Annotated in this window: 31 protein-coding genes (2 of these 31 only partly in view); 28 read left to right on the plus strand and 3 right to left on the minus strand. The window is 35.1% G+C overall.

From position 1 onward, the window contains the following. On the minus strand, positions 1 to 673 hold the 5' portion of the coding sequence (locus L1276_RS17285; RefSeq protein WP_253789950.1) for a glycoside hydrolase family 28 protein. The gene continues 1,010 nt to the left of window position 1, outside the view; the window shows 673 of its 1,683 coding nt (coding positions 1-673); it begins with the start codon at positions 671 to 673; the stop codon falls past the left edge of the window. Positions 674 to 1,105: 432 nt separating this feature from the next. Between L1276_RS17285 and L1276_RS17290 the strand changes: the two genes are divergently transcribed. The 5 genes from L1276_RS17290 to L1276_RS17310 all read left to right on the plus strand — a co-directional run bounded on the left by L1276_RS17290 (position 1,106) and on the right by L1276_RS17310 (position 8,725). Next, positions 1,106 to 3,622 carry a right-handed parallel beta-helix repeat-containing protein gene (locus L1276_RS17290; protein ID WP_253789952.1) on the plus strand — a complete coding sequence of 839 codons (2,517 nt, stop codon included), beginning with the start codon at positions 1,106 to 1,108 and terminating at the stop codon, positions 3,620 to 3,622. A gap of 171 nt (positions 3,623 to 3,793) precedes the next feature. Next, positions 3,794 to 4,858 carry a Gfo/Idh/MocA family protein gene (locus L1276_RS17295; RefSeq protein WP_253789954.1) on the plus strand — a complete coding sequence of 355 codons (1,065 nt, stop codon included), beginning with the start codon at positions 3,794 to 3,796 and terminating at the stop codon, positions 4,856 to 4,858. Continuing rightward, a complete protein-coding gene (locus L1276_RS17300; RefSeq protein WP_253789956.1) occupies positions 4,855 to 6,435 on the plus strand; it encodes a sodium:solute symporter in 1,581 nt (526 codons plus the stop codon). Before L1276_RS17295 ends, L1276_RS17300 begins: the two co-directional genes overlap by 4 nt. 254 nt (positions 6,436 to 6,689) lie before the next feature. Beyond that, a complete protein-coding gene (locus L1276_RS17305) occupies positions 6,690 to 8,069 on the plus strand; it encodes an ATP/GTP-binding protein (protein ID WP_253789958.1) in 1,380 nt (459 codons plus the stop codon). Positions 8,070 to 8,071: 2 nt separating this feature from the next. After that, on the plus strand, positions 8,072 to 8,725 hold the full coding sequence (locus L1276_RS17310; protein ID WP_253789960.1) for an RloB family protein: 654 nt from the start codon (positions 8,072 to 8,074) through the stop codon (positions 8,723 to 8,725). 68 nt (positions 8,726 to 8,793) lie between these two features. Here the strand turns inward: L1276_RS17310 and L1276_RS17315 are convergent, their stop codons facing one another. Next, on the minus strand, positions 8,794 to 9,003 hold the full coding sequence (locus L1276_RS17315) for a helix-turn-helix domain-containing protein (RefSeq protein ID WP_253789962.1): 210 nt from the start codon (positions 9,001 to 9,003) through the stop codon (positions 8,794 to 8,796). Positions 9,004 to 9,166: 163 nt separating this feature from the next. Here L1276_RS17315 and L1276_RS17320 point away from each other — a divergent pair, with 163 nt between their 5' ends. Beyond that, positions 9,167 to 9,370 carry a SymE family type I addiction module toxin gene (locus L1276_RS17320; RefSeq protein WP_253789964.1) on the plus strand — a complete coding sequence of 68 codons (204 nt, stop codon included), beginning with the start codon at positions 9,167 to 9,169 and terminating at the stop codon, positions 9,368 to 9,370. Positions 9,371 to 9,707: 337 nt separating this feature from the next. Here the strand turns inward: L1276_RS17320 and L1276_RS17325 are convergent, their stop codons facing one another. Beyond that, a complete protein-coding gene (locus tag L1276_RS17325; protein ID WP_253789966.1) occupies positions 9,708 to 10,919 on the minus strand; it encodes an MFS transporter in 1,212 nt (403 codons plus the stop codon). 128 nt (positions 10,920 to 11,047) lie between these two features. On the opposite strand from L1276_RS17325, the gene L1276_RS17330 reads away from it, so the two are divergent. The 22 genes from L1276_RS17330 to L1276_RS17435 form a co-directional block, all read left to right on the plus strand. Then, positions 11,048 to 11,839: a helix-turn-helix domain-containing protein gene (locus L1276_RS17330; protein WP_253789969.1), complete on the plus strand. Its 792-nt coding sequence runs from the start codon at positions 11,048 to 11,050 to the stop codon at positions 11,837 to 11,839. Between the two features lie 335 nt (positions 11,840 to 12,174). Further along, a complete protein-coding gene (locus L1276_RS17335; RefSeq protein ID WP_253789971.1) occupies positions 12,175 to 14,361 on the plus strand; it encodes an alpha-L-rhamnosidase C-terminal domain-containing protein in 2,187 nt (728 codons plus the stop codon). 169 nt (positions 14,362 to 14,530) lie between these two features. Next, positions 14,531 to 16,204 (plus strand): hypothetical protein, encoded by a 1,674-nt coding sequence (locus tag L1276_RS17340; protein ID WP_253789973.1) that lies wholly within the window; start codon positions 14,531 to 14,533, stop codon positions 16,202 to 16,204. 141 nt (positions 16,205 to 16,345) lie between these two features. Then, entirely contained in the window at positions 16,346 to 17,470 is a 1,125-nt protein-coding gene (locus L1276_RS17345) for a glycosylase (RefSeq protein ID WP_253789975.1), read from the plus strand. A 235-nt stretch (positions 17,471 to 17,705) separates the two neighbouring features. Further along, the gene (locus L1276_RS17350) at positions 17,706 to 21,032 is read left to right on the plus strand and encodes a glycoside hydrolase family 2 TIM barrel-domain containing protein (RefSeq protein WP_253789977.1); all 3,327 of its coding nucleotides are present in this window, start codon (positions 17,706 to 17,708) and stop codon (positions 21,030 to 21,032) included. 306 nt (positions 21,033 to 21,338) lie between these two features. Then, on the plus strand, positions 21,339 to 24,725 hold the full coding sequence (locus L1276_RS17355; RefSeq protein WP_253789978.1) for a glycosyl hydrolase: 3,387 nt from the start codon (positions 21,339 to 21,341) through the stop codon (positions 24,723 to 24,725). A gap of 347 nt (positions 24,726 to 25,072) precedes the next feature. After that, on the plus strand, positions 25,073 to 26,506 hold the full coding sequence (locus L1276_RS17360; protein WP_253789980.1) for a sialate O-acetylesterase: 1,434 nt from the start codon (positions 25,073 to 25,075) through the stop codon (positions 26,504 to 26,506). A gap of 106 nt (positions 26,507 to 26,612) precedes the next feature. Next, a complete protein-coding gene (locus L1276_RS17365; RefSeq protein WP_253789981.1) occupies positions 26,613 to 28,943 on the plus strand; it encodes a DUF5703 domain-containing protein in 2,331 nt (776 codons plus the stop codon). 7 nt (positions 28,944 to 28,950) lie between these two features. Next, the gene (locus L1276_RS17370; RefSeq protein ID WP_253789984.1) at positions 28,951 to 31,410 is read left to right on the plus strand and encodes a polysaccharide lyase family 1 protein; all 2,460 of its coding nucleotides are present in this window, start codon (positions 28,951 to 28,953) and stop codon (positions 31,408 to 31,410) included. Between the two features lie 178 nt (positions 31,411 to 31,588). Then, the gene (locus L1276_RS17375) at positions 31,589 to 33,607 is read left to right on the plus strand and encodes a glycoside hydrolase family 127 protein (protein ID WP_253789987.1); all 2,019 of its coding nucleotides are present in this window, start codon (positions 31,589 to 31,591) and stop codon (positions 33,605 to 33,607) included. 192 nt (positions 33,608 to 33,799) lie between these two features. Further along, positions 33,800 to 34,786 (plus strand): pectinesterase family protein, encoded by a 987-nt coding sequence (locus tag L1276_RS17380; RefSeq protein WP_253789989.1) that lies wholly within the window; start codon positions 33,800 to 33,802, stop codon positions 34,784 to 34,786. 674 nt (positions 34,787 to 35,460) lie between these two features. Beyond that, positions 35,461 to 38,829: a SusC/RagA family TonB-linked outer membrane protein gene (locus tag L1276_RS17385; RefSeq protein WP_253789991.1), complete on the plus strand. Its 3,369-nt coding sequence runs from the start codon at positions 35,461 to 35,463 to the stop codon at positions 38,827 to 38,829. A gap of 18 nt (positions 38,830 to 38,847) precedes the next feature. Continuing rightward, on the plus strand, positions 38,848 to 40,821 hold the full coding sequence (locus L1276_RS17390) for a RagB/SusD family nutrient uptake outer membrane protein (RefSeq protein WP_253789992.1): 1,974 nt from the start codon (positions 38,848 to 38,850) through the stop codon (positions 40,819 to 40,821). A gap of 137 nt (positions 40,822 to 40,958) precedes the next feature. Next, positions 40,959 to 42,671, plus strand: coding sequence for a polysaccharide lyase (locus L1276_RS17395; protein WP_253789993.1), 1,713 nt, complete (start codon positions 40,959 to 40,961; stop codon positions 42,669 to 42,671). A 291-nt stretch (positions 42,672 to 42,962) separates the two neighbouring features. Continuing rightward, a complete protein-coding gene (locus L1276_RS17400; protein ID WP_253789994.1) occupies positions 42,963 to 43,631 on the plus strand; it encodes a DUF3826 domain-containing protein in 669 nt (222 codons plus the stop codon). A gap of 128 nt (positions 43,632 to 43,759) precedes the next feature. Beyond that, entirely contained in the window at positions 43,760 to 45,466 is a 1,707-nt protein-coding gene (locus L1276_RS17405) for a polysaccharide lyase (protein WP_253789995.1), read from the plus strand. 122 nt (positions 45,467 to 45,588) lie between these two features. Then, positions 45,589 to 48,741 carry a DUF6298 domain-containing protein gene (locus tag L1276_RS17410; protein WP_253789996.1) on the plus strand — a complete coding sequence of 1,051 codons (3,153 nt, stop codon included), beginning with the start codon at positions 45,589 to 45,591 and terminating at the stop codon, positions 48,739 to 48,741. A 237-nt stretch (positions 48,742 to 48,978) separates the two neighbouring features. After that, positions 48,979 to 50,385 (plus strand): glycoside hydrolase family 140 protein, encoded by a 1,407-nt coding sequence (locus tag L1276_RS17415; RefSeq protein WP_253789997.1) that lies wholly within the window; start codon positions 48,979 to 48,981, stop codon positions 50,383 to 50,385. 187 nt (positions 50,386 to 50,572) lie between these two features. Then, on the plus strand, positions 50,573 to 52,147 hold the full coding sequence (locus L1276_RS17420) for a glycoside hydrolase family 28 protein (RefSeq protein WP_253789999.1): 1,575 nt from the start codon (positions 50,573 to 50,575) through the stop codon (positions 52,145 to 52,147). A 255-nt stretch (positions 52,148 to 52,402) separates the two neighbouring features. Further along, entirely contained in the window at positions 52,403 to 53,320 is a 918-nt protein-coding gene (locus L1276_RS17425; RefSeq protein ID WP_253790023.1) for a glycoside hydrolase family 43 protein, read from the plus strand. 70 nt (positions 53,321 to 53,390) lie between these two features. Further along, positions 53,391 to 55,256, plus strand: coding sequence for an exo-alpha-sialidase (locus L1276_RS17430; RefSeq protein WP_253790025.1), 1,866 nt, complete (start codon positions 53,391 to 53,393; stop codon positions 55,254 to 55,256). Between the two features lie 237 nt (positions 55,257 to 55,493). Further along, a protein-coding gene (locus L1276_RS17435) for a glycoside hydrolase family 78 protein (protein ID WP_253790027.1) crosses the window boundary here: on the plus strand, positions 55,494 to 57,671 show its 5' portion. Its footprint extends 594 nt past the window's final position; the window shows 2,178 of its 2,772 coding nt (coding positions 1-2,178); it begins with the start codon at positions 55,494 to 55,496; its stop codon lies beyond the right edge, outside the window.

The following is a 57,671-nucleotide window of genomic DNA, read 5'->3' on the forward strand; positions in this document are numbered from 1 at the left end:
TTTCAAATTCTTCTTTCGTTTTTAAATCTGGACGTACATTCTGATCCGCACCTTTAGAAGCGTTCATAAAAGTTTCAGATGGATACCAGCTTGTTTTGTCTTTGTTTAAAACCCCGCCTGAATTGACAAATTTCTTCCATTGACTCTCTGTTAATTTACTCTTTTTAACCTGTCTCCAAACTTCTCCGGAACCATCCCAAACACCATTTCCGGTAAAAGCGATGTTTTCCAGATTTTTACCATAAATAGGAGAGATGCATCGCCAGGTATTTAATCCTTCAAAATTGGTTTCGATAATTGGATACAAAGATTTATCTGTAGAAAATTTTATTAAAGCGCCTCTTTCGGCATGTAATTCAATATTACTTTTTAGAATAATTGGCCCTGTAAGCCAGATTCCCGGAGGAATAATAACTTTTCCGCCTCCTTTTTTAGAAACAGCATCAATCGCATCGGCGAAAGCCTTAGTATTTAAAACATAACCACCGTTAACCGCACCAAAATCTTTTATGTTTACACTGTTTTTAGGAATAACAGGTTCTTTTATTTTGGTCATTTTAAATTCGATGTCTTTGTAAGTATCAGACGCTTTTTGTGCCAAAACCGGTACAGAAAAACTTACTGCCAGAATGGTCAGTGCTGTGCAGAAAAGATTGGTTAGGTTAGTTTTCATTTGTGTTGTATTATGATTAAAATTTACTTTTTAAGTATTTTTTGATGCTGAGTCGATTTTTTATTGGTTAATTTTTTATTTGATGAATAAAAATAATCTCATAAAAAGGATAATCTAATAATGTAATCGATTACACAAATCTATTAAAAAAATATTACCAAACGGCAATTTTGATTTAATTATAACAGATTTTTTATGAATTTGATTTTTTTAATGGAAAATGATTTAAAACCAATATTTAAATTTTTACCTCAAAATTTTTACAAAGCTTGCTGTTACAGGAGGGTACAGGATGCTTGTCATTTTATATTCTTCTAAATTGTCCCAATTATTTGGTAAAAGTGTTAAAAATACATTTATTTGTAAAAATACTAGCACTTTAAATAAATGCCTCGTAATTTTAGCTCAAGAAAAAAATCAATACTATAAATAATGCGTTTAATTCCTTTCAACAAATTACTAGTCGTTTTTTTGATGATATTCTCGCTTTCGGCAAGTGGAGCAGAAATTTGGGTTTCACCATCAGGAAAAGATTCGAACCTCGGAACAAAATCAAGTCCGCTGGCAACGGTTCATATGGCAATGCGAAAAGCCAGAGAACTTCGTCGTTTAAAAGATCCATCGATTAAAGACGGAATCCGAATCATTGTAATGAACGGAACGTATTATTTAAACGAACCATTATTTGTTCGCCCTGAAGATTCAGGAACTGCGGATAGTCCGACAACAATTGAAGCCGATGTCAATGCAAAACCAATTATAAGCGGTGGAATCGAAATCAAAAACTGGACAAAATCGACAACGGTTATCAACGGATTAAAAAAAGGCTCTGTTTGGGTAGCTGATGCGCCTAAAAAAGCAGGAAGTCTGATAGATTACAGACAATTGTGGGTAAATGGCAAAAAAGCCATAAGAGCCAAAAATACTGCGGGCACAACAATGGAACGCATTTTATCGTGGAATCACGAAGAACAAACCTGCTGGATTCCGTTTAAAGATAAATCAGTGAAGTACGAACCAGGAATGGAAATGTTTATCGTACAATGGTGGTCAAACGCTAATCTTCGAATCAAAAATATTGAAGTACAAAAAGACAGTGCTAAACTTTCATTTGAAGAACCAGAAAGCCGTATTCAAAGCGAACATCCGTGGCCTGCACCTTGGATTTCTAAAAACAACGGAAATTCAGCTTATTTCTTAAACAATGCTTTTTCGCTTTTAAATGAACCGGGAGAATGGTATTTAGATAAGAAGAATGCAAAAATCTATTATATTCCACGAGCTGGAGAAGAAATTAATTCGGCAGTTGTAACCGCTCCCGTTTTAGAAAATCTGGTTGAAGTAAAAGGAACAATTGATTCTCCTGTAAGTTATTTTCAATTTAAAGGAATTTCGTTTCAGTACAGCAATTGGCTTCGTCCGTCACAGCAAGGTCATGTGCCGTTACAGTCAGGTTTGTATTTGTTAGACGCTTATAAATTGAAAGTTCCAGGAACGCCAAATCAGGCGAATTTAGAAAATCAAGCTTGGGTGGGAAGACCTCGCTCGGCGGTTGAAGTAAATTATGCTAATAATATTCAATTCGAATCGTGTCGTTTTGAGCATTTATCTTCGACTGGTTTAGATTTAAATAAAGGAACAAATCACAATACTGTAAAAGGAAATTTATTTAAAGATATTGGCGGAAGTGCCATCAATGTTGGAATTTTCTCTGAAGAAGCTTTTGAAGCGCATTTGCCTTTAATTATAAAAGATGAAAGAGAAATGTGTTCGGATGAAGTGATTTCTGATAATTTAATCACAAACGTAACCAATGAAGATTGGGGAACTTTAGGAATCAGCGCAGGTTTTGTTCGAAATATTATCATTGAACACAACGAAATTTCAGATGTATCGTATTCCGGAATGGCAATGGGTTGGGGTTGGACGCATACACCAAATGTGATGCAGAACAATAAAATTCTGGCGAATAAAATCCATCATTACGCAAAACATTTGCATGATGTGGCTGGAATTTATACGCTTTCGGCTCAGCCAAACAGCCGAATTGAAGAGAATTATATCGACAAGGTTTACAACAGTCCGTATGCACACGATCCGTTTTTATGGCTGTATTTGTATACCGATGAAGGAAGTGAAGGTTTTACGATTAAAAACAACTGGATTGCCGAAAAGAAAATCCTTAAAAACCATAATGGTCCAAAGGGAAATATTTGGGAGCACAATGATCCGTATGTTAGTTCTAAAATTAAAGAAAATGCTGGAATTAGAGCGCCTTACAAAGATTTAGAAAAAGAAGTTGTTATCGATGAAAAATGGGGATTGCAGGAAATGCCGAAACCGTATGCAATCGAATTGATAGGTTCTGATTTTGATATTGAAAAAATCAAATCGACTTTGGTTGGGTTTAGAATTGTAGGTCAGGAATTGTACCAATGGAAAAATCATTTGGTGATTTACGGAAAAATGAATCAGCCGGAAAGAACGAAACGAAAACTGGAAGGCGCTTTTCCTTCTTTAGAAATTAAAATCTATGATGATTTGGTTTATGATTTCCAAAACTTCGAAAGATGTAAAGATTCCAAACCAGCATCAGATTGGGAAAATGTGGTTTTAACAGCGAATCTTCCTGCTGATGAAAAACTCCAAAAAGAATATGTAGAGTATCACAAAACCCAATTTGAAAAATGGCCAGAAGTTGCCAAAGGTTTCTGTAATGCCGATTTTCAGCAATTGCAGGTTTTCAAAAAAGACCGACAATTAATTTTAGTAATCAGTATTCCGAAAGGAGAAAGCTTAGATAAATTAAATCCAAAAACAACACAAAATAATCCGCGTGTAGACGATTGGAACGTCTTGATGAAAAAATACCAAAGCGGAATCGAAGGCGCAAAACCAGATGAAACCTGGATTTTCTTAAACAAAGTAGCAATAGAAGCAAAAAAATAATACGTTGCAATAAACCCGACAGGTTTTTAAAACCTGTCGGGTTTACGTTGAGAAATATTTAGCCACAGATTAAAAGGATTAAAGAGATTTTTTCTAATCTGTGAAAATCCTTTTAATCTGTGGCAAGAAAAAAAATCTAAAATCTAAAATCAATCTAAAATAACCACACCAATGTTAAAAATAGCCATTCTAGGACTTGGAGAAGGACGAAGCACAATGTCGGCTGCTATAGAAAGTTCAAAACTAGAACTCGTTAAAATATGCGACCGAAACGAAGAATTGTGTAAACAGCGAGCAAAAGAATTCGATTTTCATTCGTACACCACCAATTACGAAGATTTGTTAAACGATTCATCTATCGATATTATAGCGATTTACACACCTGATCATTTACACGCACAACATGTAAAACAAGCTTTACTTCACGGAAAACATGTAGTTTGCACCAAACCTTTTATCGATGATCTTTCGGATGCTAAAGAATTGCTAGAATTAAGCAAATCAACTGGAAAGAAAGTTTTTATTGGGCAAAGTTCCCGTTTCTTCGAACCAGCCAAAAGGCAAAGAGCAGATTACGAAGCAGGTTTAATTGGTGATTTAATTACAATTGAAGCCCAATACCATGCCGATCACAGATGGTTTTTAAAGAAAGAATGGTCGCTTTTGCAATCTTTTAAATGGCTATACGGAGGTTTGAGTCACCCTGTAGATTTTATCAGATGGTATTTGCCAAATATTCAGGAAGTAATGGGTTACGGAATGATCAGCAGTAACGGACAAAATGCAGGATTAAAAAATGAAGATACGATGCATTTTATCTTTAAAGCAACCGATGGAAGAATTGCACGTGTAAGCGGTGTGTATACTTCGCCGACTCAGCCTGCGCAACGTGACAGCGGAATGAGCACAATTTTAAGAGCAACAGAAGGAGCAAGTCAAGCCGATTATCATGAATTGCGTTATGCTGTTACAGACAAAACGGGTGAAGAAAAAGTGATTACTTGGGGCGACAGTACAATAAAATATTATTTCCGTTTTGAAGGACAAAGTCATCATGGCGGGGAATATCAAAATTATTTAGAATATTTTACAGATAGTATTGAGCAAGGTTTTGAAGCGTATCCAAACATGGAAGAAGGAATTGGAACTGTAGCTTTGTTACAAGCAATGGATAAATCTTTGCAAACTGGAATGCCGGTTAAAATTGCCGATATTCTTAACGAATACGGATTATGAACAGTATCTACGATAAATTAACCACGCTCGATTTTGTAATTGTTGCGGGTTATTTAGTGGCTTTGTTAGTCATTGGATATGTGGTAAGTATGAAACAGAGAAAGAAAAACGAAACGCTTTTTTTGGCCGGAAACTCCTTAAACTGGTACAGCATAGGGTTTAATATGTGGGGAACAAATGTTGGACCTTCGTCATTATTGGCTTTTGCGAGTATTGGTTACGCTACGGGAATTGTAGCGGGAAATTTCGAATGGTACGCTTTTGTATTTTTATTGCTTTTGGCAATGGTTTTTGCGCCAAGATATATTGCTAGTAAAGTAAGTACGATGCCTGAATATATGGGAAAACGCTACGGCGACAGCACTCAGAATATTTTGGCTTGGTATGCTTTAGTAAAAATATTAGTAAGCTGGTTGTCTTTGGGATTATTCAGCGGAGGCGTTTTAGTACGTCAGATTTTGGGAATTCCTATGTGGCAGAGTGTTACGGTTTTAGTGATTTTCTCTGGAATTTTTACGTTTGCAGGAGGATTAAAAGCAATTGCAAAAGTGAATGTTTTTCAAATGATTCTGTTAATTGTAGTTTCGTTGACGCTTTCCTTTTTAGGTTTACAAAAATTGGGCGGAATCGATGTTTTAATTGCCAAAACACCTTCAAACTTTTGGAACTTAGTCCGCCCTTCAGATGATGCGCATTATCCGTGGCCGGCTATTTTGTTAGGATATCCTGTTGCTGCAGTTGCTTTTTTCTGTACCGATCAATCGATGGTGCAGAGTGTTTTGGGAGCGAAAAACTTGGAGCAGGGACAATTGGGGGTAAACTTCATTGGTTGGTTAAAAGTTATGGCTTTGCCATTGTTTATTCTTCCCGGAATTTTGTGTTATGCGTTATATCCAGAATTAGGAAGCAATTCAGACTTAGCTTATATGACTATGGTTACGAATCTGTTCCCAAGCGGAATGAACGGTTTGGTAATCTGTGTGATGATCGCGGTTTTGGTGGGAACAATTGGTTCTTCGTTAAATGCTTTAAGCACCGTTTTTACGAATGATATTTATGTAAAGAAAATCAACCCGACGGCGACAATTCAGGATCAAATTAAAATTGGTCGTTTGACTATTGCTGCCGGATGTGTTTTTGCGATTCTGATTGCTGTTGCGATTGACAATATCAAAGGACAGAATTTATTCAACATTTTTCAGGCGGTTTTAGGTTTCCTGGCGCCTTCGTTATCTGTTGTTTTCCTTTTGAGTGTTTTCTGGAAGCGCACTACGAAAAAAGCTGTAAATGCAACGCTTTCCTGGGGTTCTGCTTTTAGTTTGTTTGTTGGGGTTTTATATCTATGGATTTTCCCTGCCGATAAATATCCAGCTTGGCCTCACTTTTTATTGATTTCGTTTTACATTTTTGCTGTGCTTTTAATTACAGCAGTGATTATTTCTTTAACCGATAAAAATCCTGAGGTAAATATTTCAGATGAAACGGATATTCCTAAAACGAGTAAAAAGGTGAAGCTTTTATTTGGTTTGTTGGGGTTGACGATTTTGGTTTTGTATTTGGTTTTTAATGGGAATTAATATAAATATTTAATGTCATTTATTAAAACACTTTTTTTAAATGAAAGCGTTTTTTTTGTAATGATTTTTAAATTTAAATATTTATAAGTTTTCTTAAACAGATATTAATATACGGATTTTTGAATTTTAATTTTTTGCATACATAAAAACGATATAATTAAAACTTTAAACGTACTAAAAGATAATCTGTAAAAGATATTAATAATCTAAGATGTGAAAAAATCACTACATTTGTATTTGTAAAATTATATATTATGTTAATTAGGTTTTCAGTTGAGAATTTTTTGTCATTTAGTGACCGACAGGTTTTTTCATTAATACCAGGTAAAGGAACTTTGAAAAGTGAACATAAAACTAAGAAAATTAGGGGAGTATCACTATTAAAAACTTCTGTTATATTTGGTGCAAATGCATCAGGTAAATCGAATTTAATAAAGGCAATTGATTTTGGTCAAAAATTAGTTCTAAAAGGAACAAAATCGGAAACTAAAATTGATTATCAAAATTTCAGATTAGATTTGCAAGCAGCAAATAAATATTCAAGAATTGAATACGAACTACAACATAAAGGCAAAAATTATGCTTACGGATTTACATTTAATTCTGATATTATTAAAGAAGAATGGTTATATGAAATAACTATCAAAAACGATAATAAAATTTTTGAAAGAAATATTGAAGATAAAGAGATATTTGACCTAGATAATATAACAAAAAAAATAAAATCTCAGGAAGAACAACAATTCTTGAGATTCATTGCAAAAGGAACACCTAATAATCAACTTTTTTTGAATGAAATAAGAACTAGAAAAGTGAAAGAAAATGTTTCACAAATAGATGATTTATTAAACGTTATTGATTGGTTTCAAAATTCGTTAAAAGTCATATTTCCTGAAGATAAATATAATGAAGGTCTTAAATTTGAATTAAAACAAGATGAAGAACTGCTTACAACTTTTGAGCAATTCTTAGAATATTTTGATACAGGTATAAATGGTGTTTGTTTGGAAAAGGTTGATTTTGAAAGTGTTGATGTCCCTAAGTCAATTTTAAATAAAATAAAAGAAGATCTTTTAAGTAAAAAATCAGAAAATCTTCGAGCATCTATTTTATCAATTCAAAATACAACTTATTTTCTCTCAGTTAAAGACAATGATTTAGTTTATGAAAAATTCATGACTAAACATCTAGTGAAAGGAAAAAAAGAATTAGAAAAATTTGATACAAGCGACGAGTCAGATGGTACTAATAGAATTATGGATTTTATCCCATTGATGATGGATTTATTAAAGGGAGATAATGTTTTCATTATTGATGAAATGGAAAGAAGTTTACATCCAAATTTAATATATGATTTAATAGATTTATTTATATCAAAAGCTGTTAATGTTAATAGTCAATTAATTTTAGCAAGCCATGAATCTTCTTTATTAACTCAAAAGTTGTTAAGAAAGGATGAAGTTTGGTTTGTGGTAAAAGATAATTTTGGTTCAAGTAAATTGCATTCTCTTGAAGATTATAATATTAGATTTGATAAAGAAATTAGAAAAGATTATTTGTTAGGTAGATTTAAGGCTATTCCTCGTATTGGAAATAGAAGCAGACTTACAATATTAAATAAAAGTGATTTGTAATTATGCCTAGAGAAAGAGAAGAGTTATTTCGAGATAGTGGATTTGCAGATAAAGAAAAAATTATAGTTTTAGCTTTTGAGGGAAATGATACAGAGCAAATATATTTTGAAGAATTTAAAGATTCTAAAAAATTTAATGATGACTTAATTTATTTGCATTTGCTTAAAAGACCAAAAAGTGATACAAACAGTGCTCCTAATCATGTTTTTAAGAAATTAAAAAAGGAGGCTAAAGATGAATATAACTTTAATGAACATGACGAATTATGGATGGTTATTGATACTGATAGATGGAAAAATATTCCTGAAATCATTGAAGAGTGCAAGAAATTAGACAATATGTTTGTTGCTGTAAGCAACCCTTGTTTCGAACTTTGGTTGTTATTACACATTAAAAATGTTTCTGATTACAAAGAAGAGGAACTAGAATTAATTTTAAGAAATGCCAAGATAACTTCAAAGAAAAACTATCTTGATGTTAAGCTAACCGAAATTTTAGGCTCTTATAATAAAAGTAATCCTAAACCTGAATTATTTATTCCTCATTTGAAAATTGCTATTGACCAAGCTAAAAGATTAAATGCAAAAAATGAAGACTTTCCCACATCATTAGGTTCACATGTATATAAAATTGTAGAGAAGTTAATTAAGGTGTAAAATAACGCATAATATTCATATGGATATTATTAGTTATTTTTATTCTTTTTTATACATCTAACCTTTAATCACTTCACAGTCGACACCAGCAACTCCCGAATATCAACCTTCAAATATTTAGCAACCTCATAAAGCGTTTCAATAGAAGGCTGAGCTTCATTTGTACACCAACGAGAAACAGTTGATACAGTTTTGCCTAAATGATTGGCTAATTCCTTACTAGTTCGATTGTTTTCAACCAAAACAACTTTTATTCTATTTAACTTAAGTTTCGACACAATGTTGATTTATTGACATTTCATGCAAATATCTTATAATTTAAATATAATAAAAAGAATACTTCAAATACTCAAAATTGCCCTAAAACAATAATTTAGTGTCTAAAAAATATTATTTGTAGTATAATTTTTACTATTTTTGTTTCAATGAAATAAAAATAAAATGAAACAATCAGCGAAAAGACGATTAAAAATACAACCAAAGCATATCGCAAGATCATATAATCGTTATGTGATATTTCCAGAAATACGTCTTTGCGGAAAATGGCTTCAGAAAATTGGTTTTAATTACGGGAATTTCGTAACGATTGAACATCAACAAAATAAAATTATTATTACAACCAATAATGAAATTGAAGCGAAATAAAAATCATCTATTAAAACATAACCAGTGGTTTCAACCACGGGGACGCAATATATAACATTCCGTTTAGCAAAATACGTTTCCCGTGGTTGAAACCACGGGCTATGTTTTGAAAAAGATTATAAATAATAAGGCGAAGCTATTTTATAAGTTGCCTCCAGTTTTAACTGGAGGTCTATGTAAAAAGAATAGAAAAAGGCTTTAGCCAAATTGTAGATATTTTGGCTAAAGCCTTTTGAGCTTTATATTTTTTCTCATCCCGATTTATCGGGACGCAATTAAAATCTTATATTAAAAATAAAAACTTTGCGCCTTAGCGACTTTGTGGCATAAAAAAAAATTACTCAACCTTCTTTTTCTTTTCTAAATTAGGCAAAAAACCAGTAATTACCCCAATCAAAGGCAGAAACGCACAAATCTTAAATACATATTCAATACTTGTAGCATCGGCAATTTTTCCTAAAATAGCAGAACCTAAACCGCCCATTCCGAAAGCAAATCCGAAGAAAAGACCCGCAACAAGTCCGACTTTTCCGGGCAATAATTCTGTAGCATAAACCAAAATTGCTGAGAATGCCGAAGAAAGAATCAATCCGATAATTACAGATAAAGTTCCAACCCAGAATAAAGAAACGTAAGGCAACATTAAAGTAAACGGAGCTACTCCTAAAATAGAAACCCAGATTACATATTTTCTGCCGTATCGATCTCCAATTGGTCCTCCAATCAAAGTTCCTGCAGCAACAGCACCCGAAAACAAGAATAAATATACTTGTGACTGCTGAATCGTGATGTGGAATTTATCGATAAGGAAGAAAGTATAATAACTCGTAATGCTACTCATGTAGAAATACTTAGAGAAAATCAGAACCAATAAAATAATCAACGAAGCAATTACTCGGTTTTTAGACAAATGATGTGTTTCGATTTGGTGAGAAGCTTTATTCGCATTTCTTTCCGATAAATGTGCAGTGTACCAAATCGCAATTTTATACAAAGCAAAAACACCAACCAAAGCGATAATACAAAACCAAGCGATATAAGATTGTCCGTGCGGAATAACAATAAAAGCAGCTAATAAAGGTCCGATTGCACTTCCGGCATTTCCTCCCAATTGAAAAATAGATTGTGCCAAACCTCTTTTTCCGCCCGAAGCCAAATGCGCCACACGCGAAGATTCAGGATGGAAAATTGAAGATCCAATTCCGATTAAACTTACTGATAATAATAAGTAAACAAAGCTTGAGGAAATCGAAACCAGAAAAAGTCCAACCATTGTAAAACACATTCCAACAATCAGCGAATACGGTTTTGAATTTTTATCGGTATACATTCCCACAAACGGCTGTAAAATAGACGCTACCATTTGATAGGTTAAAGTAATAATACCAATTTGGGTAAAACTAAGATTAAAATTTTCTTTAATTAATGGATAAACTGAAGGTATAACGGCCTGTAAAAGATCATTAATTAAATGAGAAAAACTGATGATGAATAAGATCGAATAAGTGGTTTTTTTAACTATGTCAGGATTTGCTTTGATAGTGTCCATGAGATATTTTTTGATTTTTAAATTAGATTAAAAAACAACAGCTGTATTATTTTTTGCAAAGATTAAAAGAATACTAATGTCAGAATTGCTATATTTGGACAATGAATAGTCAATATCGGACATATAGAATGGCCACGGATTTTGGATACCAAATAGATTCCTCAATCCCAGTTATTGGTTATACCGAAATGGTAACCAATGAAATGTGTATTTCGCATTCGCATCCAAGAGGTCAGCTAATCTACGCAACTCGTGGCGTAATGAACGTTGTGGTAGGCAATCATATTTGGGTTGTGAATCCGTTGCAAGGTTTGTGGCTTCCTGGCGGAGTGGAACATCAGGTTACTTTTCAGAAAGACGTTAATTATTACAGCGTTTTTATCGATCCGTCTGCAATGGAAGGATTGCCAACTAATAGTTTTTCCTTTGATATTCCAATGTTTTTAAAACAGTTGGTTTTTAAAATCATTTCTTTTGGAATAGAAGGAAATCTTACGCCATCGCAAAAAAGAATTAGTGACGTTTTTTTAGACGAATTAGCTTTAATTGAGCCAAGTGCAACTTTTCTCCCAACAACCAATCACGAAAGACTTCAAAAAGTGGTTGAACTTTTAATGAATGATGTTGCCAGTAAAAACACCATAGAGTACTACGCCGAACTTTCTTTTATGAGCACCAGAACTTTGTCCCGATTGTTTATTAAAGAATTGGGAATGAATTTCAGCGATTGGCGCACACGTTTAAAATTGTTAGAAGCCATAAAACGTTTAGGTGAAAAACAATCTATCAAAGAAATTGCCTTTAATTTAGGTTACGAGACTACAAGTGCCTTTATTTATATGTTTAAGAAGCATTTGGGCAAAACGCCTTCTAATTATATTTTAGAAGATGAAAATGAATCTGAGAGGATGATTGCTTAGATTATAATTTACACAAAAATAAACACAATCGTTGTCATTTCGACGAAGGAGAAATCTTCGCAAGTAACTCCGCAACGAATGTTCAATCTTTGTCGAGCCTTTTGTGGAGATTTCTCCTTCGTCGAAATGACAAAAAACACTAAAATAATTAGAATCCGTTTCATCCGTGTCTCATAAAATTATAACATCATTTTTTTTAATACTAAAAAAGTGATAACTCATAATTTTTACCTTAAAAAATTATCAAAAAGTATTATTTTTTATGAAATAACAGGATAGTGCAGGTTGTGAAATGTAAAGATAACACTTATCTTTAGTCCCAAAATAAACTTACTATGCTAAACCGCTTTTCCATTTTTAAAATTTTACTTCTTTTTGTTGCTCTTTTTTCTTGTTCATTAGTATTAGCACAAGAAAAACCAAAAGAAGCGACATGGATCTGGTATCCAGGAGATTTTGAAGTTTGGTTAAGCAATAAAATGCAGGTAAGACGCACTGAACGCGAGGCAGTATTTCCACCGCTTTGGCAATATTATAGCCCTTATGCCTTGGTCACTTTTCAGACAGAAGTAGATATTCCACAACCAGACGAAGTGAAAATCTATTCAGAAGGACCTTTTCAATTACTTTTAGATGGCGTTCAAATTTACGGACAGCCAAAATCGATTACAGTTCCTGCTGGAAAACATAAAATTTCCTTTAAAGTTTACAATCAAGAAGTGTTGCCAGCTATTTATATTACTGGTAATTACGTTAAATCTGATGCTTCTTGGAAAGTAACCAACGAAGATAAACTTTGGATTGATGAAACTGGAAAAGCACAACAATCGGGTACACCTTGGGTTCCTGTTGGTTCTTGGAATTTTAATTCGCCAGAAAATAAACCTTCAGGATTTAAATTAACAACAAAACCTTTAAGTTCAAAGAAAACAGAAAAAATAGGATCTGGCCAATTGTTAGATTTTGGTAAAGAAACTTTTGGTTATATAAAAATTCACGGTTTAAAAGGAAAAGGCAAACTAGCATTGTATTATGGAGAATCTCGTGAAGAAGCCTTGGATTCTACCAAATGCGAAACATTAGATCATTTATCTTTTGATGGAAAACAATCTGAAACTTATACACATGATGGCTCGAAAGCATTTCGTTATGTTCAGGTGCAAGCAGATGCTGGAATAAAATACGATTCAATTTCGATGCTTTATGAATATTTGCCATTAGATTATCGTGGCGCATTCAAATCTTCGGATGAACAATTGAATAAAATTTGGGATGTGTCGGCTTACACGATGCATTTAACGTCTCGTGAATTTTTTATAGACGGAATCAAACGTGACCGCTGGGTTTGGTCTGGCGATGCTTATCAAAGTTATTTAATGAATTATTATTTATTCTTTGATTCGGCTTCGGTAGAAAGAACACTTTTAGCCCTTCGTGGAAAAGATCCTGTAACGGCTCACGTAAATATAATAATGGATTATTCACTCTATTGGTTTGTAGGTGTTTACGATTACTACTTACATACGGGCGATACAAAATTCATCAAAACTTTTTATCCAAGAATGAAATCACTGATGGATTTCTGTTTAGAAAGAAGAAACAAAAATGGATTCTTGGAACCTTTAGAGGGAGACTGGGTTTTTATTGATTGGGCAGACGGACTTCCAAAAACGGGCGAAGTTAGTTTTGAGCAAATGCTTTTAGCAAGAAGTTTAGAAGCCATGGCCGTAAGTGCTGAAATTGCTGGCAAAACTGAAGACCAAAAACAATATCAAAAATTAGGAGATGATTTAAAAACGAAATTATTTGATGTGTTTTGGGATAAAAAAGAAAACGTGATGAAACACCAGCGTATCGACGGTAAAATGCAAAATATTGTAACCAGATACGCTAATATGTTCGGTATATTTTTCAATTATTTTAATGAAGAACAAAAACAAAGTGTAAAAAACAAAGTGTTACTTAATAAAGATGTTCTTCAAATCACAACTCCATATATGCGTTTTTACGAATTGGAAGCATTGTGTGCGATGGGCGAGCAAGATTACGTTTTAAAAGAAATGAAAGATTATTGGGGCGGAATGCTGAATGAGGGCGCAACATCTTTTTGGGAAGAATACAATCCGAACAAAAAAGGAAAAGAACATTTAACAATGTATGGTCGCCCTTATGGAAAAAGCCTTTGCCATGCTTGGGGAGCAAGTCCGATTTATTTATTAGGAAAATATTATTTAGGTGTAAAACCAACTGCTCCTGGCTATTCGGAATATGAAATCAAACCAAATCTTGGGGGCTTAAAATGGATAGAAGGAAAAGTGCCAACTCCAAACGGAGAAGTTACAGTGTATTGCAGTACCAAAAAGATCAAAGTAAAAGCAGGCGAGGGAGAAGGAAAATTGATTTTTGAAAGTGCCAGCAAACCCAAAACAAATTCAGGAACGATAACGGAATTATCAAAGAATAAATATCAGTTGATTGTAAAACCGAGTGTGGAGTATAAAGTGAGTTATAAGGCTCTGTGAGTTATGAGTGATTAGTGATTAGTGTATAGTTTAAACGTCTAGTTTGTCATTCCGAGGAACGAGGAATCACACTCGTAACCACAAAGATTGTCGACTATTGTTGCGGAATTCCTAGTGTGATTCCTCCTCCGTCGGAATGACAAAAAAGTCAATAAAAAATAAAAAACCAATGTTTTCAAAAAGTAAAAAATACAATTTCAAATTAAAAACAGCTTTCTTAATGCTGTTCATTGTCTGCATTCAAGCCACAGCACAAACCGCATGGAAACCAGCATCATTTGAAATTGTAAAATCCAATTACAAAACTTTCAAAACCACACAATACGCTCATGTATTTTCAGGAAGCAAACACAATATTGTTCGTTTAGCCCCAGAATTGCAAGGTTTGACTGGAATTGAACTTCCTTTAGATAAATATAAAAACGGAACTAATTCTCCTTTGCAGTTAAAGTTTAAAGAACCAGTTCAGGTTTTAATTGGAATTTTTCAAGAAAATAATCCAGAATATCTTCAAGCTGATAAACTTCAAAATGGAAAATTAGTTTTAGAAAATGGAGTAACGATTACAGGTTTACCTTCTGTTAATGTTTATGCAATTTCATTTTCAAAAGGAACACAAACCATAAACGTCGGAAAAGGATTATTTGCCGTTTTAGGAGTTGTAAAAGCTTCTGAAAAACTAGAATATAGAAATGCCAATTTTCCAGACGGAAAACTTTGGAATCCGACATTCATAGTTGAAGGATTTTCAGATGAAAAACCACTTTTCGAAATCATAGGCGGAGAAAATAAACCCGTTATTGATGAAGGAATGTCTGGAACAGAGGGAATTCAAGGCGGTTTTGAAGGCGGACGTGTGGTAAAAGTCGGTGATACCTATCATATGTTTCCAACGGAAAGAGCAGGAGAAAAAGGCGTTGATTACTATTATGATCGTGTAAAAACCAAAATTGGACATTGGACAAGTAAAGATGCCATCCATTGGAAAAGAGAATCTACAATATACCAAGCAAGCGGAACTTATGCCCTAACCGAAGATGATAACCCGATGAATGATCGTCGTGCTGCAATTTGGTCGTATATGCCGATTTTTAATGAAAAAGCAAACAAATGGTACGGCTATTATTTGGCGTATACAGTAAGCAAAGAAATAGAACCAAATCATTCATTTGGAAGAATTTGGCGTTGTGAATCGACAGTTGAAGGAATCGATGGAATCGGCGGACCATATAAAGATATGGGAATCATTATGGAACCAGGATTAGATTCTCAGCCTTGGGAAGGACGTCAGGGGGTTGCTTCGTTTTTTCCATACCAAGTAGGCGATAAATACTTCGGCTTTTATAGCGGCGCTTATCCGTTTAATTCATGGGCAGATTATCCAAAGAAATCGGGAAAAGGATGGTTTGTGGCTTTGGCCGAATCTAAAAGTTTAGAAGGGCCTTGGTTAAGAATGAACAAAGGTTTGGAACCCATTAAAACCATGCATCCGCTGTTTGTTGAAAATCCAATAGTTAGCCAGTTACCAAACGGAATGTACATCGCTATTTTCGACGGAGGGCCAGACGGTTGGGGACATCATTTACCCAACATGATTGCGTATTCCTTATCAGCAGATGGTGTTAATTGGGCAGAAGCACATTATTTACCAATCGAAACTAAAGTGGATAAATGGTGGGATATTATGAGAACACCATTGTGTTTAATTCCCGAAGGAAATGATGTGTACACAATCGTTTATAATGCAATCGATTTAAAGAAAAGATTTCATCCAACAGGAATGGTAAAAGTAAAATTAAACAAAGACGTGATGGAATCTAAATTAAAAGAATTGAAAAAATAATTTCACGCAGATTTTGCAGATTTAAGCAGATTATTAATTGATTTTTATCTGCGTCCATCAGCTAAAATCTGCAAAATCTGCGTGAAACAAAAAATAAAAAAACTTAGAGCCTTAGCGCCTTCGTGGCAAAAAAACATAAAAATGAAAATTAAATACCTAATTCTAACCATTTCAGCACTTGTCATAACAGGTTGTGCAACTAAATACAAGAAAAGAGAAATTACCGACAGCGTAATGCAGGAGATTTACGAAGAAATCAAAACGCCTTACAAATACGGTTTGGTGATGGTTCCTACCGACAACTCATATAAAATGGACTGTCCGAGTGTATTTAGAAAAGACGGTAAATGGTATATGACGTATTTAATTTACGACGGAAGAGGTTATGAAACTTGGCTTGCAGAAAGCGAAAATCTTTTAGATTGGAAATATCTGGGAAAAGTAATGTCTTTCTCAGAAAATGAAAAGCATTGGGATGTCAACCAAAAAGCAGGATATATTTCGTTGCAAGATCCAACTTGGGGCGGAAGTTACGAATGGGAAAAATACGATGATAAATACTGGATGAGCTATTTTGGCGGAGACAGTAAAGGTTACGAAGCAGGTGTTTTGTCTATCGGAATGGCGTACACCAAAGAAGCGCCAACAAAACCGTACGAATTTCAAAGATTAGAAAATCCTGTTTTGACTCCAAAAGACAAAGATGCAAGATGGTGGGACAATAGTACGATGTACAAAAACAGTGTGATTCGTGATAAAGATAAAGTTACGGGACACAATTTTATCATGTATTATAATGCCCGTGGCGATAGTATAAATCCTGCTAAAGGTGCAGAACGTATTGCTATGGCAGTATCAAACGATATGAAAGAGTGGAAGCGTTATGGAGATAAACCATTAATTAATCATCATAAAGGAATTTCGGGTGATGCTTATATTCAGCGTATTAATGATACTTGGGTGATGTTCTATTTTGGAGCTTTTTGGACGGGTTGGAATCAAGGTGCATTTAACCGTTTTGCCGTTTCGAATGATTTAGTAAACTGGACCGACTGGAAAGGCGACGATTTAGTTAAATCCTCTGAATCTTACGATGATATGTTTGCACATAAATCATTTGTCGTAAAGCACGACGGAGTAGTTTATCATTTTTACTGCGCCGTTAACAAAGCAGAACAGAGAGGAATTGCAATTGCAACTTCTAAAGATCTAGGAAAAAGCAAATTGAATTTTGTGGCACCGCCGGAGAAAAAGAAGAAGAATTAAGAGCAAAGTACAAAGTACAAAGTACAAAGAATTAAGATACAGTACGTTTTAAACCTGACAGGTTTTTAAAACCTGTCAGGTTTAATTACATAAAATAAATAAAGACACAGTTTGTCATTTCGACGAAGGAGAAATCTCCACAAGTAGCTTCGCACAGGATGGCTACCAATCTTTGTAGAATATCGCGCGAAGATTTCTCATTCCTCGAAATGACAAAAAAACTAAAAATAAAATAATGTTTCAGTCAATTCAAAATAATAACTTTTCAAGGTTTCGATTTTCGATACCAACATCGGTATTCACATTTGTCATCTTACTTCTAACAACTTACACTCAGGCTCAATCCGTTACGGGAGAACCTGCGGGAATTCCAGAATTACATAAAAAATACGAATTCGCTCCGTGGGAAGATCCAACGGTTACAAGCATCAACAGACAACCTTCGAGAGCAACAGCTTATTCGTATACGTCTGTTGAAGATGCATTAAAAGGAGACAGAACCAAAAGCCGAATCCAGATGTTAAACGGCGATTGGGATTTTAAATACGCTGTAAACCAAAAAGAAGCTTCAAAGGATTTTTATCAAAACAAAGTATCTGGTTGGGATAAAATCGAAGTGCCTTCCAACTGGGAAATGAAAGGATACGATAATCCAATTTACAAAAGTGCTGTTTACCCGTTTCGACCAATAAATCCGCCTTATATCCCTAAAGATTATAACGGAGTTGGTTCTTACCAAAGAAGTTTTACCGTGCCAGAAAATTGGAAAGAGATGACCGTGACTTTGCATTTCGGAGCCGTAAGTTCAGGTTTTGAGGTTTGGTTAAACGGAGAATTTTTAGGTTATGGAGAAGACAGCTTTCTGCCATCAGAATTTGATATTACGCCTTATTTAAAAGCAGGAGAAAATATTGTTTCTGTTCGTGTAATCCGTTGGACAGATGGTTCTTATTTAGAAGATCAGGATCACTGGCGCATGAGTGGCATCCAGCGTGAAGTTTTCATTATGGCGGAACCAAAACTGCGCATTCAGGATTTCTTTGTTCAAACGAAATTAGACAAACAATACACAGATGCAATTTTTAAACTGCGTCCGAAAGTTGAAAATTTGACAGGAGAAAAAATCAAAGACTATACGATGAATGTTCAATTGTACGATGCCAATAATACGGCAATGTTCAAAGAACCGCTTCAAAGACCTGTGATTGATTTAATCAACGAAAGTTATCCTCGTTTGGATAATGTACGTTTCGGATTCTTTCAGGAAACCATTAAAAATCCAAAAAAATGGAGTTCAGAAGAACCGAATTTATATACGATGGTCATTTCGATAAAAGATAAAAACGGCAATGTTACCGAAGCGAAAAGCTGTAAAGTTGGTTTTCGTTCAATTGAATTTTCCAAAGAAAACGGAAAAATGCTCATCAACGGAAAAGAAACTTACGTTTATGGCGTAAACCGTCACGACCATCATCCCACAAGAGGAAAAGCGGTCACAAGAGAAGATATCAAACAAGATATTACTACGATTAAAAAGTTCAATTTCAACTTTATACGTACAAGCCATTATCCAAACGACCCTTATTTCTACGAATTATGCGATCAATATGGTATTATGGTAATGGACGAAGCGAATCAGGAAACTCACGGAATTGGCGGGAAATTAAGCAACGATCCTCTTTGGACAAATGCTTATATGGAACGAATGATTCGAATGGTTGAAAGAGACAAAAACCATCCATCGGTTGTCATGTGGAGTTTAGGTAACGAAGGCGGAAAAGGCCCAAATCATTCGGCAATGTCGGGCTGGGTTCACGATTTCGACATTACACGTCCCGTACATTACGAACCAGCGCAGGGAAATGCAAAATTAGATGGATACATCGATCCGCTTGATCCTAGATATCCAAAAACAATCGATCATGCATATCGATTCGAAAATCCGCAAGATGATTCGTATGTTGATATGGTCAGCCGTTTTTATCCGGGTGTTTTCACACCGAAATTTTTAGTCGATCAAAAGAAAGATACAAGACCAATCATTTTCGTTGAATATTCTCATGCGATGGGGAATTCAGTTGGAAACCTAAAAGAATTATGGGATGAATTCCGCTCACTTCCAAGAGTGATTGGAGGTTGTATCTGGGAATTTAAAGATCAGGGATTAGTAAAATTTGATTCCAGATCTGGTCAGAATTATTTTGCTCACGGAGGAGATTTTGGCGAAAAATACCATGATGGAAACTTCAATACAAAAGGAATTGTAGATTCTAACGGAAAACCAAAAGGTTCTATTTTTGAGAATAAATGGGTGTATCAGCCAGCGGTTTCGACTTTAAACGGAAATCAGTTAGAAATCAAAAATCGTCAATCGGTTAAATCATTAGAGGGTTACATTCCCGTTTTAAAAGTGTTGGAAAACGGAAACGTAATCAAAACTCAGATTTTAAAACCATTTAAAGTAGAAGCAGGACAATCAACAACATTAGATATCAGTTCTTATCTTCCAAAAATGAAAGCAGATGCTGAATATATTTTAAATATAGAATTCCAGCTTTCAAAGGATGAATTATGGGCTTCAAAAGGTTACGCTGTCGCGGAAGATCAGTTTATATTGAAAAAGAAAGAAGCCGTTTCTCCAGAATTTAAAAAAGAAATTTTAAACGTTTCTGAATCCGATTCCGATTTCAAAATCAAAGGAAAAGCTTTTGATATTACAATTGGAAAAACAAACGGAGCTTTGAGTTCTTATATTTTTAACGGAGAAGAACAAGTTTTTGCACCGCTATTGCCAAACTTCGTAAGACCACTTACCGACAACGATAAACGTGGATGGAAATCGCAAAAGTTGTTGAAACAATGGTACAAAGCAAAACCAAAATTGGTTAACATTTCAATTGATAAATCAGCTTCTGAAATTAAAATAACAAGCGATTACGAAGTTATAAAAGATAGTGCGAGCGTAAAAGTGATCTATAATATTTTACCAAACGGATTAATAAAAGTAGATTACAGTTTAAAAGCATCAAACAAATTACCGAACATTCCAAAAATCGGAATGCAGATGGGAGTTCAAAGAAAATTCGATCAGATTTCATGGTACGGAAAAGGGGAATTAGAAAATTACAGTGATAGAAGTTTTGGTTCGTTTGTTGGGAAATATTCACTTCCAATTAATGACTTTATCGAACATTACCCAAAACCGCAGGAAAACGGAAACAGATGTGATGTAAGATGGATGGCACTGAGCACTCCGCAGAAAAACAAAGGATTTTTAGTAGTAAACGATTCAAAAGTTTTAAGCATGAGCGCATGGCCATACACACAGGAAAATTTAAGTTCTGCAAGTCATACATACGATTTGAAAGATCCAGGATTTTTAACAGTAAACATAGATTTAATTCAAATGGGAGTAGGAGGAAATGATAGTTGGACCATTGTTGCACAGCCATTAGAACAATATCAAATTAAGTCAGGAGATTATCAATATAGTTTTTATTTGACGCCTTTCAACGGATCGAAGAATGAATTGGAAAATAGTTTGAAGAAGTTTAAATATTAGATAATTGATAATTGATAATTGATAATTGATAATTGATAATTGATAATTGATAATTGATAATTTTAAAATTAAGAACTAAAAGTTTAAGGTACAGTTTGTCATTTCGAGGAACGAGAAATCACACAAGAAATTCGACAAAGATTATGAAACATAGCCCGAGGTTTCAACCTCGGGAAACGTATGTTGAAATCCCGTTACGTCCCAATGGTTGAAACCATTGGCTATGTTTATAATAACAAATAATATATCAAACCCGACAGGTTTCAAAAACCTGTTGGGTTTACAAACGAAATAAAACAAAGAATAATGTTTCAAAAAAAACACCTCTTTTTTATACTCCTTTTGGCGAGCATCGTCTCGGCACAGGAAATCCATAAAAAAGAATCTTTTCAGCCAACATTAGAATCCTCAAGACCTTGGGTATATTGGTATTGGATGAAATCGGCGTATTCTAAAGCAGGAATCACGGCCGATTTAGAAGCGATGAAACAAGCCGGAATTGCAGGTGCTTATTTAATGACTATTAAAGGCCCAGCAAATCCACCGTTGCTAGATCCACCGGTTTTACAGTTGACGCCTGAATTTTGGGATATGATTCATTGGGCTTTTAAAGAGGCAGATCGTTTAGGCTTAAAACTGGCTTTTCATGGGGCTGACGGATTTGCCGTTGCAGGAGGTCCGTGGATTACTCCAGAAATGTCAATGCAGAAAATAGTTTGGTCAACAACTGAAATTTTAGGAGGAAAGAAAATAGCGCTAAAATTGCCAGTTCCAGAACATTATAAAGATTATTATAAAGACATTGCAACTTTTGCGATTCCGATAAAAGAATATCAAATTACTTCGCAGATACAAGTGCCAAAAGTAACGACATCAAACAACACAGATGCATCTTTTTTGGCTGATCCTAAAAAAGACGAAAACTTCAAGTTTGCCGATGCAGGCTGGATTCAGTACGAATTTGCACAGCCTTTTACCTGCAAATCTATTGTAATAGAAACCAAAGGAAGAGATTTTCAAGCACAGCGTCTGATTGTGGAAGTGAGCGATGACGGAATCAATTTCAGATTCCACGAAAGAATGATCGCACCACGTCACGGTTGGCAGGATATGGATTTCCCGAATACACATACTATTACGCCCGTAACAGCAAAATATTTCAGATTTGTTTATGATCCAAAGGGAACAGAACCTGGAGCAGAAGATTTGGATTTTGCCAAATGGAAACAGAATCTGAAATTGAGTAAAATTACACTTTCAAATCAGTCATTAATAAATAATTACGAAGGAAAATCAAGCGCAATCTGGCGTTTGACTCCGCAGACTACCGACAAAGAAATTCCAAATTCTGATGCATTCAAAAAATCAGAAATTATCAATATTTCGAATTTTGTTGATGCTGATGGAAACTTGAATTGGAAAGCGCCAAAAGGGAAATGGAAAATTATCCGAATTGGACATACTTCGACAGGACATGAAAATGCAACAGGCGGAGCAGGAAAAGGACTGGAAGTTGACAAATTTAATCCAGAATTAATTCGTTTTCAATTGGATCATTGGTTTGGAGAAGCAGTTCGTTCAGCTGGTCCAGAATTGGCTTCAAAAGTTCTGGAAATTCTGCATTTTGACAGCTGGGAATGCGGAAGCCAAAATTGGTCTTCGGTTTTTCAGGCTGAATTTAAAAAGAGACGTGGTTACGATCTTGTAGATTATCTTCCAGTTATGGCGGGAATTCCCGTAGAAAGTGCTGATTTTTCAGAGAAAGTTTTATATGATGTTCGAAAAACAATTGCCGATTTAGTAGCTGATAATTTCTACGGAACTGTCGCTCAAATTGCAAAAGAATATAACGTTAAGTTAAGTTCTGAAAATGTCGCTCCGACAATGATGAGTGATGCTTTGCTGCATTATAAATATGTCGATTATCCAGGTGGCGAATTTTGGCTGAAAAGCCCCACACACGACAAACCTTTTGATATGGTCGATGCTATTTCGGGCGGACATATTTACGGAAAAGATATTATTCAGGCAGAATCTTTTACGGCTCTGAGAATGGATTGGGACGAACATCCCGGAAATCTAAAAACAACAGCTGACCGAAATTACGCTTTAGGAATCAACCGATTATTTTATCACGTTTTTGTACATAATCCATGGACAGACAGAAAACCGGGAATGACTTTAGATGATATCGGAACTTTTTTCCAAAGAGACCAAACGTGGTGGAAACCCGGAAAAGCTTGGTTTGATTATTGTCAAAGAGTACAGTTTCAATTGCAAAAAGGGAAACCTGTAATTGATTTAGCGGTTTTTATTGGCGAAGATTTTCCTTCCCGTTCTTTTGCGCCGGATCGTTTGGTGCCATTTATTCCGAATGTGTTTGGAAAAGAAAGACTCGAAAGCGAGAAAATCCGTTTAGAAAATGAAGGTCAGCCAACGGCTAAAATGCCAAAAGAAGTTACTTATTCTAAAAATATCACCGATTTATCACAGTGGATTAATCCGTTAAATGGTTATCAATATGATTCTTTCAATGCTGATGTTTTAATCAACAGAGCGAAAGTGGTAAATGGAAAAGTAACTTTTGATGGTGGAATTGAATACAGTGCTTTATTCTTTCCAGGAAGTCATAAAATGGCACCGAATAAGATTTTATCTTTGGCTTCCGCCGAAAAAATCCTGCAGTTGCTAAAAGACGGTGCAACCATTTTTGTGGATGAAAAACCAAATATTCAGCCGGGAATTCAATCAGAAGCCGATCAAAAGAAATGGCAGATTATAATTGATGAAATCTGGCATAACGCCAACTCATCTTCATGGAAAATCGGAAAAGGTACGGTTGTAAAACTGCCATATTTAGGAAATGATTTTACTTCTATCGGAATTGCTCAAGATGTTTATTTTCCAAATTTAAACCGAGCTGATTCAGAAACATTGGCGTGGGCACATCGTAAATCGGATACTGAAGATATTTATTTCATTTCCAATCAAAAAGGAGAAAAAAGAATATTTAATTCTTCTTTCAGAATTTCAGGAAAAGTACCGCAATGGTATAATCCTGTGACAGATCAAACTTCGGCTTTAGCCAATTGGAATATAAAAAACGGAAGAACAATTGTTTCTATAACTTTAGAGGCCAACGAATCGGGGTTTGTTGTTTTTAAAAATGAAACAAAAGAAGTTTTAGCAAAAGGAAAATCCTCTGAATTTGAAAAAGTACAAACTTTAGACGAAAATTGGGAATTACAATTTGATTCAACATTTAAAGGTCCAAAAGAAGTGGTAAAAACAAACAAACTTTTTGACTGGAGCACTTCTGAAAATGATCAAATTAAGTATTATTCAGGAACTGTTATTTACAAAAAAGAGTTTATCTGGAAAGGAAAAGATAGTAATAAAATTTGGTTGGATTTAGGTGAAATCGCCAATATCGCCGAAATCAAAATCAACGGAAAAGATTGTGGGACGCTTTGGACTTTCCCTTTCAAAACAGATATTTCAAAAGCTTTACAAAAAGGAAAAAATTCGATAGAAATTAAAGTGACAAATACGTGGGCAAATAGATTAATTGATGATCAAAAATTACCAAAAGAAGAAAGATTAACGTGGACAACAGCGCCATTTCGTTTGGAAGGCGAACCGTTGTTGAGAGCGGGGTTGTTTGGACCGATTATGATTTTGAAAGAAAAATGATTTTTTAGCCACAGATTAAAAGGATTATGAGGATTTTTTTTCAAAGAGAAATTATATAATTGTCTCTAACTAAATTTTGATCCAATTGAAAAAATATATCGCTCCTCTGGAGCTTTTGTAGAATGATGTTGTTTATTCTATAAATATTTCGTCCCTCTGGGACTTGTTGAGTGGGATCGTAATATTTATTGAAAGGAATTTAAAGATATGTATTTATTTCAAAATTTATATCATTAGGAAAGATGAAAGAGCTCTGGAAGAGCGAAATATTTATAGAAAATAATAGTACGAAAGCAGTTTAGCTCCAGCGGAGCGACACATCTTTTGAGAATTTAAAGAATTAAAAAATGAAGAATTTTAAACACATTTTTGTTATTATAATTGCATTTTTAGTGAGTTTTCAAATCAATGCAAAAATCAAATTACCAGCTTTGTTTACTGATAACATGATGTTACAGCAAAAATCAAACGCACCCATTTGGGGCTGGGCAGAAAAGAACGCCAACATTGTAATCAAAACTTCTTGGGATTCTAAAATCTACAAGGTAAAAGCAGACGCTTCAGGAAAATGGAAATCAGAATTACAGACTTCTTCTTTTGGAGGACCATATATAATTGAAGTTTCAGAAGGAAACGAAAAAGTAACCATCAAAAATGTTTTGTTGGGCGAAGTTTGGCTTTGCTCTGGACAGTCGAATATGGAAATGCCGTTGAAAGGATTTCAAGGTCAGCCTGTTAAAAACGGAAACGAAATCATTGTAAGATCAACCAATAAAAATATCCGTTTAATTACGATTCCAAGAGCGACAGTTTTAGAACCATTGCAAGATTTTGAAGGAAAATGGGAAGTAGCTTCTCCAAAATCGACTTCAAATTTTAGTGCTACGGCTTGGTATTTTGGATCGCTTTTACAGGAAGTTTTAAATGTTCCTGTTGGCTTGATTCATGTTTCATACGGAGGTTCGAGCATGGAAGCGTGGATGAACAAAGAAATGCTAAAAGATTTTACAAGCGCTAAAATTCCAACTACAAAAGAAGAATTGGTAAAAGATCCCAATCGTGTTCCGACAACTTTATTTAACGGAATGCTTTCGCCTGTAATTGGTTACGGAATCAAAGGCTGTATCTGGTATCAGGGAGAATCGAATTACGAAAGAGCAAATGAATATACCGCTTTAATGAAGAAAATGGTCAGCAGTTGGAGAACGTTATGGAATCAGGGAGATTTTCCGTTTTACTATGCCCAGATTGCGCCGTTTAATTATGCTTCATTTCATCCAAAAGATTATTTAGAAAAATACAATTCGGCTTATTTAAGAGAAGCGCAGTTTAAGGCTTCAAAGGAAATTCCAAACTCAGCAATGGCAGTTTTAATGGATGTTGGAGAAGAAAACAATATTCACCCAATGGAGAAGGAAAAAGGAGGAAACCGATTGGCTTTTCAGGCTTTGGCAAGAATGTACGGAATTGAAGGTTTCGAATTCGAAAGTCCGAAATACAAATCGATGGAAATAAAAGATGGCGCTGTAACGGTTTCGTTTGATGATGTTGCCAACGGAATTACCTCTTATGATAAAGAAGTTTTAGGTTTTGAAATAGCGGGAGCAGATAAAGTTTTCTATCCAGCAAAAACGGTTGTAAGAAGAAAATCGGTGGTTTTGACTTCGGATAAAGTAAAGAATCCAGTTGCAGTTCGCTATTTATGGAAAGATTTCGCCAAAGCGGAATTGTTTAGTGCAGGAGGTTTGCCGGTTTCTTCGTTTAGAACGGATGAGTGGTGATACACGGTCGCTCCTGCAAGGTTTTCAAAACCTTGTAGGTGTTGATTGATTTGAAACTTAAAAACGATACCTACAAGGTTTTGAAAACCTTGCAGGAAAGAAAACGATGAAAAATAATATACTATTAATACTTCTCCTCACCACGCTTTGCCTTAAAGCGCAAATTCCTGCGCTCGATAATTACAATCAAATCTGGACAACACAAAGCAATAATTCATCAGAATCGATGCCTTTGGGTGGTGGTGATATTGGTATGAATGTTTGGGTAGAGAAAGGTGATTTATATTTCTATTTTTCACGAAGCGGAACTTTCGACGAACATAATACTTTATTGAAATTAGGACGTGTGAAGGTGACTTTAAGTCCAAATCCATTCGCAGAAAAAGAAGGTTTTTATCAGGAATTAAAACTGAAAGACGGTTACATTTTAGTTGGGCAGAATGAAACTAAAATAAAACTTTGGGTCGATGTTTTTAAACCTATTATTCATGTCGATTTAGAAAGTAAAAATCTATTGAAAATGACAGCGTCTTATGAAAGCTGGCGTCATCAAAACCGTATTTCAAAAGGAAAAGAAAACAATGCCAATTCTTATAAGTGGGCACCTCAGGGAGATCTTGTCAATTTTAGAGATTCAATTGCTTTTGAAAATAACGGCATAAAATTTTATCATAAAAATAGAGAAAATACTGTTTTTGATGTAGCGGTTAAACAGCAGAAGATGGAATCTGTTAAAGATCAAATGATGAACCCGATTGCTAATCTGACTTTCGGTGGATTTATGAAAGGCGAAAATTTAAAACCAAACGGAACTTACTTAGGAAAATATCAGTCAACCGATTTTAAAGGTTTTAGTTTATCAAGTGTAAAACCTTCAAAAAAGCATTCATTAGAAATTTATTTAAACACCAGTCAATCTGATTTTTCTACTTGGGATAATGGATTAAAAAGTTTTATTTTATCCAATAAAAATACTTCAAAAAAAGCAGAAAAAAACACTCAAAAATGGTGGAATGATTTCTGGAACCGCAGTTTTATTTTTACTCAAAAAAATCAATCGATTGAGAAAGATTCGGTTTATCAAATCGGACAGAATTATCAGTTGTTTCGATATATGCTGGGATGTAATGCGTACGGAAAATATCCAACAAAATTCAACGGTGGACTTTTTACCGTTGATCCCGTTTACACGAATAAGGATTTAGATTTTACACCCGATTTCAGAAATTGGGGAGGAGGAACGATGACAGCTCAAAATCAGCGATTGGTTTATTTTCCGATGGTAAAAAGTGGTGATTTTGATATGATGAAATCACAGTTGAGTTTTTATCTCGATTTGCAAAAAAATGCTGAATTGCGTAGTAAAGTCTATTGGAAACATAACGGTGCATCATTCACAGAACAATTAGAAAATTTCGGACTCCCAAATCCAGCAGAATACGAATGGAAACGCCCCGCAGATTACGATCCGGGAATGGAATATAATGCTTGGCTCGAATACGAATGGGATACGGTTTTAGAATTCTGCCAAATGATGTTGCAGCACAAAGAATATGCGGGAGAAGATATTCAAAAATACAATCAATTTATTATTAGTTGTCTTCGTTTTTTTGATGAACATTATCAATATTTAGCAAAACAAAGAGGCAGAAAAGCATTGGATGGAAACGGAAAATTAGTTCTTTTTCCAGGTTCAGCTGCTGAAACTTATAAAATGACCAATAATTCGAATAGCACGATTTCAGCTTTACAAATTATTACAGAAAATCTTTTAAACCTTTCAGGAAATCAATTGTCAAAAGAAGACGTTGAATATTTACAAGCATTTCAAACTAGAATTCCGCCTTTGAATTTTGGACAAATCGAAAATCATAAAGTTTTACTTCCTGCCAAAACTTGGGAAAGAGTTAATAATTCTGAAGTCCCGCAATTGTATCCCGTTTATCCGTGGGGAATTTACGGCATTGGAAAACCTGATTTAGAAACAGCTTTAAATACATGGAAATACGATTCTGATGCTTTAAAATTCAGAAGTCATATTGGATGGAAACAGGATAATATTTTCTCGGCTCGTTTGGGTTTAACCGAAGAAGCAGCAAAATATAATACGCTAAAAATGGCGAATTCAGAAAGACGCTTTCCAGCTTTTTGGGGTCCGGGATTTGACTGGGTTCCAGATCATAATTGGGGCGGATCGGGTATGATTGGTATGCAGGAAATGCTTTTGCAGGAAGCAGGCGAAAAAATCTATCTTTTTCCAGCGTGGCCAAAAGAATGGAACGTTCATTTTAAATTACATGCCAAACAAAATACTACAATTGAAGCCGAACTCCTTAATGGAGAATTGAAGGTTTTAAAAGTAATTCCAGAAGAAAGAAAAAAAGACATTATAAATCTGTTAGGAAAATCTGAAGCAGAGAAAATGAAATTAAACTAAGACAAAAATGGTAAAGAGATTAGTGTGTTCTTTTGCGCTGGCAATGCTTTTGACAGCAAATGGACAAGCACAATCAGTTCAAAATACTGATAAACAAATTGTAAAGGTTGACTTTGATTTTTTTCAAAGAAGACTTGAAGAAGTTCATGATCCTAGTTATGATTCATGGGTAATTAACGAAGGAAAAGAAGCTGAAAAATCATTTAATAATGTGTTATTTAAATTAAAAGGAAACTTTACTTCAAAATGGTATAAAGTTGGGATGAGTGCTCCACATTATAACAAATTGGGAAGTGACGGTTTGGTTACGGCTGAAAATTTAGAATTGAAAATCAGCGGATTGAAAGCGGGAAAACATACACTTTTAACTTTTCATAATGCTTTTGATGTCATTACTGGAAAAACTTTTTCCCCAATCAAAATCTTCGTTAACGGAAAACTTCAGGAAACGGTAAATGCGAGTCAGAGAGCGAATGCAAAAGTAGATGCAGCAATGGCGTATATCACTTTTAATGCTGAAAAAGGAAAAGACGTAATAGTTCGTTTTGAAATTGATCCGACTTCTAATCCAGATGTTGTTAAGCAAATTGTGATTAATGGTTTTGAAGTTGATACGCCAAACTTGATGAATCAGGCGCGTACTCCAGAACCAAAAAATAGAGATGAACATGTTGAAGTAACTAAAAGTTTAATTTTAAAATGGGATGCTCCAAATAGTGTTGCAGCGCATAATTTGTATTTTGGTGAAGACAAAAATGCTGTAGAAAAGGCAACAGAATCTTCAAAAGAATTCAAAGGAAAACTGATTGATAAAAATTTTACAGTTTCAGATTTATACAGCGGTACAACTTATTATTGGAGAGTAGATGAATTGGATAATAAAGGTGAAGTTACTCAAGGAAATGTATGGTCTTTTAAACCAGCACAATTAGCATTTCCGGGAGCAGAAGGTTACGGACGTTATGCGGTTGGTGGACGTGGCGGAAAAGTAATTGAAGTAACGAATTTAAATGACGACGGACCAGGAAGTTTACGCGATGCGATTAATCAGGAAATTGGACCAAGAACGATTGTTTTTACTGTTTCGGGTAATATAAAACTGGCTTCTAGATTAGTGGCAAATCAACCCTACATCACTATTGCAGGACAAACTGCTCCGGGTGACGGAATTACGATTAGCAGAGCTCCAATTGGATTAACTGGAAATGATGGTGTAATGAGATTTCTAAAAGTTCGTATTGGAGGAGGCAGAACATTTGACGGAATGGGATTAACGGGTGCAGATTATAGTATTATCGATCACTGCTCGATAAGCTGGACAATTGATGAGTCGTTTAGTTCACGTGGAGCGCATCACATTACGTTACAGCGAACTTTAATTTCAGAAGCGTTAAATGTTGCGGGACACGGAAAATACGAAGCTGGAAAAATGCACGGTTATGCAGCGACAATTGGCGGCGATATCGGAAGTTTTCATCATAACTTATTGGCTCACAATTACGGACGTAACTGGAGTATTGGCGGTGGTTTAAGCGGTGACGGATTCTACACTGGAAGATTGGATATTACAAATAATGTGGTGTACAATTGGGGAAAAAGAGCAACTGACGGCGGTGCAAACGAGGTAAATTTTGTAAACAATTATTATAAACCAGGAGCTTCAACAGCAATTTTTGTGGCGCTGAATGCACAGCATGAAGGCGTTGGAAAAGGTATGCAGCGTTATTATTTTGACGGAAATGTTATGCCGGGTTATTTTGATGAAAAATCTCAGGAGAAAGGAAGAAAATTTACTACAACAAATAAAGAGATCGTAGAATATGAAACTTTTGTTGATCAACCATTTTTTCCTTCATATGTAAAAACGCAATCAGCTAAAGCAGCGTATAAGGATGTGCTTTCTGATGTTGGAGCAAACCAGCCGTTTTTTGATAAACACGATAACCGAATTATTGATGAAACTTTAAAAGGAACTTTTACTTATAAAGGTAGTAAAAGCGGTTTAGGCGGAATGATCGATAACGAACAAGATGCGGGTGGATGGCCAAATTTTGTTTCAGAAACTCGTCCAGCAGATTGGGATACAGATCATGACGGATTACCAAACTGGTGGGAAAAAGCCTTTGGTTTAAACGAAAATTCACCAGCTGGAGATTTCTCAGATGCAAATCAAGATACTGACAAAGATGGATTTACACAGTTAGATAATTATTTAGACTGGTTAGCGCAGCCTCATTATTTTATCAATCTAAAAGATAAAAAGACTTTAAGTGCTGCAGATTATTTCAAAGGTTATGAAAACAAACCAGTTTATACTTTCTCTGATCTTAAAAATGGAAAAGTGGTTTTAAAAGGAAAAGAAATTCAGTTTACAACAGTTGAAAAAGGATTCGCTTCTTTCGTTCTAACCGTAAAAGATGCAGACGGAGATTCAATGAGCAGAACTATTAATTTCTTTGTAAAATAAAAAATGAGTTTGCCACGAATTACACGAATTGCACTAATTTTTTCTTTTTCTTGCCACAGATTAAAAGAATTAAAATGATTTTATACTAAATAATCTGTGCTAATCCTTTTAATCTGTGGCAAAAAAATAATTCGTGGAAATTAGTGTAATTCGTGGCAAACAAAAAAATAAATTCAAAATGAAAAAGAACATCATCATATCCTCTTTATTTCTTTCAACTGTAATCTTTGCACAGAACAAAGGTTTGGTTGCGAATTCAGAAAGTCCGTATTCTAAATTGCAGAGCGTAGGCCTGCAAGATGTAAAATGGACAAACGGTTTTTGGAAAGAACAATTTGATGTAGAAACCAAAAATACTTTGCCTTATATGTGGGATTTGTATCATAACGATGAAATTTCACATGCTTATAAAAACTTCGAAATTGCCGCAGGTTTAAGCAAAGGAACTTTCAAAGGACCTTCGTTTCATGATGGTGATTTCTACAAGATTTTTGAAGGAATGGCTGCAACTTATGCCGTTACAAAAGATAAAAAACTGGATGCCGAAATGGATAAAGCCATTGCGCTTTTCGCGAAAGTACAGCGTAAAGACGGTTATATTCACACGCCCGTTTTAATCGACGAACGCTGGGGAACTTTAGGCCCAGAAGAAGTAAAGAAACAATTGGGTTTTGAGAAATACAATATGGGACATTTAATGACTGCGGCCTGCATCCATTATCGTGCCACAGGAAAAACTAATTTCCTTAATATCGCAAAAGGTGTTGCCGATTTCTTGTATGATTTTTACAAAAAAGCTTCACCAGAATTAGCCCGAAATGCGATTTGTCCGTCTCATTATATGGGAATTGTCGAAATGTACAGAACGACTAAAAATCCGAAATATCTGGAATTAGCTAATAATCTAATCGATATTCGCGGAACTACAAATGACGGAACCGATGATAATCAGGACAGAGTTCCGTTTAGACAGCAGACAACTGCAATGGGGCACGCTGTAAGAGCGAATTACTTGTACGCAGGAGTTGCCGATTTGTATGCTGAAACGGGAGAAAAGAAATTACTATATAATCTAGAATCCATTTGGGATGATGTAACGTATCGTAAAATGTACATTACAGGTGGTTGTGGTTCTTTGTATGATGGAGTTTCGCCAGATGGAACTTCTTATGATCCAACTGTAGTGCAGAAAATCCACCAAGCTTACGGAAGACCTTTTCAATTGCCAAATGCAACGGCTCATACTGAAACCTGCGCCAATATTGGAAATGTGTTATGGAACTGGAGAATGCTTCAAATTACGGGAGACGCGAAATATGCTGATATTGTAGAATTAGCTCTTTATAACAGTGTACTTTCAGGAATGGATTTAGAAGGCGAAAAATTCTTGTATAATAATCCGCTGAATGTTTCAAATGATTTACCGTTTCATCAGCGTTGGGGAAATGAGCGTGAAGGGTATATTGCTTTATCAAATTGCTGTGCGCCAAACGTAACTAGAACTGTTGCCGAGGTTGGAAATTATGCTTATAATATCTCGAAAGAAGGTTTGTATGTAAATTTATACGGAAGTAATCAATTGAAAACAAAATCTTTAAATGGAGAAGAAATAGAAATTGAACAGCAAACGAATTATCCGTGGGACGGAAAAATAACGTTGAAAATTGTAAAAGCCCCAAAAGATTTACAAAATTTCTTTTTAAGAATTCCCGGCTGGAGTCAGAATGCGGAAGTTTCGGTAAATAATGCAAAGATTACTGATAAAATCGTTTCTGGAACTTATTTGCAATTAAACCAAAAGTGGAAAAAGGGAGATGTAATTGAATTGAATCTTCCAATGCCGGTTGAATTGATGGAAGCGAATCCGCTTGTAGAAGAAATTAAAAATCAGGTTGCTGTAAAAAGAGGGCCTCTAGTGTATTGTTTAGAATCAGATCAGCTTCCTGCAAACATTAGTGTAAACGATGTAATCTTAAATTTGAATTCTGATTTTAAAACTGATTTTACAGAATTGAAAAACAGAAAATTTATAACGATTGAAGCTAATTCTATAGTTACAACAGATAATTCTTGGAATAAAACGCTTTACAAACCTATTTCGGTAAAAGATGGAAAATTATTAACTGTAAAATTGATTCCGTATTTTGCGTGGGGAAATAAAGGAAAAGGAGAAATGACGGTTTGGATGTCGCATTAAGTTTTGGACGCGGATTAAAAACGGATTTTTAAATTTTGTCAAAGATATTAAGCGTACAGTTTGTCATTCCGAGGAACGAGGAATCACACTCGGGAATCGACAAAGATTGGATACATTCAATGGGGAGTTTCTAGTATGATCTTTCCTTAGTCAAGATGACAAAACAAGATGAATAAGTAAATTGAAAAACATATGAAATACATCCTAGCCTTATTTTTAGTATCAACACTTTCACTATCAGCACAAACGCTCGATAATAAAGTAGCATTAACTGTTGCCCAAGACGGTTCTGGAGATTTTAAAACCATTCAGGAAGCGGTAAATAATGTAAAAGATAATTCAGAGAAACGTGTTGTAATCACTATAAAACCAGGAAAGTATGTTGAGAAATTAGAAATTCCAGTTTCTAAACCATTCATTACTTTAAAAGGTATAGACCGAAATAAAACGATAATTTCATTTGATGATTATTCAGGAAAACCACTTCGAGAAGCAGATCCATCAGGTAAAAAAGAATTTGGAACTGGGACTTCTTATTCTTTTTTAATTAAAGGAAACGATTGTACGCTGGAAAATCTTACTGTCGAAAATACAGCTGGAAGAGTAGGGCAGGCGGTGGCACTTCATATTAAAAGTGATAGAGTTGCGGTAAAGAATTGCAATCTTCTTGGTAATCAAGACACACTTTATTTATCAGAAGGAAATACTCGTACGTATTTTGAAAACTGCTTTATAAACGGAACAACCGATTTTATTTTCGGTGCTGCTACGGCTTATTTTTATAAATGTACTATCGAAAGTTTAACGAACTCGTATATCACGGCAGCTTCAACTCCGCAAGGACAGACTTATGGTTTTGTTTTTGTTGATTGTAAGCTTACTGCAAAAGACAAATCGGTTGATAAAGTATTTCTTGGAAGACCATGGAGACCTTATGCACAAACTGTTTTTATCAATACAGATTTAGGTTCACATATCATTCCTGAAGGATGGAATGCCTGGATTGATACTAGATTTCCTGATAAAGACAAAACGGCCTATTATGCAGAATTTAGCAGTAAAGGCTTAAGTGCAAAAGATTTGTCTCAAAGAGTGCCTTGGTCATATCAGTTAAAAAAAGCGGATATTAAAAAATACAATCGGGATTTGGTTTTAAACGGATGGAATCCTAATAAATAATTCTAAAATTTAAATATTCCGGTTCTTAATTTTATCACAGGAACTAACTTTTATTGCATTAGAAGAAAAAAACAGATCAATTAGTCGGCAAAGCCAATAACAAAAGGGTTTTAAAAAAAAATATTGGTCAGAAATTACGTTTAAAAAAAAACTTTTTTTAGGAAATATTTAAGAATTGTTTTTTTATCCTGCTATCTTATTATTGTAAGTTTTTTACTTTTAATTATAAATTTCACCTTAAAACTGTAAGCTTTTTTTGCAAATTTAAAGCCGAGTTAACCTGCTCAAAAACAGTTTGTAACTCAGGTTATTTGCATTAAAAACAAGTAAATTTTGTTTTTAATGCGTATTCTTCGGTTTTTAATTAAAAACCCGATCTTCTATTTGATTATACTCAAACATTTCTTTCTATTTTTCTGTTTAGCTCACATATTCTTTCTATTTTTTATTAATATTGTTTTTTTGAGTAGTTTTTTTTTAGATAATGCCATTGATACAGGATAGTGCAGGACGGTTGTAATGTATCATCGTTATATTTTTGGATTATAAAAAATAAATGTATTTTTAACATTTAATTACAACGATTTCGTTTCTCTGAAATCTTAAGAATTATTTGAGATACATTTAAAACATGACTAACTAACAATAATAAACTAACCAAACAAAAAGCATTTATGAAACAAGCACTTTTAAAGAGATGTAGTTTTCTTTTGTTTACACTGATGAGTGTGCTGAGTTATGCTCAAAACTCAAATCTAGTTACAGTAACAGGAACTGTTACTGATAATGTATCAGGCCTGCTTCCGGGAGTGAACGTAACTGAAAAATCTACAAAGAATGCAGTGACGACTGATTTTAATGGTCAATTTCAAATTAAAGTAAAACCAAATGCAACTTTGGTATTCTCTTTCATCGGAATGAGAAAACAAGAGGTACCAGTTGGAACACGTACTACAGTAAATGTAAAATTAACAGAAGACGCTAATGAATTACAAAATATTGTAGTTGTTGGATACGGTACTCAGAAAAAAGAGAAACTTACCGGAGCTATTGTTACAATTAATCCAGCAGAGATTCAGGATCTTCCTGTTTCTAATTTATCTGAATCTTTAAGAGGACAGGTTGCTGGTTTGGATGTTTCTGGTGGTTCTAACCGTCCAGGAAGTGAGGCATCGCTTTCAATTCGTCAGAGTTATAGTTTTGCAAAAGATGGTGGAAATAAAGTTCCATTAGTAGTAATCGATGATATGATACAGGTCGATCCTATAACAGGTCTGGCTTCTTTAGAGACATTCAATAGATTAGATCCTTCTGAGATAGAAAGCATTACAATACTTAAAGATGCTTCTGCAGCTATATATGGTTCTCGTGCATCACAAGGAGCAATTGTCGTGAAAACTAAAAGAGGTAAATCTGGAGTAACTTCATTTTCATACTTTAGTCAATTTGCAGTAAATGATGCTATCAGTCACAGTAAAACGATGAGTGCTTATGAGTATGGTGTTTTTTCAAATCGTTTTTTTGGAGCAAAGCCTGACACTAATTTACCTCAAAATTTATTCTCTCAAACTGAGTTAGAGGAAATGAAAAGTCTTGATTATGATTGGTTAAAAGAAGCTTGGAAACCTGCAATCCAGCAAAAACACACTTTAACTGTTAATGGAGGAACTGAAAAAGCTACTTATTTTGCGGGTATTAATTACTTTACACAAGGTGCAAATTTAGGTAAGCAAGATTATAATAAGTGGAATTTCCGTACTGGTATGACGGCAAAAATCAGCAGTTCATTAGATTTTTCTGCAGCTGTTTCTGGAAACTCTGGAGATATTGAAAAATCATTTACTAAAGCATCAGCAAATATCAGTGATGGTAGTTATGCAACTTATGCTGGCGGCGAGCAGGCTGATTATGGTTTTTTACTTCATATGCCTAAATATGTGCCTTGGGAGACAACTGTAAATGGACAGCAATATTATATGTCTCCTTTTCCACGTACAACTGGAACTTTAGGAAGTGCAAATATTAATAGTAATATAGCAGGGTGGAATTATTTTGCGACTGTAAATAATGGATCAAAACAAGTTTCAAGCGATTTTTCATATAATGTAAATATGTCGTTAAACTATAAAGTTCCATTTATTAAAGGATTATCTTTAAAAGGTACTTATTCTAGAACTCAGAGTAACGAAACTACAGAACAAATTCAATTACCTTACGATTTAGCAAGAATAATTGGATATCAGCTTCAGGATCGCCACTTAGCCAGTGCGGCGCAGCCAAATACGATTGTTAGTTCAACTAATAACTACTATCAGATTGAAACTAACGTTCGTAATTCAAGAGTGTATTATGATAGTTTTAATTCTAAAGCTGTCCAAGCCAACTTTTTTGCAGATTATAACAGAACTTTTGATAACCATGAGGTTGGAGCAATGTTTTCTGTTGAGCGTTCAGAATCAGAATACAACAGTACACGTTTAGCTTACGAAAACACAGGTAAAGATTATGCAGGCTCTTATCAAACAGCAGGAACATTATCTACATCTAATTCAACAGCTCTAAAAGGTGAATCAGGAACTTTATCTTATTTAGGACGTGTAAATTATAGCTATAAATCGAAATATATGCTTCAGTTTCTTTTTAGAAGTGATGCTTCTACAAAATTTGCACCAGAAAATTACTGGGGATTCTTCCCTTCACTTCAGGCAGGTTGGATTGTTTCTAAAGAAAAATGGTTTACAGATAATGTATCATGGATTGATTTCTTAAAAGTACGTTATTCGATTGGTAAAACTGGAAATGATAACGTGAAGGCTTGGAGATGGATGAAACTTTACGATGTTGTAGCAGACAAAGGATTCCAATTTGGAAGTAATGGAGGAGTATTAGCAAGTGGTATAACACCAAGAGTTGATCCAAACAGAAATGTAGGATGGGATACTACAATAAAAAACAACTTAGGTTTTGATTTAACTTTACTTAAAAACAGATTAACATTTTCATCTGATTTTTACTATGATCAGGCAAAAGAAATGTTAACAGGTATGGCTCAGGCTGTTGGTGTTCCTATTTCTGTAGGGGGAGGATTCGCTGAAGAAAATTATGGAGCAGTTGATTCTTGGGGAGCTGAATTTAATTTAGGATGGAAAGATAATCTGACTAAAAACTTCAGTTATAACGTAGGAGTAAACTTTGCACTATCTGATAATGAGGTTAAAAGATATCCTACGGCAGCATTCCAGCACCCTTCGGCTAATGTAGCAATGGTAGGAGAGTCTCAGTTTTACCCGGCTTGGGGATTTAGAACATGGAAAGGTACATCGACAGGAGATGGAATTTTACGAACAGATGAGGATGTGGCAAATTATTGGTCTTATTTAACAGAGCGTGCAGTAGCTGCTGGTGGACAGCCAAACTACTTGGGAGTTAACTCTATTACAGGTATGAGACGAGGAATGCTTGCTTTTGAAGACGTAGCAGGTCAGTTTAATGATAAAGACGGTTCTCAAGCAGGACCAAATGGACAAATTCAAGATAAGGAAGATTTAGTAAAATTGGTTAAGAAAAACAGATCGTATGGTTTTACTACCAATTTAGGAGCAAAATATAAATCGTTTTTCTTTAAAACACAAATAGCAACATCTTGGGGAGGATATCGTGCCATTGACGTGGTAAAACAAGGATTAGGATCACAGCACAATATGTGGGCTCACGAAAGTTACTGGAACGATATGTATTCTGATGATAATCCAAATGGTAAATATCCTAATTTAGCTTTTCCTGAATCTGTAGCAGTTGCATCTGATTTCTGGCAGTTAGATACTTTCCGTTGTACAGTAAGAAATATAACATTAGGATTTGAACTTCCAAAAGAGCTTTTAGACAAAATTAAGATCTCAAAATGGTCAGTAGGAGTAACAGGTAATAATCTTTGGGATTTATACAATCCTTATCCAGATCATTATCGTAATATGTACGACAATTCTTCTGCAAATTTTCCAACGCTTAGAACATGGGCAGTTACTTTAAACATTGCATTCTAATTTTAACTACAAAAGAAGATGAAACTAAAAATTAATAAATATATAACTGTAGCGCTTTTAGCAGTGCTTAGTACTTCATGCAGCGATAATTTCCTGGAAGAAAAGAAAAATTACGGTACCGTAGATGATACCTTTTATGAAAGCCAGGAACGTGCTACCTGGTATATCAACAATGTTTATTTGGATTATTTTCAGGCGTTTAAATCTCCTATTCAAAATTTAGTTGGTTCATATACAGATGCAAACTCTAAATTAACTGAAGAAATAGGAGGTATACAGCCGCTTGTTAATCCAACCATTACCTACATAAACGCAGCCGATGGATCAGGATATTACGGAGGTAAACTTGAAGATAAAATAAACAACGTACCGTATAACAGAATTCGTGATTGTAATTCTTTTATTCAGGACATCGATATTAAAGGTGTTAATTTAGACAAGACATTTCGCGATCAGGCAAAAGGACAGATGTATTATTTACGTGCTATTCAGTATTTTGACTTAATGCGTGTTTATGGAGGTGTTCCTATTATTACAGAAGTTCAAAAACCAAGTGCTATTGATGAAGCTATTAAAGTTCCTAGAGCTAAAGTTTCAGAAGTAGTAGCTCAAATTGTAAAAGATTTAGATATGGCAGCAAGTTTGTTGCCAAAAAGCTGGCCTGCTGAATATGGACGTGTAACTAAGGGAGCAGCTATGGCTGTGAAATTAAGAGTTTTATTGACTTATGCAAGCCCATTATTCAATAAAAATTGGGATGGATCTAATGAGCGCTGGGATGCAGCATTAAAAGCTGGTCTTGAAGCTGAGGCTGAATTATCTGCCTCTGGTCATGCTTTAGTAGGGAATAATGCCAAAGACTGGGAGAGAATGTTTGTTACTGGCGCAGCCAATAATGCTCCGAGTCCAGAAGCAATTACGGTACAGCTTTTAGGAACAAATACAACTAACGTTGGTATGAGTAACTCTTGGGAAAGAGGGATTCGTTTAATCAGTCAGGGAGGACCTGGTGCTATGGAAGCTCCTAAAGAAATGATAGATTTATTTCCAATGGCTGATGGTTCAAGACCAACTGCAGCCAATGGCTATGATCCGTTTCTTTTCTTTCTTAAACGTGACCCAAGATTCTACAGAACATTTGCTTTCTCTGGTGTAAGATGGGATTATAAGGAAAATGCTAAACCGGTTGTATGGGCTTATCGTTGGGAAGATAAAGATAAAAAATTCTACTACAGTGATAATAACAATGAAACGAGTCCTGCATTAGTTAGAAAAATGACAGATTTAACAGCTTCTAACACTAGTAGTTTTCAATATTCTGGAACTGATATTTATGAGTACAGATATGCAGAGTTATTATTAAATATAGCAGAATGTTATGCTGCTTTAGGACAGACTGGAAATACTATTGCTTATTTAGGACGTATTAGAAACCGTGTAGGTATTCCTGCAGGAAACAATTATGGAATTGGTACTTTAACAGATAAATACGCTGCTATTGAAGCCGTTTTATATGAGCGTAGAGTAGAGCTTGCATATGAAGGTAAACGTTACTGGGATGTACAACGCTGGATGCTTTATGATAATGATGTTCTTCCTGGTGTAGCCGGAGGTACAGTAAGTAAATTAGGGCTTACGCCAATTAATGGTACACAGCGTACTGGAAACTATCTTCAATTTAAGAATATTACAACAACAGCTGCAGATCCTTTAGCAACTGCTCGTGCTTCTATTTCTGCAGATCCTGATTCAGCTAATTTTCAAACACAGTTAACAGCTTTAGCGACTTTTTATACAAATAACTTTGTTTTGGCTGCACCGCCAACTCCAATGGACCAAGTTAATAATCAGCCTGTAAAACTTAAATTTAATCCAAATTATTATTTAATGGGATTACAAGCGACTGTTCTATCTCAAAATCCTTGGTTGACACAAAATATTGGTTGGAAAGACGGATCTGGAGGAGAAGGAACTTTTAATTACCAAGAATAAAATAATCAATAGAAAATTTCTGATTATTAAGGAAATTCTATTAATCAAACAATAATAAAATGACAAACTTTTCACCTGTATTCGTCAAAAGATACAGGTGATTTGTTTAAAAAGAATTACCACAACTACAAATTAACATGAAAAATTCCGTATTATTTATCGCATCATCTCTGCTTTTTTTAGGAAGTGCAAAATGTTTTGCCCAATATCCAAAGATAAGTCCAGAAGTTCAGGCTCAGGAAAAAGCTATTAAAGAAGAAGCTCAAAGACTTTCTGATGAAGCTTGGACAAAAGCTTTAGTAGTTATTGAAGAAGAAGCAAAACATGGAAAACCTTATATTCCGTGGGCAGCAAGACCAACAGATTTACCTCAGGCAGAAATTCCTGCTTTTCCAGGTGCTGAAGGTGGAGGTATGTACACTTTTGGAGGCCGAGGCGGAAAAGTGTATACGGTAACAAGTCTAGAAGACCGCGGACCAGGAACTTTACGTGAAGCCTGCGAGCAAGGAGGAGCGAGAATAATAGTGTTTAATGTTGCTGGAATTATCAGATTGAAAAGTCCGTTGATTATACGTGCGCCTTACATTACAATTGCAGGACAAACAGCTCCTGGAGATGGTATTTGTATCGCTGGAGAATCAACTTGGATTGATACGCATGATGTAATTATCAGACATGTACGTTTCCGTCGTGGAGAAACTTTTGTAGGCCGTCGAGATGATGCTATCGGAGGAAATCCTGTTGGAAATATCATGATCGATCACGTTTCTGCAACTTGGGGATTAGATGAAAACATGTCAATCTATAGACATATGTACAATCCAGGAGCAGGATATCCAGATATAAAAGTAGGAACTGTAAATATTACAATCCAAAATAGTTTATTCGGAGAAGCTTTGGATACTTACAATCACGCTTTTGGAAGTACTCTGGGTGGAGAAAACTGCTCTTTCATGAGAAATATGTGGGCAAATAATGCAGGAAGAAACCCTTCAATCGGTTGGAACGGAATTTTCAATTTTGTGAATAACGTAGTTTTTAACTGGTACAATAGATCTACTGATGGTGGAGATTATACTGCTAATTACAATATTATCAATAACTTCTATAAACCAGGACCAGTTACCGATTTGACACAGCCAATCAGCTATAGAATTTTAAAACCAGAATCTGGAAGAAGCAAATTACCTTATGTGGTTTTTGGAAGAGCTTACGTAAACGGAAATATTATTAACGGAAACGAAAAAGTGACTAAAGACAATTGGGACGGCGGTATTCAGCTTGAAAATAAAAAAGGGGAATTGATGACGTATGATGAAGCAAAAGAGTATTTCGCTAAAATGAAAACTGACAAACCTTTTCCAATGCCATGGTTCCGTCCATTCATGAAAGCGGACGAAGCATATGAGTTTGTATTGAAAAATGTTGGAGCAACGCTGCCAATTAGAGATAAAGTAGACGAAAGAATCGTAAGAACAGTAAAAACTGGAGTTCCAGAATATGCAAAAGGATTGGAGAAAAAAGAATTCTATCAATTTGAACACAGACGTTTACCGATGGATTCTTATAAAAAAGGAATTATTACCGATATTTCTCAAGTGGGAGGATATCCAGAATACAAAGGAAAACCTTATTTGGATACAGACAAAGACGGAATGCCGGATGCATGGGAGAAAAAATACGGTTTAAACCCGAACGATCCATCTGATGCGCAAGGAGATTTAAACGGAGACGGATATACTAATATTGAAGATTACATCAACGGTGTAAATCCTGCCATAAAAGTAGATTGGAAAGATTTAGCTAATAACAAAGAAACTTTAGTTAGACCTTTATTAGATTTAAAATAAGGAATGATTTTTGAAAACATTCTTGTTTCAGAGTAAAAAGGAATGTTTTCGAAAATAGCCTGAAAGGCTCAAAGCACTAACATAGGACAACGTCCTATGTATAACAATAAAGAAAGAAAAAAAGCCCTGAAAGGGCGAAAGCAATTAATGATGTGCAGCTTATAAAGGCTTACGCCCTTTCAGGGCTATGTCTATATGAATTGTGAGTCATAGGATGTTATCCTATGGTGTTGCTTAAAGGCCTTTGGCCTTATGATTGAGTTAAAAGAAATAACTAAAAAAGGAAAGACAATGGCACTAAATAAAATAAATGTAGCCTTATTATCGCTGGTTTTCGCATTTTCAACTTTAAATGCACAACAACATTTAGATCCTGAATATGTAAAAGTTACTAACGAAAGAGCTGCAAAAATCGTTACCAAATTAGATTTGAAAAACGAAGTAAAAGAAAAAGCAGTTTCTAATACAATAGCACAGCAATTCAGAGATTTAAGCGAAATTCAGGACGGAAGAGACGCTGAAATTAAAAAAGTGAAAGAAGATACTTCTTTAGCAAAAGAAAAACAAAACGAGAAAATTGATAAACTGAAAGCAAAAGCCGATGAATCAATTGCAAAACTTCATAAATCTTACATCAAAAAATTAGGTAAAGAATTATCAGAAGATAAAATTACTGAAGTTAAAGATGGAATGACTTACGGCGTGCTTCCAATAACAGTTGCTGGTTACAACGACATGCTTCCAAATTTAACAGCAGAACAAAAAGACTACATCTACAAAGCTTTAGTTGAAGCCAGAGAACACGCAATGGACGCAGGTTCATCTAAAGAAAAGCACGGCTGGTTTGGTAAATATAAAGGAAGAATCAACAATTATTTATCTAAAGAAGGTTACGATCTAAACAAAGAAAGTAAAGATTGGCACGAACGTGTTGAGCAAAGAGAGAAAGCTAAGAATTAGTCATTAGTTGCTAGTAAATAGTGATTAGCTTTTTAAAATTCATTAATGAATGTTTTAACTAATCACTAATTTCTAAGAGTTAATCAATAAAAACTGAGGACTAATTACTAATCACTAAGAACTAAAAAATGCAAAATATTTTCCCAAAACATACTTTAAAGAGAACATTTATGGCGTTGTCATTTTGTTCACTTGTATCATCGGCATATGCGCAATATCCTGTAATTCCAAAACCTGTTCAGGAAAAAGCGGATGCTATTTTAGCTGACGAAGAAAAAAGGCTGAGCGAAATATGGAATGCTAATCTTCATATAATCAAAGAAGAAGCAAAACAAGGAAAACCCTATTTACCTTGGGCATCCTATCCAAAAGATTTTGTTTTGGCAGATATTCCTGCTTTCCCGGGTGCTGAAGGCGGTGGAGCATACACACAAGGTGGTCGTGGCGGAAAAATATTTGTGGTTACGAGTTTAGAAGACAGCGGAAAAGGAACTTTTCGTGAAGCCTGTGAAGCGGTTGGAGCGAGAACAATTGTTTTCAACGTTTCGGGAATTATTCAATTGAAAAAAAGAATCAGCATGCGTGCGCCTTACGTGACCATTGCTGGGCAAACTGCTCCTGGTGACGGAATTTGCATTGCCGGAGAAACTTTAGAAATTGATACTCATGACGTTATTATTCGTCATATGCGTTTCCGTCGTGGAGCTACAGAAGTAACGAGAAGAGACGATGCATTAGGAGGAAATCCAATGGGAAATATCATTGTAGATCACTGTTCGGTAAGCTGGGGATTAGACGAAAATATTTCTTTATACAGACATCAATTTGCAGCTAATGCAAAATCAAAACTGGAAAAATTACCAGCTTGTAATATCACGATTCAAAACACTATTTCATCAGAAGGTTTGGATACGTACAATCACGCTTTCGGAAGTACAATTGGCGGATTAAATAGTACTTTTATGCGCAACTTATGGGCCGACAACATTTCTAGAAATGCTTCTATCGGAATGTATGGCGACTTTAATTTTGTGAATAACGTAGTATTCAATTGGTGGAATCGTACGCTTGACGGTGGCGATTATCGTTCGATGTTAAATATCATCAACAACTATTTCAAACCTGGTCCAATAACGCCACAAAACGAACCTATTTCGCATAGAATTGTAAAACCTGAATCTGGTTATATTGAGCCAAAACAATACGGAAGAGCTTATGTTTCAGGAAACTTTATTGTTGGTTCTCCTGAAGTTACAGCTGATAACTGGAATGGCGGAGTACAATTGGAAAACCTTCCAGAAGCAGAAACAAAAGAATTTTTAGCAGCTATCAAACAGCCAAAACCTTTTTCAATGCCAAAATTCAATATCATGTCTGCAGAAGAAGCTTATGATTTTGTTTTGACTAATGTTGGAGCAACAATTCCGAAAAGAGATGCTGTTGATGAGAGAATTATCAAGCAGGTTAAAACAGGAAAAATCGAAGTAAAAGACGGTTTAGAGAATAATATCGGAAAAGAATATATTAAAAGAAGATTACCTGTCGATTCTTATAAAAAAGGAATTATAACACATCCTGATCAAGTTGGAGGATATCCGACTTACAAAGGAAAAGCATACAAAGATTCAGATAATGATGGAATTCCAGATGCTTGGGAAAAGAAATTTGGTTTAAATCCGAATGATGCTTCAGATGCTAATAAAGATGCAAACGGAGACGGTTATACCAACATCGAGAAATATTTTAACGGAATCGATCCAAAAAGTAAAACAGATTGGACGAAAACGGAAAACAATACGGATACTTTGGCGAAGCTGAAATCATTGTTGCAATAAGAGTTAGAAAATAGAGTAAAGAATATAGAAAATAGACATTAGAAAAAATGATTTAGCTTTGAAGAAATCTATATTCTTTACTCTATTTTCTATATTCTAAACATTTCTAAAAAAATAATAAGGTGAATTTTACCCAGTTAAAAAATACAATCTCCCTTCAAAAAGATAAAATAGTTTTGTCTGGTTTGGCGATGCTTTTCAGTATAAACATCACAGCCCAAAACAATTTCCCAGATATCATCAAAACCAAAGAAGGAAAACTTTCTTTTACAACAGATAATCAAGGAAATCAAATCCCTGATTTTTCTTTTGCAGGATATCGAAACTCAGAAGTTGCCATTCCGAATCTAGACAACAAAATTTTTGTTTCTCAGCAAGAAGAAGATGCAACGCAGAAAATCCAAAACGCAATTGATTATGTAAGTTTATTAAAACCAGATAAATCAGGTTTTCGCGGAGCAGTTTTGTTAGACAAAGGAACTTTCAAAATCAGCGGAACATTATACATCAGGAAATCGGGAGTAGTTTTAAGAGGAAGCGGAAATTCCGAAAACGGAACCGTACTTTTAGGAACCGGATTAGAAAGAGAAGCTTTAATTAGAATTTTAGGTATAAACGATAAAGTGTATAAAGATTCATTCGAATTTGCAAACGCTTATACGCCACTTGGAATGCAAAAAATCCAATTAAAAAACACTTCAAAATTAAAAGTTGGAGACGAAATCGAAATCAGTAAACCTTTAACGGATAATTTCATTAAAGAAGTAAACATGCAGGATTTCGGCGGAGAAACTTCTTGGATTGGATGGAAAAAAGGCGATTGGATTACAACTTGGAATCGTGTCGTTACCAAAATTAACGGAAACGAAGTAACGGTAAACGCTCCAATCACAATGTCTTTGGATGATGTTTTCGGAACTTCAAAAGTAACCGTTTATTCATGGCAAGGAAGAACTGAAAATAACGGAATTGAGAATGTCTTACTAAAATCAACCTACAATCCTTCAAATTTAAAAGACGAAGAGCATAGATGGCAGGCCATCAGCATCGAAAATACCAGAAATGCTTGGGTAAAACAAGTTAATTTCAAGCATTTTGCAGGCGGCGCGGTTACGATTTTAAAAACAAGTCAGCAAATTACAGTTGAAGATTGTATTGCAACAGAACCAATTTCAGAAATCGCTTCATTTAGAAGACATACCTTTTATACCGAAGGGCAGCAGACTTTATTCCAGCGTTGTTACTCCGAATTGGGATATCATGATTTTGCTGTAGGCGGATTCGGAACAACAGGTCCAAATGCGTTCGTACAATGCGAATCACATTTACCATTCGAAAACAGTGGCGCAATCGGAAGCTGGGCAACAGGAGTTTTATTTGACATTGCCAATATCGACGGAAAAGCATTAAGTTATAATAACAGAGAACAAGGCGGAAGAGGAGCAGGATGGACAACAGCTAATTCTGTAATCTGGGAATCATCGGCATCAAAAGTAGAATGTTATAGTCCGCCAACAGCACAAAACTGGGCTTTTGGAGTTTGGGGACAATTTGGAGGAAACGGACATTGGAAAAACGTAAACGAACATATCAGTCCAAGAAGTTTATTCTACACACAACTAGAAGCCAGATTAGGAAAACTTCCAATTCAGCCTTTTATCTATGATTTAGGTTCAGAAGCTTCTTCAAGTCCGAGTGTAGAAGTTGCTGCAGAATTGACTAAAAATTCAGCAACAACGGCAAAAAGTTTACAAGAATTGATTGCAGAAGCTTCAAAAGCAAATCCGATAAGTACAAATAATAAAGGCTTAAAAAATGCAAACGATTTAAAAGTTGCTTCAAATAAAACAGAAAAATCAGATTCAAAAGTAACAACTCAAAACGGCTGGTTAACTTTTGAAGGAAAAGTTATTGCAGGAAAACAAACCAACGTTGCATGGTGGAGAGGCGATTTAACGGACGATTTCGTAAACAAATCAACACCACACATTACTCGTTTTGTACCTGGAAGAACAGGAAACGGATTGACGGATAAAATTCAGGAAACAGTTGATTATTTAACTAAAAATAATATTGTTTCCTTAGAACATAATTATGGTTTGTGGTACGACAGAAGAATGGATGATCACGAACGCGTACGTCGAATTGATGATGATGTTTGGCCTCCGTTTTACGAACAACCTTTCGCGAGAAGCGGAAAAGATTTCGCTTGGGATCATTTGAGCAAATACGATTTAACAAAATTCAACGATTGGTATTGGAGCCGTTTAGCGCAGTTTGCGACGCTTGCAGAACCAAACGGACAATTATTAATCAATCAGCAATATTTTCAGCATAATATTTTAGAAGCTGGAGCGCATTGGGCAAGTTCACCTTGGCGTTCAGCAAACAATATCAATAGTACAGGATTTCCTGAACCACCGCCTTACGCAGGAGACAAACGTATTTTCATGGCAGAGCAGTTTTACGATATTACCAATGTTCAAAGAAGAAAATTGCACGAAGGTTTTATCAGAAAATCGTTCGAAAACTTTCAGGAAAACAGCAACGTAATTCAGTTAACAAGCGCCGAGTATACAGGTCCGTTACATTTTATGGAATTTTGGTTAGACCAAGCTCAAAAATGGAAAGACGAAACAGGCAAAAAAGGATTAATTGGTTTAAGTGCCACCAAAGATGTTCAGGATGCTATTTTAAATGATGCCAAAAGAGTAAAAACCGTTGATATAATCGATATTCGTTATTGGTATTACAAAGAAGATGGTTCAGCATACGCTCCGCAAGGAGGCGTAAATTTAGCGCCAAGACAGCACGCCAGAAAACTAAAAACCGGAAAAGAAACAGATAATCAAGTTTATCGTGCCGTTCGTGAATACCGAGAAAAATATCCTGAGAAGGTCATTTTATATTCAACAGATGGTTCTTCAAGATTTGGATGGCCGGCTTTAATGGCGGGAGCTTCAATGTCCAACATTCCAAAAATCGAACTTTCTGAATTTTATGCCGCTTTAAGCGAAATGAAATTAGTTGATGGAAATACGTTTTCAGATAATATCTGGAAACTGGAAAACAAAGGAAAAAGCTATCTTTTTTATTTGAAAAACGATCAAGATATCACAATCGATTTATTAAATGAAAAAGGAACATTTGAAGTATTTGCAATCAATGCTTCAACAGGAAATATAACGAAAAAAGCCAACATCAGCGGAGCAAAGCAAGTCACAATTCCACAAGCGGAAATAAAAGAAAAAGTGCTTTTTGTATTGAAAAAATAGTTAGGCACAGATTTCACAGATTAAAAAGATTAAAATAAAATCTGCGAGAGTAAATTTTCACGCAGATTTAAAAAAAGATTTAAGCAGATTTAGCAGATTTTTTAAATTTTAATCTGCGTAGATCTGCCAAAATCAGTAAAATCTGCGAGAGAAATATAAAGACAAAGCTTGGAAAATCCATTAAATCAGTATAATCTGTGGCAAAAAAATAAAAACACAATTCAAAAACAAACCAAAATGAATCTGAAAATTAAATCTTTATACGCTCTTTGTATAAGCTTTATGTTTACAGCACAAAGCGGATTTTCGCAATCTGCCAAAACAAAAGCATCTCTGCCTGAAATCAAAGTTTCTAAAAATCAGCATTATTTTGTTACCGAAAACGAAAAACCATTTTTCTGGCTAGGCGATACAGGCTGGCTGGCATTCGGAAAACTAGACAGAGCAGGAGTAGAGAAATATTTTAAAGATAGAAAAGACAAAGGATTTAATGTCGTTCAGGTAATGGTTTTGCACAACATCAATGCTGTTAATGTTTATGGTGATGCTGCTTTAATCAACGAAGACGTTTCGAAACCTTTGATTACGGCAGGAAATGATTTCAAAAAGCCACAAGAATACGACTACTGGGATCATGTAGATTACACTTTAGACGTGGCTCAGAAAAATGGAATTTACGTTGCTATGGTTCCAGTTTGGGGAACCAACGTTTCAAAAGGAAATAAAGTAAGCAAAGAACAGGCAACTGAATATGCCAAGTTTTTAGCTAACCGATATAAAAACAGAACCAACGTAATTTGGTTAAACGGTGGAGACACACACGGAAATGAATTTCAGGACATCTGGAATTCTATCGGGAATACTTTAAAAACAAATAATCCAAATCAATTAGTGACTTTTCATCCGTTTGGAAGAACCGATTCTTCAGAGAATTTCCACAACGAAAAATGGCTGGATTTCAATATGTTCCAATCCGGACACAGAAGATACGATCAGGATTCAGTGAAAACGAATTTCAAAGAAGACAATTACAAATTCGTTATAAGAGATTTCGAATTAAAACCAACAAAACCAACACTTGACGGAGAACCATCTTATGAAGGAATTCCACACGGTTTGCACGATACTTTACAACCAAAATGGACCGCAAGTGATGTACGCCGTTACGGATATTGGTCGGTTTTATCAGGCGGTGCAGGTTACACGTACGGACATAACGCTGTCATGCAGATGTTCAGAAAAGGGGATAAACCAGCTTACGGAAACAAAGAGTTATGGACATCAGCGATTAATGCGCCTGGAGCAAAACAAATGGTTTATATTAAGAAATTAATGGAAGAAGTACCGTTTTTAGAAGGAGTTCCAGATGTTTCATTAGTAGTGAATCAAGGTGAAAAATACGATTATATTCCAGCCATAAGAGGTGAAAAATACGCTTTATTATACACGTACAACGGAAGAATAATAGAAGTAAAACTAGGAAAAATTGCTGGTGATAAATTTGAAGCGACTTGGTACAATCCAAGAAATGGCAAGAAAACTAAAATCGGAACATTTGATAATAAAGGAAGTCAAAATTTTCAGCCAGAAGGGAAAAAAGAAGATGGCAATGACTGGGTTTTGATTTTGAAGTCTACTAAGTAATTAGTAAAAAGTAATTAGTGAAATGTAACTCGTGAGTAAGTAATCACGAACTATCCACAATCTTGTCATCCTGACGAAGGAAGGATCACACTAGAAACTCGACAAAGATTGAACAATTACTTTACGGAATTTCTAGTGAGATTCCTCGTTCCTCGGAATGACAAAAAATGAGTAAAACAACACAACTATGAAAATTAAAAACATACTAATAATACTCTGCTTTATAACCGGACTAAACACCGCTTTCGCAAACGACGGCTGGTTAAACATCTTAAAAGAAGGCGGAAACAACAAAGGAATAAAATGTACACAAGCCATTCAGAATGCCATCGAAAAAGCATCTAAAAATGGCGGAGGAACTATCTTTTTTCCAGCAGGAGAATACTTAACTGGAGCATTAACATTAAGAAGCAACATTACCATTCACTTAGATTCAGGAGCACTTTTAAAGTTTTCAGAGAACTTCGATGATTTCCTTCCTTACGTAGAAATGCGTTACGAAGGAATTGTAATGAAAAGCTTCCAACCCTTATTTTATGCAAAAGACGTAGAAAACATCACAATCACAGGAAGAGGTATAATCGACGGACAAGGAAAAGCATGGTGGAATGAAGTGTACCGAATAGAAACAGCTAAAGAACCACTTCCTCCAACTAAATACCAAACCATGTGGGAAGAGCAAAACAAAGGCCTTTACACAGAACCGTATTACAAAAGAACGGTGGACAAGAAATTCTTCAGACCTTCTTTTTTTCAGGCTTACAACTGCAAAAATATTTTAATAGAGGGCGTAACCTTTCAAAATTCACCTTTCTGGACCATTAACCCGGAATTCTGTGATAATGTAACGGTTACAGGAATTTCGATTTTCAATCCGCATTCGCCGAATACAGACGGAATTAATCCTTCTTCTTGCACCAATGTTCACATTTCAAATTGCCATATCAGCGTAGGAGACGATTGTATTACCATTAAATCAGGTAGAGACGGCGACGGACGTAAATACGGAAAAGCAACAGAAAACGTCACCATTACAAACTGTACCATGTTAAGCGGTCACGGTGGAGTAGTAATTGGAAGCGAAATGTCAGGCGGAATCAAAAAAATCACGATTTCAAATTGTGTTTTTGATGGAACAGATCGCGGAATCCGTATCAAATCGGCTCGCGGAAGAGGTGGAGTTGTAGAAGATATTCGTGTTGATAATATCGTCATGAAAAATATCAAAGAAGAAGCTATCGTTTTGAGTCTTTTTTACGATAAAGGAACTACAGTTGAACCTGTAACGGAGAAAACGCCGATTTTCAGAAACATCCACATGAGCAATATTACGGCTTCAAACGTAAACAAAGCTGGACAGATTTTAGGAATTACCGAAATGCCAATTCAAAACATCACTTTCTCGAACATCAATATGGATGGAAAAGAAGGTTTTACTGTGAGCACGGCAACAGATGTAGAATTTCATGATGTAAAAGTAAACGCAACTGTAGGTTCGTCTTTCAAAATATCAGATTCAAAAAATGTGATTTTAGACAATGTTGGTTCTTCAACAGCTATAAAAGGAGTTCCGGTTATTAAATTAGATAATGTTTCGAATGTTTTGATCAATAATAATTTTCCATTCAATCCAACCGATATTTTTATCGAAGCGGATGGAAAAGACACTAAAAACATTTTCTTGAAAAACAATGTTTTAAACAACGTAACAACGAAAGTCAAAAAAGGAACTTCTTTAGATAAAAAAGCAATTATAGAATAGTACGCTCCTGCAAGGTTTTCAAAACCTTGTAGGGATTTAAAAAATTATATTTAGAAGCAGAAACAATTGGTATTTTTGGAAGCATAGTCCCGCTTTCCGTTACAATCTTTTGTGCCGAACACCGGCACAAAAGGATTTTCACTGCAATCAGGGCTAGAGAGAAAGATCTGGCTTTTTTGAAATTAATAGGTTTTTGGATTAAACTTAAAATATATCTACGAGGTTTTGGAAACCTCGCAGGAAAGAAAACAAGACATGAAAAAAATATTCATCATAGTAACCCTTTCTCTTTTTGCAATAAGTTATTCGCAGAAAAAGAAAGATTTATATCTTTTTACGTCGTTTAGAGAACCTGCAACAGAAGGTTTATATTTGGCATACAGCGAAGACGGTTACAACTGGAAAGGATTAGAAGGTTCATTTTTAAAACCCGAAATTGGAGCCAGCAAAATCATGCGTGATCCGTCGATAACAAAAGGAGGCGACGGAACGTATCACATGGTTTGGACAACAGATTGGAAAGGTGGAAATGGTTTTGGTTACGCAAGTTCAAAAGATTTGATTCATTGGTCAGAACAGCAATATATTCCTGTAATGAAAAACGAACCAGAAGTCGTAAATGTTTGGGCGCCTGAAATTTTTTATGATGATGTAAAAAAAGAATACATAATTATCTGGGCATCGACAATTCCGTTCCGATTTCCAAAAGGAGTTGAAGAAGAGAAAAATAACCACAGAATGTATTATGTAACGACTAAAGATTTCAAAGTGTTTTCGGATACAAAATTATATTACGATCCAGGTTTCAGTGTAATCGATTGTGTGATTGTCAAAAAAGGAAAGAAAGATTATGTTTTGGTTTTAAAAGACAATACAAGACCAATGCGAAACATAAAAGTAGCTTTCGGAAAATCACCTTTAGGTCCGTTTCAAAAAAGTTCTGAGCCTTTAACCGAATATTTATCAGAAGGCCCAACAGTAGTGAAAGTCGATAAAAACTGGTTGTTGTATTATGACAATTACGGTTCAAAAAATTATAAAGCGCTAAGCACAACAGATTTTGTTCATTTTGAAGATGTATCATCCAAAATAAGCCTTCCCAAAGGACAGAAACACGGAACGATTACAACAATTTCAGAAGATGTTTTAAAAGGATTAATTGAAAAGAAATAAATTATCTCCAGCAGACCTAACAGGTTTTTAAAACCTGTTAGGTCTCTTAGAAGTTATAAAAACATAAAGAATGATTACTTTCCAAAACATAAAAACCAACATCATAACCACAGCCACAATTATATTGGCTTGCACTACTGTAAATGCACAAAACGACACTGTGCGTTATGTTGGTAAAACACTTTCAAACATTGATTACCATCACGGACAATTAAGCCCCGCGGTTGGAGTTCACGCTACACAAATTATGCGTGCAAGCCGTGAACACCCAGAAAAAGCAGATGGTTTTGGATGGACATACAACCACCAGCCAATGATGGCGTATTGGAATAATACCTTTTATTTACATTATTTAAGCGACCCATCAGGCGAACATATTCCGCCAAGCCAAACTTTGATTATGAATTCCAAAGATGGCGTAACTTGGACAAAACCAGAAGTGATTTTCCCAATTTATAGAATTCCTGACGGATGGAAAAAAGAAGGCGTTGAAGGCGTTGCCAAAAACCTCGATGCGATTATGCACCAAAGAATGGGGTTTTACACGTCAAAAGACAAAAGACTTTTTGCCTTAGCCTATTACGGAATTGCAATGGATGAAAAAGACGATCCAAACGACGGAAAAGGAATCGGACGCGTAATCCGTGAAATCAAGAAAGACGGAAGTTTCGGCGAAATTTATTTCATCAGATACAACAAAACTTGGGACAAATCGAAATCGAAATTCCCATTTTATACCGCATCAAAAGATAAAGGTTTGAAAAAAGCTTGCGAAGAGATTTTATCTGAACCTTTGGTTTTACAGCAATGGGTGGAAGAAGCAGATCGTGACGATGAATTGATTCCGTTACAGAAACCATACAAAGCTTTCAGTTATTACCATTTGACAAACGGAAATGTTGTTGGTTTATGGAAACACGCTTTAACCTCGATCAGTAGAGACGGAGGAAAATCTTGGGATTATATGCCATTGCGTGCGCCAGGATTTGTAAACAGCAACGCCAAAATATGGGGACAAAAAACATCAGACAATCGTTATGCAACGCTTTATAATCCGTCAGAGTATCGCTGGCCTTTGGCAATTTCTACAAGTGATGACGGACTGAATTATAAGGATTTATTATTGGTTCACGGAGAAGTAAGTCCGATGCGTTATGGCGGAAACTACAAATCAGCAGGTCCGCAATACGTTCGTGGAATCACAGAAAAGAATGGAACTCCGCCAGACGGAAAAATTTGGGTGGGTTATAGTGTAAATAAAGAAGATATTTGGGTGGCATCGGTTCCTGTTCCTGTAACTTCAGAGGTTAAAGAACAAGCAAATGATGTTTTCAATGCTCTTCCTGATGGAGAAGAATTAAAATTATGGAATACGTACGATCTTTCGTGGGCATCAACAAAAATCGAAAAGAAAGCCGATGGTAAAAAATGGCTGACGTTAAGAGATCAGGATTATTTTGATTATTCACGTGCCGAAAGAGTAATTCCATTTACAGCAAAATTAGAAGCAGTTTTCACCGTAAAACCAGAGCAAAATAATCATGGTTTATTGCAGATTGAATTTCAAAATAAACAAGGTTTGCCATCTGTAAGATTGATTTTTGATTCGGATGGAGAATTAAAGGTAAAAAATGGTGCGCGTTTGAGTTCGGTTACAAAATACGAAGCAAACAAAGCATATACAATCACAGTTAAATTAGATGCTAAAAACCGTCAATACACTATAAAAGTAAACGATGGAAAAGAATCAACAAAGATATTTTACGCGCCAACAGATGGTTTTGAGCGAATTATGTTCCGAACAGGAGAACAAAGACATACGCCAAATCCAGACACAGAACCAGACACAGACGATTACGACGATCTGCCTCAAACCGGAAAATTAATTCCTGAAGCAGTATTCAATATCGAATCGTTAATTACTAAAAAGTTGTAAAATATATTGCCACTAATTACACGAATTGTCACAAATTATTTTTGGTAATTATTGATTTAAAAATTAGTGAAATTTGTGTAATTCGTGGCAAAAAAAGAACGCGGATTAAACAGATTCGCTATCGCGAAAACGCAGATTCACACGGATTTTATATTTTTAAACAGAAAAAAATCCGTTTTATCCGCGTCTTTACGAAGTAAATCAGTGTCATCAGTGTGCTAATCTCAACAATAATAAATGAAGCATTTTAAAATTATAGTATTTCTTTTAGTCACATTCATTTCAAATGGACAAATTTTGCCTGTACGTTTAACAACAGAAATGGCTGAAAATCCATTGGCTGTTGTTCAGAATCAGCCGAAATTAAGCTGGCAGTTGGTTTCAAAAGAATCTGATGCATCACAAATAGCTTATCTTATTTTGGTTGCTTCTTCTGAAGAAAAACTAAATAATGACGAAGGAGATATTTGGAATTCTGGAAGAGTAAATTCCGACAAAAATCTTCATATTATTTATAGCGGAAATCCATTAAAAAACGAAACTAAATATTTCTGGAAAGTTAAAGTCTGGAATCAATCAGGAAAAATTTCTAAATGGAGTAAAGTTGCTTCTTTTAGAACTGCTTCATTAGAATCAGATTTAAATCCGACTTGGATTGGTGCAATTACCAAAGCCGACAGCCATTTACCAGATGGAAGAAATTATCACACAGCCACTTTCAACAGAGAAAAAAAGAACTCTTTTATCAATGCTTCCGATTCTTTGTCAAGGAGAAGTATTATGCTTCGTAAACCTTTCGAAGTAAAAAAAGAAATCAAAGAAGCCGTAGTTTACATTTCAGGTTTAGGACATTACGAATTGACGATCAACGGAAAAAAAGTGGGTAACAGCCAATTTGCGCCTTTGTGGACCGATTACGACAAAATGGTTAATTACAATGTTTACGAATTAGGCGCGAAAGAATTTCAAAAAGGTGATAATGTAATTGGCGTTTTGTTAGGAAACGGAATGTACAATACATTGGCCGAAAGATATACCAAATTCTTCGTGAGTTTTGGTCCGCCGACTTTATTCTTCAAAATGAAAATCAAATATAATGATGGCTCAGAAGAAATTATTAAGTCAGATGGATCTTGGAAATACAGCAAAAGTCCGATTACGTATAACAGCATTTTTGGTGGAGAAGATTACAATGCCAATTTAGAACAAAAAGGTTGGAATAGAAAAGGATTCAAAGATCGAGATTGGAAAAAAGTTGTGGTTCAGGAAGCGCCAAAAGGAGTTTTAAGACCTCAGACAGCTCCGCCAGTTACGATTCAGAAACAATATGAAGTTAAAACCGCAAAAGAACTGAAACCGAATTTCTATGTTTTTGATATGGGACAGAATCTTTCGGGATTTCCAACCATCAAGGTAAAAGGAAAAAAAGGACAAACAATCCGTGTTTGGGTTGCTGAAGGTTTAAATGAAGAAGGTACAATTGCACAGGGAAGATCTGGAAAACCATACTATTACGATTATACCTTAAAAGGAAAAGATGTAGAAGAATGGACACCAAAATTCAGTTTCTACGGTTATCAATATGTTCAAATTGAAAACATCAATTATAAAGAAGCTAAAAACAAACAGCTTCCAACTTTGGTTGATTTAAAATCTAATTTCATTTATAATTCAGCTGGAGAAGCAGGAAGTTTTGCCTGTTCGAATGAGATTTTCAACAAAACACACGAACTGATTAACAACTCAATCAAAAGCAATTTTCAAAGCGTTTTTACCGATTGTCCGCAACGTGAAAAGTTAGGATGGCTCGAAGAAATTCAGTTGAATGGACCTGGATTAATGTTCAATTATAACCTTCAGACTTTTCTTCCTGCAACGATGCAGAATATTTCTGATTCACAAAGAGAAAATGGTTTAATTCCGACAATTGTTCCTGAATATGTCATTTTTGGAGGCGATTTTACTGATTCTCCAGAATGGGGAGTTACAGGCGTAATTCTGCCTTGGATGTATTATGAATATTACGGAGATGCTTCATTATTAGAGAAATATTTTCCTGTTATGAAGAATTACGTCGATTATTTAGGAACGAAAGCAACAAACCATATCGTTTCGCACGGATTAGGAGATTGGTACGATTACGGAACGCATCCTGCAGGATATTCTAAAAATAGTCCAATTGCACTTTCTGCGACTTCGCACTATTATTACGGAGCTTATTTAGTAGCGAAAGCATCAAAATTATTAGGTAAAACGGAAGATTTTGAGAAATACAATGCTTTGGCTTCAGAGATTAAAATAGCTTTCAACAAAGAATTTTTTAATGAAGAAACCAAGCAATATGGAACAAAGAGTCAGTTTAGCAATGCCGTTCCAATTTTTATGGATATCGTAGAACCTCAGTATAAAGAAGCT

This window comes from Flavobacterium sp. HSC-32F16 (assembly GCF_024171645.1).
In the GTDB taxonomy this organism is placed as follows: Bacteria; Bacteroidota; Bacteroidia; order Flavobacteriales; family Flavobacteriaceae; genus Flavobacterium.

What these genes read in the sequence shown, in the direction of transcription:
- L1276_RS17290 (WP_253789952.1), top strand. Translation starts at nt 1,106, where the DNA reads ATGCGTTTAATTCCTTTCAACAAATTACTAGTCGTTTTTTTGATGATA.
- L1276_RS17295 (WP_253789954.1), top strand. Translation starts at nt 3,794, where the DNA reads ATGTTAAAAATAGCCATTCTAGGACTTGGAGAAGGACGAAGCACAATG.
- L1276_RS17300 (WP_253789956.1), top strand. Translation starts at nt 4,855, where the DNA reads ATGAACAGTATCTACGATAAATTAACCACGCTCGATTTTGTAATTGTT.
- L1276_RS17305 (WP_253789958.1), top strand. Translation starts at nt 6,690, where the DNA reads ATGTTAATTAGGTTTTCAGTTGAGAATTTTTTGTCATTTAGTGACCGA.
- L1276_RS17310 (WP_253789960.1), top strand. Translation starts at nt 8,072, where the DNA reads ATGCCTAGAGAAAGAGAAGAGTTATTTCGAGATAGTGGATTTGCAGAT.
- L1276_RS17320 (WP_253789964.1), top strand. Translation starts at nt 9,167, where the DNA reads ATGAAACAATCAGCGAAAAGACGATTAAAAATACAACCAAAGCATATC.
- L1276_RS17325 (WP_253789966.1), bottom strand. Translation starts at nt 10,919, where the DNA reads ATGGACACTATCAAAGCAAATCCTGACATAGTTAAAAAAACCACTTAT.
- L1276_RS17330 (WP_253789969.1), top strand. Translation starts at nt 11,048, where the DNA reads ATGGCCACGGATTTTGGATACCAAATAGATTCCTCAATCCCAGTTATT.
- L1276_RS17335 (WP_253789971.1), top strand. Translation starts at nt 12,175, where the DNA reads ATGCTAAACCGCTTTTCCATTTTTAAAATTTTACTTCTTTTTGTTGCT.
- L1276_RS17340 (WP_253789973.1), top strand. Translation starts at nt 14,531, where the DNA reads ATGTTTTCAAAAAGTAAAAAATACAATTTCAAATTAAAAACAGCTTTC.
- L1276_RS17345 (WP_253789975.1), top strand. Translation starts at nt 16,346, where the DNA reads ATGAAAATTAAATACCTAATTCTAACCATTTCAGCACTTGTCATAACA.
- L1276_RS17350 (WP_253789977.1), top strand. Translation starts at nt 17,706, where the DNA reads ATGTTTCAGTCAATTCAAAATAATAACTTTTCAAGGTTTCGATTTTCG.
- L1276_RS17355 (WP_253789978.1), top strand. Translation starts at nt 21,339, where the DNA reads ATGTTTCAAAAAAAACACCTCTTTTTTATACTCCTTTTGGCGAGCATC.
- L1276_RS17360 (WP_253789980.1), top strand. Translation starts at nt 25,073, where the DNA reads ATGAAGAATTTTAAACACATTTTTGTTATTATAATTGCATTTTTAGTG.
- L1276_RS17365 (WP_253789981.1), top strand. Translation starts at nt 26,613, where the DNA reads ATGAAAAATAATATACTATTAATACTTCTCCTCACCACGCTTTGCCTT.
- L1276_RS17370 (WP_253789984.1), top strand. Translation starts at nt 28,951, where the DNA reads ATGGTAAAGAGATTAGTGTGTTCTTTTGCGCTGGCAATGCTTTTGACA.
- L1276_RS17375 (WP_253789987.1), top strand. Translation starts at nt 31,589, where the DNA reads ATGAAAAAGAACATCATCATATCCTCTTTATTTCTTTCAACTGTAATC.
- L1276_RS17380 (WP_253789989.1), top strand. Translation starts at nt 33,800, where the DNA reads ATGAAATACATCCTAGCCTTATTTTTAGTATCAACACTTTCACTATCA.
- L1276_RS17385 (WP_253789991.1), top strand. Translation starts at nt 35,461, where the DNA reads ATGAAACAAGCACTTTTAAAGAGATGTAGTTTTCTTTTGTTTACACTG.
- L1276_RS17390 (WP_253789992.1), top strand. Translation starts at nt 38,848, where the DNA reads ATGAAACTAAAAATTAATAAATATATAACTGTAGCGCTTTTAGCAGTG.
- L1276_RS17395 (WP_253789993.1), top strand. Translation starts at nt 40,959, where the DNA reads ATGAAAAATTCCGTATTATTTATCGCATCATCTCTGCTTTTTTTAGGA.
- L1276_RS17400 (WP_253789994.1), top strand. Translation starts at nt 42,963, where the DNA reads ATGGCACTAAATAAAATAAATGTAGCCTTATTATCGCTGGTTTTCGCA.
- L1276_RS17405 (WP_253789995.1), top strand. Translation starts at nt 43,760, where the DNA reads ATGCAAAATATTTTCCCAAAACATACTTTAAAGAGAACATTTATGGCG.
- L1276_RS17415 (WP_253789997.1), top strand. Translation starts at nt 48,979, where the DNA reads ATGAATCTGAAAATTAAATCTTTATACGCTCTTTGTATAAGCTTTATG.
- L1276_RS17420 (WP_253789999.1), top strand. Translation starts at nt 50,573, where the DNA reads ATGAAAATTAAAAACATACTAATAATACTCTGCTTTATAACCGGACTA.
- L1276_RS17425 (WP_253790023.1), top strand. Translation starts at nt 52,403, where the DNA reads ATGAAAAAAATATTCATCATAGTAACCCTTTCTCTTTTTGCAATAAGT.
- L1276_RS17430 (WP_253790025.1), top strand. Translation starts at nt 53,391, where the DNA reads ATGATTACTTTCCAAAACATAAAAACCAACATCATAACCACAGCCACA.